This window comes from Streptosporangium sp. G12 (genome assembly GCF_052983175.1).
Genome location: NZ_JBRIQO010000035.1, coordinates 1 through 56,299, shown reverse-complemented (window position 1 = coordinate 56,299; position 56,299 = coordinate 1). Strand labels below are relative to the sequence as shown.

The 56,299-nt window shown below is 72.7% G+C and carries 51 protein-coding genes, 3 tRNA genes and 2 pseudogenes (1 of these 56 cut by a window edge); 31 read left to right on the top strand and 25 right to left on the bottom strand.

The features are described from left to right. The 3 genes from selA to fdhA all read left to right on the top strand — a co-directional run. A protein-coding gene (selA, locus tag ACVCAG_RS39415) for an L-seryl-tRNA(Sec) selenium transferase (RefSeq protein ID WP_440088054.1) crosses the window boundary here: on the top strand, positions 1–965 show its 3' portion. Its footprint begins 334 nt before the window's first position; 965 of the gene's 1,299 nt are visible here — the last part of the coding sequence; its start codon lies beyond the left edge, outside the window; its stop codon occupies positions 963–965. A gap of 45 nt (positions 966–1,010) precedes the next feature. Then, positions 1,011–2,933 (top strand): SelB domain-containing protein, encoded by a 1,923-nt coding sequence (locus ACVCAG_RS39410; protein WP_440088052.1) that lies wholly within the window; start codon positions 1,011–1,013, stop codon positions 2,931–2,933. 202 nt (positions 2,934–3,135) lie between these two features. Beyond that, positions 3,136–4,359, top strand: coding sequence for a formaldehyde dehydrogenase, glutathione-independent (gene fdhA / locus ACVCAG_RS39405; protein ID WP_440088051.1), 1,224 nt, complete (start codon positions 3,136–3,138; stop codon positions 4,357–4,359). Positions 4,360–4,396: 37 nt separating this feature from the next. Here fdhA and ACVCAG_RS39400 read toward each other — a convergent pair whose 3' ends face one another. Next, positions 4,397–5,776, bottom strand: coding sequence for an amino acid permease (locus ACVCAG_RS39400; protein ID WP_440088050.1), 1,380 nt, complete (start codon positions 5,774–5,776; stop codon positions 4,397–4,399). Between the two features lie 279 nt (positions 5,777–6,055). On the opposite strand from ACVCAG_RS39400, the gene ACVCAG_RS39395 reads away from it, so the two are divergent. After that, the gene (locus ACVCAG_RS39395) at positions 6,056–6,802 is read left to right on the top strand and encodes an FCD domain-containing protein (protein ID WP_440088048.1); all 747 of its coding nucleotides are present in this window, start codon (positions 6,056–6,058) and stop codon (positions 6,800–6,802) included. A 100-nt stretch (positions 6,803–6,902) separates the two neighbouring features. Here the strand turns inward: ACVCAG_RS39395 and ACVCAG_RS39390 are convergent, their stop codons facing one another. After that, positions 6,903–7,415, bottom strand: coding sequence for a ribosomal protein L7/L12 (locus tag ACVCAG_RS39390; protein ID WP_440088047.1), 513 nt, complete (start codon positions 7,413–7,415; stop codon positions 6,903–6,905). A gap of 270 nt (positions 7,416–7,685) precedes the next feature. Between ACVCAG_RS39390 and ACVCAG_RS39385 the strand changes: the two genes are divergently transcribed. The 5 genes from ACVCAG_RS39385 (at position 7,686) to ACVCAG_RS39365 (ending at position 13,080) form a co-directional block, all read left to right on the top strand. Continuing rightward, on the top strand, positions 7,686–8,795 hold the full coding sequence (locus tag ACVCAG_RS39385) for a BMP family ABC transporter substrate-binding protein (protein ID WP_440088045.1): 1,110 nt from the start codon (positions 7,686–7,688) through the stop codon (positions 8,793–8,795). Between the two features lies 1 nt (position 8,796). Further along, a complete protein-coding gene (locus tag ACVCAG_RS39380; RefSeq protein WP_440088044.1) occupies positions 8,797–10,446 on the top strand; it encodes an ATP-binding cassette domain-containing protein in 1,650 nt (549 codons plus the stop codon). Further along, entirely contained in the window at positions 10,443–11,642 is a 1,200-nt protein-coding gene (locus ACVCAG_RS39375) for an ABC transporter permease subunit (RefSeq protein WP_440088042.1), read from the top strand. The genes ACVCAG_RS39380 and ACVCAG_RS39375 overlap by 4 nt, the downstream gene beginning before the upstream one ends. Beyond that, positions 11,639–12,553, top strand: coding sequence for an ABC transporter permease subunit (locus tag ACVCAG_RS39370; protein ID WP_440088041.1), 915 nt, complete (start codon positions 11,639–11,641; stop codon positions 12,551–12,553). The genes ACVCAG_RS39375 and ACVCAG_RS39370 overlap by 4 nt, the downstream gene beginning before the upstream one ends. Positions 12,554–12,627: 74 nt before the next feature. Further along, a complete protein-coding gene (locus tag ACVCAG_RS39365; protein WP_440088039.1) occupies positions 12,628–13,080 on the top strand; it encodes a VOC family protein in 453 nt (150 codons plus the stop codon). Between the two features lie 120 nt (positions 13,081–13,200). Here ACVCAG_RS39365 and ACVCAG_RS39360 read toward each other — a convergent pair whose 3' ends face one another. Beyond that, positions 13,201–13,578: a metalloregulator ArsR/SmtB family transcription factor gene (locus ACVCAG_RS39360; RefSeq protein ID WP_440088037.1), complete on the bottom strand. Its 378-nt coding sequence runs from the start codon at positions 13,576–13,578 to the stop codon at positions 13,201–13,203. A 111-nt stretch (positions 13,579–13,689) separates the two neighbouring features. On the opposite strand from ACVCAG_RS39360, the gene ACVCAG_RS39355 reads away from it, so the two are divergent. Together ACVCAG_RS39355 and ACVCAG_RS39350 are read left to right on the top strand one after the other, a co-directional pair. Next, positions 13,690–13,947, top strand: a complete 258-nt coding sequence (locus ACVCAG_RS39355) for a DUF1918 domain-containing protein (RefSeq protein WP_440088035.1) — start codon at positions 13,690–13,692, stop codon at positions 13,945–13,947. 88 nt (positions 13,948–14,035) lie between these two features. Further along, positions 14,036–15,013, top strand: coding sequence for an aldo/keto reductase (locus tag ACVCAG_RS39350; RefSeq protein ID WP_440088033.1), 978 nt, complete (start codon positions 14,036–14,038; stop codon positions 15,011–15,013). 127 nt (positions 15,014–15,140) lie between these two features. Here the strand turns inward: ACVCAG_RS39350 and ACVCAG_RS39345 are convergent, their stop codons facing one another. The 4 genes from ACVCAG_RS39345 to ACVCAG_RS39330 form a co-directional block, all read right to left on the bottom strand. After that, on the bottom strand, positions 15,141–15,488 hold the full coding sequence (locus tag ACVCAG_RS39345) for a hypothetical protein (RefSeq protein WP_440088031.1): 348 nt from the start codon (positions 15,486–15,488) through the stop codon (positions 15,141–15,143). Between the two features lie 257 nt (positions 15,489–15,745). Next, the gene (locus ACVCAG_RS39340) at positions 15,746–15,880 is read right to left on the bottom strand and encodes a hypothetical protein (protein WP_440088030.1); all 135 of its coding nucleotides are present in this window, start codon (positions 15,878–15,880) and stop codon (positions 15,746–15,748) included. Between the two features lie 327 nt (positions 15,881–16,207). Continuing rightward, entirely contained in the window at positions 16,208–16,771 is a 564-nt protein-coding gene (locus ACVCAG_RS39335) for a hypothetical protein (RefSeq protein ID WP_440088028.1), read from the bottom strand. A gap of 306 nt (positions 16,772–17,077) precedes the next feature. Then, the gene (locus ACVCAG_RS39330; protein WP_440088026.1) at positions 17,078–17,464 is read right to left on the bottom strand and encodes a hypothetical protein; all 387 of its coding nucleotides are present in this window, start codon (positions 17,462–17,464) and stop codon (positions 17,078–17,080) included. A gap of 126 nt (positions 17,465–17,590) precedes the next feature. Between ACVCAG_RS39330 and ACVCAG_RS39325 the strand changes: the two genes are divergently transcribed. The 6 genes and pseudogenes from ACVCAG_RS39325 to ACVCAG_RS39300 all read left to right on the top strand — a co-directional run bounded on the left by ACVCAG_RS39325 (position 17,591) and on the right by ACVCAG_RS39300 (position 22,035). Beyond that, a complete protein-coding gene (locus ACVCAG_RS39325; protein WP_440088024.1) occupies positions 17,591–18,091 on the top strand; it encodes an SMI1/KNR4 family protein in 501 nt (166 codons plus the stop codon). Positions 18,092–18,297: 206 nt separating this feature from the next. Further along, positions 18,298–18,396: pseudogene (locus tag ACVCAG_RS39320) on the top strand (IS5/IS1182 family transposase); the annotation flags it as partial. Positions 18,397–18,536: 140 nt separating this feature from the next. Continuing rightward, positions 18,537–19,046: a GNAT family N-acetyltransferase gene (locus ACVCAG_RS39315; RefSeq protein WP_440088022.1), complete on the top strand. Its 510-nt coding sequence runs from the start codon at positions 18,537–18,539 to the stop codon at positions 19,044–19,046. 78 nt (positions 19,047–19,124) lie between these two features. Next, positions 19,125–20,084 (top strand): phytanoyl-CoA dioxygenase family protein, encoded by a 960-nt coding sequence (locus tag ACVCAG_RS39310; protein WP_440088021.1) that lies wholly within the window; start codon positions 19,125–19,127, stop codon positions 20,082–20,084. 196 nt (positions 20,085–20,280) lie between these two features. Then, positions 20,281–20,775 carry a hypothetical protein gene (locus ACVCAG_RS39305; protein ID WP_440088019.1) on the top strand — a complete coding sequence of 165 codons (495 nt, stop codon included), beginning with the start codon at positions 20,281–20,283 and terminating at the stop codon, positions 20,773–20,775. A 114-nt stretch (positions 20,776–20,889) separates the two neighbouring features. Then, a complete protein-coding gene (locus tag ACVCAG_RS39300) occupies positions 20,890–22,035 on the top strand; it encodes a helix-turn-helix domain-containing protein (protein ID WP_440088018.1) in 1,146 nt (381 codons plus the stop codon). Positions 22,036–22,331: 296 nt separating this feature from the next. Here the strand turns inward: ACVCAG_RS39300 and ACVCAG_RS39295 are convergent, their stop codons facing one another. From ACVCAG_RS39295 to ACVCAG_RS39265, 7 genes are all read right to left on the bottom strand, one after another. Beyond that, a complete protein-coding gene (locus ACVCAG_RS39295; protein WP_440088017.1) occupies positions 22,332–24,320 on the bottom strand; it encodes a BTAD domain-containing putative transcriptional regulator in 1,989 nt (662 codons plus the stop codon). 128 nt (positions 24,321–24,448) lie between these two features. After that, on the bottom strand, positions 24,449–25,102 hold the full coding sequence (locus ACVCAG_RS39290; RefSeq protein WP_440088016.1) for a GAF domain-containing protein: 654 nt from the start codon (positions 25,100–25,102) through the stop codon (positions 24,449–24,451). Further along, on the bottom strand, positions 25,086–25,913 hold the full coding sequence (locus ACVCAG_RS39285) for a S8 family serine peptidase (protein WP_440088014.1): 828 nt from the start codon (positions 25,911–25,913) through the stop codon (positions 25,086–25,088). The genes ACVCAG_RS39290 and ACVCAG_RS39285 overlap by 17 nt, the downstream gene beginning before the upstream one ends. Beyond that, entirely contained in the window at positions 25,910–28,918 is a 3,009-nt protein-coding gene (locus ACVCAG_RS39280) for an adenylate/guanylate cyclase domain-containing protein (protein ID WP_440088012.1), read from the bottom strand. The genes ACVCAG_RS39285 and ACVCAG_RS39280 overlap by 4 nt, the downstream gene beginning before the upstream one ends. Before the next feature lie 12 nt (positions 28,919–28,930). Then, a complete protein-coding gene (locus ACVCAG_RS39275) occupies positions 28,931–29,119 on the bottom strand; it encodes an aroma-sacti cluster domain-containing protein (RefSeq protein WP_440088010.1) in 189 nt (62 codons plus the stop codon). Then, positions 29,109–30,299 (bottom strand): radical SAM protein, encoded by a 1,191-nt coding sequence (locus ACVCAG_RS39270; RefSeq protein WP_440088095.1) that lies wholly within the window; start codon positions 30,297–30,299, stop codon positions 29,109–29,111. The genes ACVCAG_RS39275 and ACVCAG_RS39270 overlap by 11 nt, the downstream gene beginning before the upstream one ends. After that, positions 30,299–30,967: an iron-containing redox enzyme family protein gene (locus ACVCAG_RS39265; RefSeq protein ID WP_440088009.1), complete on the bottom strand. Its 669-nt coding sequence runs from the start codon at positions 30,965–30,967 to the stop codon at positions 30,299–30,301. The genes ACVCAG_RS39270 and ACVCAG_RS39265 overlap by 1 nt, the downstream gene beginning before the upstream one ends. A gap of 134 nt (positions 30,968–31,101) precedes the next feature. Here ACVCAG_RS39265 and ACVCAG_RS39260 point away from each other — a divergent pair. The 4 genes and pseudogenes from ACVCAG_RS39260 to ACVCAG_RS39245 form a co-directional block, all read left to right on the top strand. Beyond that, positions 31,102–32,265: pseudogene (locus tag ACVCAG_RS39260) on the top strand (RNA-guided endonuclease InsQ/TnpB family protein); the annotation flags it as partial. A gap of 245 nt (positions 32,266–32,510) precedes the next feature. After that, positions 32,511–33,464 carry an ATP-binding cassette domain-containing protein gene (locus tag ACVCAG_RS39255; RefSeq protein WP_440088007.1) on the top strand — a complete coding sequence of 318 codons (954 nt, stop codon included), beginning with the start codon at positions 32,511–32,513 and terminating at the stop codon, positions 33,462–33,464. 106 nt (positions 33,465–33,570) lie between these two features. Then, positions 33,571–34,428 carry an ABC transporter permease gene (locus ACVCAG_RS39250; protein ID WP_440088006.1) on the top strand — a complete coding sequence of 286 codons (858 nt, stop codon included), beginning with the start codon at positions 33,571–33,573 and terminating at the stop codon, positions 34,426–34,428. 2 nt (positions 34,429–34,430) lie between these two features. Next, positions 34,431–37,268, top strand: a complete 2,838-nt coding sequence (locus ACVCAG_RS39245; protein ID WP_447191339.1) for a helix-turn-helix transcriptional regulator — start codon at positions 34,431–34,433, stop codon at positions 37,266–37,268. Here ACVCAG_RS39245 and ACVCAG_RS39240 read toward each other — a convergent pair. Genes ACVCAG_RS39240 through ACVCAG_RS39210 form a run of 7 tightly spaced genes read right to left on the bottom strand, consistent with a single transcriptional unit; the run spans position 37,179 to position 44,674 of the window. Continuing rightward, positions 37,179–39,008 carry a radical SAM protein gene (locus ACVCAG_RS39240; protein WP_440088003.1) on the bottom strand — a complete coding sequence of 610 codons (1,830 nt, stop codon included), beginning with the start codon at positions 39,006–39,008 and terminating at the stop codon, positions 37,179–37,181. The two genes, ACVCAG_RS39245 and ACVCAG_RS39240, sit on opposite strands and share 90 nt — an antisense overlap. Then, positions 39,005–40,306, bottom strand: coding sequence for a polysaccharide pyruvyl transferase family protein (locus ACVCAG_RS39235; RefSeq protein ID WP_440088001.1), 1,302 nt, complete (start codon positions 40,304–40,306; stop codon positions 39,005–39,007). Before ACVCAG_RS39235 ends, ACVCAG_RS39240 begins: the two co-directional genes overlap by 4 nt. Next, positions 40,303–41,214, bottom strand: coding sequence for a radical SAM protein (locus tag ACVCAG_RS39230; protein WP_440087999.1), 912 nt, complete (start codon positions 41,212–41,214; stop codon positions 40,303–40,305). Before ACVCAG_RS39230 ends, ACVCAG_RS39235 begins: the two co-directional genes overlap by 4 nt. Before the next feature lie 7 nt (positions 41,215–41,221). After that, the gene (locus ACVCAG_RS39225; protein WP_440087996.1) at positions 41,222–42,472 is read right to left on the bottom strand and encodes a DUF6365 family protein; all 1,251 of its coding nucleotides are present in this window, start codon (positions 42,470–42,472) and stop codon (positions 41,222–41,224) included. Beyond that, on the bottom strand, positions 42,469–43,287 hold the full coding sequence (locus tag ACVCAG_RS39220; RefSeq protein ID WP_440088094.1) for a sugar phosphate nucleotidyltransferase: 819 nt from the start codon (positions 43,285–43,287) through the stop codon (positions 42,469–42,471). The genes ACVCAG_RS39225 and ACVCAG_RS39220 overlap by 4 nt, the downstream gene beginning before the upstream one ends. Before the next feature lie 5 nt (positions 43,288–43,292). After that, positions 43,293–44,414, bottom strand: a complete 1,122-nt coding sequence (locus tag ACVCAG_RS39215; protein ID WP_440087995.1) for a radical SAM protein — start codon at positions 44,412–44,414, stop codon at positions 43,293–43,295. A gap of 35 nt (positions 44,415–44,449) precedes the next feature. Continuing rightward, complete coding sequence (locus ACVCAG_RS39210) at positions 44,450–44,674, bottom strand: hypothetical protein (protein WP_435290283.1); 225 nt, start codon at positions 44,672–44,674, stop codon at positions 44,450–44,452. Positions 44,675–44,975: 301 nt separating this feature from the next. On the opposite strand from ACVCAG_RS39210, the gene ACVCAG_RS39205 reads away from it, so the two are divergent. Continuing rightward, entirely contained in the window at positions 44,976–46,094 is a 1,119-nt protein-coding gene (locus ACVCAG_RS39205; protein WP_440087994.1) for a hypothetical protein, read from the top strand. On the opposite strand, the gene ACVCAG_RS39200 is transcribed toward ACVCAG_RS39205, so the two are convergent. Then, entirely contained in the window at positions 46,071–47,042 is a 972-nt protein-coding gene (locus tag ACVCAG_RS39200; RefSeq protein ID WP_440087992.1) for an alpha/beta hydrolase fold domain-containing protein, read from the bottom strand. The two genes, ACVCAG_RS39205 and ACVCAG_RS39200, sit on opposite strands and share 24 nt — an antisense overlap. 810 nt (positions 47,043–47,852) lie before the next feature. Between ACVCAG_RS39200 and ACVCAG_RS39195 the strand changes: the two genes are divergently transcribed. The 3 genes from ACVCAG_RS39195 (at position 47,853) to ACVCAG_RS39185 (ending at position 48,337) form a co-directional block, all read left to right on the top strand. Beyond that, a tRNA-Gly gene (locus tag ACVCAG_RS39195) sits at positions 47,853–47,924 on the top strand. A gap of 120 nt (positions 47,925–48,044) precedes the next feature. Continuing rightward, positions 48,045–48,117: transfer RNA gene (locus ACVCAG_RS39190), tRNA-Pro, on the top strand. 147 nt (positions 48,118–48,264) lie between these two features. After that, positions 48,265–48,337, top strand: a tRNA-Leu gene (locus ACVCAG_RS39185). Positions 48,338–48,401: 64 nt separating this feature from the next. Here the strand turns inward: ACVCAG_RS39185 and ACVCAG_RS39180 are convergent. After that, positions 48,402–48,905, bottom strand: a complete 504-nt coding sequence (locus ACVCAG_RS39180) for an NUDIX domain-containing protein (protein WP_440087991.1) — start codon at positions 48,903–48,905, stop codon at positions 48,402–48,404. A 150-nt stretch (positions 48,906–49,055) separates the two neighbouring features. Beyond that, a complete protein-coding gene (locus ACVCAG_RS39175) occupies positions 49,056–49,346 on the bottom strand; it encodes a hypothetical protein (protein ID WP_440087990.1) in 291 nt (96 codons plus the stop codon). A 148-nt stretch (positions 49,347–49,494) separates the two neighbouring features. Here ACVCAG_RS39175 and ACVCAG_RS39170 point away from each other — a divergent pair, with 148 nt between their 5' ends. From ACVCAG_RS39170 to ACVCAG_RS39155, 4 genes are read left to right on the top strand one after another with little or no spacing between them, the layout of a single operon-like run. Next, positions 49,495–50,295, top strand: coding sequence for an alpha/beta fold hydrolase (locus ACVCAG_RS39170; protein ID WP_440087989.1), 801 nt, complete (start codon positions 49,495–49,497; stop codon positions 50,293–50,295). Next, a complete protein-coding gene (locus ACVCAG_RS39165; RefSeq protein ID WP_440087987.1) occupies positions 50,295–51,545 on the top strand; it encodes a SpoIIE family protein phosphatase in 1,251 nt (416 codons plus the stop codon). The genes ACVCAG_RS39170 and ACVCAG_RS39165 overlap by 1 nt, the downstream gene beginning before the upstream one ends. Next, entirely contained in the window at positions 51,542–51,997 is a 456-nt protein-coding gene (locus ACVCAG_RS39160; RefSeq protein WP_447191338.1) for an STAS domain-containing protein, read from the top strand. Before ACVCAG_RS39165 ends, ACVCAG_RS39160 begins: the two co-directional genes overlap by 4 nt. Further along, positions 51,990–52,985, top strand: coding sequence for an isopenicillin N synthase family dioxygenase (locus ACVCAG_RS39155; protein WP_447191337.1), 996 nt, complete (start codon positions 51,990–51,992; stop codon positions 52,983–52,985). The genes ACVCAG_RS39160 and ACVCAG_RS39155 overlap by 8 nt, the downstream gene beginning before the upstream one ends. Before the next feature lie 54 nt (positions 52,986–53,039). Here ACVCAG_RS39155 and ACVCAG_RS39150 read toward each other — a convergent pair whose 3' ends face one another. Continuing rightward, a complete protein-coding gene (locus ACVCAG_RS39150) occupies positions 53,040–54,323 on the bottom strand; it encodes an ROK family protein (protein WP_440087982.1) in 1,284 nt (427 codons plus the stop codon). A gap of 242 nt (positions 54,324–54,565) precedes the next feature. Between ACVCAG_RS39150 and ACVCAG_RS39145 the strand changes: the two genes are divergently transcribed. Both ACVCAG_RS39145 and ACVCAG_RS39140 read left to right on the top strand, forming a co-directional pair. Then, entirely contained in the window at positions 54,566–55,879 is a 1,314-nt protein-coding gene (locus ACVCAG_RS39145; protein WP_440087980.1) for an ROK family protein, read from the top strand. Positions 55,880–56,111: 232 nt separating this feature from the next. Beyond that, on the top strand, positions 56,112–56,299 hold a 188-nt coding region (locus ACVCAG_RS39140; protein WP_440087978.1), incomplete at its 3' end, for an ATP-binding cassette domain-containing protein.

Below are 56,299 nucleotides of genomic sequence, written 5' to 3'. Positions count from 1 at the left end.
CCCGCGCCCGCCGGGGACGGGGCGCGATGGACGCGCTCGCCCGGGCCGTGCCCGCCGCGGGAGACGTGCACGTGGTCAACAACAACGCCGCCGCGCTCGTGCTCGTGGCCACCGTGCTCGCCGCCGGGCGGGAGATCGTGATCAGCCGCGGCGAGCTGGTGGAGATCGGCGACGGGTTCCGGATCCCCGACCTGCTCGTCTCCACCGGCGCCCGGCTGCGCGAGGTGGGCACCACCAACCGCACCTCCTACGCCGACTACCGGGCGGCCGTGGGGCCGGAGACGGGGTTCGTCCTCAAGGTGCACCCGTCCAACTTCCGCATCGAGGGCTTCGCCGGTTCGGTCGGGGCCGCCGAGCTGGCCGGGCTCGGCGTGCCCGTCGTGGCCGACATCGGCTCCGGCCTGCTCGCGCGGGAGCCGCTGCTGCCCGGCGAGCCCGACGCGGCGAGCGCCCTGGAGGCCGGGGCGGACCTGGTCACCGCCAGCGGCGACAAGCTGCTCGGCGGTCCGCAGGCCGGGCTGCTGCTGGGCCGCCGCGACCTGGTCGAGCGGTGCAGGAGACACCCGCTGGCCCGCGCGCTCCGGGTGGACAAGCTGGCGCTGGCCGCGCTGGAGGCCACCCTGCGCGGCCCCGCCACCCCCGTCCACCAGGCCCTGCACGCCGACGCCGCGCTGCTGGGCGAGCGCGCCGCCGCGCTCGCCGACCGGCTGGCCGGGGCCGGGGTCGACGCGAGGGCCGTACCGAGCGAGGCGGCGGTGGGCGGCGGCGGGGCGCCGGGCGTGAGGCTGCCGAGCGCCGCGATCAGCCTGCCCGAGAGGTTCGCCGTGCCGCTGCGGACCGGGGAGCCCGCGGTCGTCGGCCGGGTGGAGGGCGGCCGTCTCCTGCTCGACCTGCGCGCCGTGCCCGCCGGCCGGGACGGCGACGTGCTGGGAGCCGTTCTCGGGGTGGGTGACCGGCGTGTGTGACCGCCGGGACGGCCGGTCGGCGCGTGCGGCGTGGGCGGGCGGCTGATGCACGTCGTGGCCACGGCGGGCCACGTCGATCACGGCAAGTCCACCCTGGTGCGGGAGCTCACCGGGATGGAGCCCGACCGGCTGGCCGAGGAGCGGCGCCGGGGGCTGACGATCGAGCTCGGCCACGCCTGGACGGAGCTGCCGTCGGGGGAGCGGCTGGCCTTCGTCGACGTACCCGGTCACGAGCGCTTTCTCGCCACCATGCTGGCCGGGGTCGGTCCCGCGCCCGCCGTCATGTTCGTGGTGGCGGCCGACGGGGGGTGGATGCCGCAGTCGGAGGAGCACCTGGTGGCGCTGGAGGCCCTCGGGGTGCGGCACGGCCTGCTGGTGGTGACCCGCGCCGATCTCGCCGACCCCGCCCCGGCCGTCGAGCGGGCACGGGCCCGCCTGGCGGCGGGCGGCCTGGGCGGGGCCGAGGCGCTGGCGGTGAGCGGGCGCACCGGGCAGGGCCTCGACGAGCTGCGGCGGGCACTGGACCGGCTGGCGGCCGGGCTGCCCGTACCCGATCCCGGGGCGCCGGTACGGCTGTGGATCGACCGGGCGTTCACCGTACGCGGCAGCGGGACGGTGGTGACCGGGACCCTGCCCGCGGGCACGGTCAGCGCCGGGGACGAGCTGGACCTCGACGGCGTGCCCGCGCGGGTGCGGGCGATGGAGTGCCTGAAGGAGCCGGTGACCTCGGTGACCGGCGTGGCCAGGGTCGCGCTCAACCTGCGCGGCCAGGGCGCCGCCGGGCGTGGCCTGGCCCTGGTCACCCCGGGCGGGTGGACGTACACCGACCTGGTCGACGTGCGCCTGAGCCCGGCCGGATCCGTGGGCGGGGATCCGTGGCGGCCTGGTGGCCCCGGGGCGGACGGCTCCGTGGGCGGGGGCCCGTGGCGGGAGGGCGGGCGTGCCCGGGCGGGGGGATCCCGGGAGCGGGGCCTTCCACCGCCCGCCGGGGGCTGGGACGCCGGTGACCTGCCGGGACGGCTGACCGCGCACATCGGCTCCGCGGCGGTGGTGTGCGCCGTACGGCCGCTCGGCGGGCGGATCGCCCGGCTGCGCCTGGCCGGACGGCTCCCCCTGCACGCGGGCGACGTGCTGCTGCTGCGCGATCCCGGGCGCGGCCGGGGCGAGGTGCGGGTCCTCGCGCGGGCGAGCGTGCTCGACCCGCGCCCGCCGGGGCTGCGCCGCCGGGGCGCGGCACGGGAGCGGGCGGCCGAGCTGGCGGAGGCTCCACCGGACGCCGCGTCCCTGCTGCGGACCCACCTCCTGCTGCGCACCGGAGACCTGGCGGCCATGGGGTGTGCCCCGGGAAGGCCGGTGTGCGGCGACTGGCACGCCGATCCGGCGCACTGGTCGAGGCTGGCTCAGCGTCTTCCCGAGGTGGTGCGGCGCCACGCCTCGGCGCATCCGCTGGAGCCGGGCATGCCGGTGGAGGCGGCCCGTCACGAGCTCGCCCTGCCCGAGCGGCGGCTGGTCGAGGCGCTCGTCCGCCCGCCGCTCGCCCTCGGCGCCGGGCGGATTGTGAGCGGCCCCGCCGGCCACGCGGCGCTGCCCGCGCCGGTCGTCCGGGCCGTCGAGCGGCTCGGCGCCGAGCTGTCCGCGCGCCCCTTCCTGGCGCCGGAGGCGGGCCGGCTGGCCGAGCTGGGGCTGGGGCCCCGCGAGCTGGCGGCGGCCGTACGGGCGGGGGCGCTGCTGCGGGTGGCCGAGGGGATCGTGCTGCTGCCCGGTACGGACGTCCTGGCGGGACGGCTGCTCGCCCGGTTGCCGCAGCCGTTCACGGTCAGCCAGGCCAGGCAGGCCCTCGGCACCAGCCGCAGGGTCGCGGTGCCGCTCCTGGAACACCTCGACCGCAGGGGGCTCACCGAGCGGGCCGACGAGGTCCACCGCTACTGCCCGGCCCGTGCCGGACGGCGGTCCCCGATGCCACGCTGATCATCCGGTTCGCCGGGGGCGTCCCGGAGAGGCGCGGCTCCCCGATACCGCCGCGACCAGCAGGTATATGGTGAAAAAAGGTGAGAAATCATCCTTGTTCGGACTCGGTGGCCACAGTCTCCCTCACGTCCCCTCGCGAACGATGACCGCCCGCTCCGCCGGCGTCGCGCGGAAGGGCACCACGAGGAGACAGGAGGACGTCATGCCGAGCAACAAGGTCGTCACGTACCAGGGGCCGGGCAAGGTGGAGGTCCAGGAGACCGACTATCCCGGGTTCGAGCTCAAGGAGGGGCCGGGGGTGCCCCCGGCCAACGTGGGCCGCAAGGTGGCGCACGGTGCGATCGTCAAGACCATCGCGACCAACATTTGCGGCAGTGACCAGCACATGGTCCGTGGCCGCACCACCGCGCCCCTCGGGCTCGTCCTGGGCCACGAGATCACCGGCGAGGTCGTCGAGATCGGCTCGGACGTGGAGTTCACGAAGGTGGGCGACCTCGTCTCGGTACCCTTCAACATCGCCTGCGGCCGCTGCCGCAACTGCAAGGAGGGCAAGACCGGGATCTGCGAGAACGTCAACCCCGAGCGGCCGGGCGGGGCGTACGGCTACGTCGACATGGGCGGCTGGGTCGGCGGGCAGGCGCAGTACGTCCTGGTGCCCTACGCCGACTGGAACCTGCTGAAGTTCCCCGACAGGGACCAGGCGATGGAGAAGATCCTCGACCTGGCCATGCTCACCGACATCTTCCCGACCGGCTTCCACGGCTGCGTCACCGCCGGGGTGAGGCCCGGATCGACCGTCTACATCGCCGGCGCGGGACCGGTCGGGCTCGCCGCGGGCGTCTCGGCGTTCCTCCTCGGGGCGGCCGTGGTCATCGTCGGCGACCTGAACAGGGAGCGCCTGGAGCAGGCCCGCGGCTTCGGCTGCGAGACCGTCGACGTGTCGCGGGGCGAGCCGAGGGACCAGATCGAGCAGATCCTCGGCGAGCCCGAGGTCGACTGCGGCGTCGACGCCGTGGGCTTCGAGGCCCGCGGCCACGGCGGCGACTCCACCAGGGAGCAGCCCGCCACCGTGCTCAACTCGCTCATGGAGGTCACCCGCGCGGGCGGCGCGCTCGGCATCCCCGGCCTGTACGTGACCGGCGACCCGGGCGCCCGCGACGAGGCGGCGCAGCGGGGGGCGCTGTCCATCAGGCTCGGCCTCGGCTGGGCCAAGTCGCTGGCCTTCGGCACGGGCCAGTGCCCCGTGATGCGCTACAACCGCTACCTGATGCAGGCGATCCTGAACGACAGGGTGCAGATCGCCAAGGCGGTCAACGCCGTGACGATCCCGCTGGAGCGGGCGCCCCAGGGGTACGCGGACTTCGACCGGGGCGCCGCGTCCAAGTTCGTGCTCGACCCGAACGGCGTGCTCGGCACGACCGGCTGACCCGGGGCCGGGGCCGCGCCGCGGGGCCGCAGGGCTGTCAGAACAGGCGCGGGTCGTTGGCGGTGCCCGCGATGACGGGCGCCTCCTCGGCGAACTCCAGGTCGGGCGGCGGCCGCCGGAACACGCGGGTGAGGCAGGTGAGATAGATCAGGCCCAGGCCGAGCCAGATCAGGCCGAGGGTGAGGGCGTGCGCGTCGAGGCGGCTGAGCAACCACAGGTTGACCCCCGCCCCGATCGCCGGGACCAGGACGTACGGCACCACCCCCGGCGCCCGGCCCGCGCGGCGTTCCCTGACGTAGTGGGCGATGACGCTGAAGTTGACGAAGGCGAAGGTGATGAAGGCGCCGAAGTTGATGAACGACGTGGAGGTGGCCATGTCCAGCCGCAGTGCGATCAGGCCCGCGGCACCGGTGATCACCAGGCCGAACACGGGCGTGCGGCACGTGGGGTGGAGGTAGCCGAACACCTTGCGGGGCAGCACCCCGTCGCGGCCCATCGCGTACAGCAGCCGCGAGGTGCCGGCCTGCGCGGCGAGGCCGGAGGCGAACTGGGCGACGACCAGGCCGGTCAGGAAGACCGCGCCGAACAGGCTGCCGCCGATCAGTCCGGCGATCTCGAAGGCCGCCGAGGAGGAGTCCTCGAAGAGGCCGCCGGGATGCACGAGCTGCGTGAAGTACGCGACCACGATGAAGATCACGCCACCGACGAGCGCGGTGAGCAGGATCGCCCGGGGGATCGTCCTCTCCGGCTCGACGGTCTCCTCCGCGAGGGTGGTGACGGCGTCGAAGCCGAGGAGGGCGTAGGCGGCGATGGCGGCCCCCGCCGCGACGCCGGGGACCGTGGTGGCCCGGTTGTCGAACGGCGCCAGGTCGAACAGTGCGGCGGGCCCCGACGAGCCGGCCACGTAGCCGATCGACAGCAGCACGAAGAAGAGCAGGACCGCGATCTGGACGGTCATCAGCAGGAGGTTCGCCCGGGCCGCGATCTTGATGCCCATCGCGTTGAGCGTGGTCGTCACGATGATGAACAGGACGATCCACACCCACGAGGCGACCTCGGGGAACTGCGCCGACAGGTAGGCGCCGCCGATCAGCCAGATGACCATGGGCAGGAAGAAATAGTCGAGCAGCACCGCCCAGCCCACCAGGAAACCCGCCCGCGCGTCGATGGTCCGCCGCACGTAGGTGTAGGCGGATCCGGCGATCGGGTGGACCGCGGCCATCTTGCCGTAGCTGAAGGCCGTGAACAGCATGGCCACCAGCGCGAGCGTGTACGCGGCGGCGGTCGCGCCGCCGGTGGTCTCGGACACGATGCCGAAGATGCCCAGGACGATCAGCGGCGTCAGGTAGGCCAGGCCGAACAGCACGACCTCGCCGAGTGTCAGGGCACGCCACAGAACTGGTCCTTTGGATGGCATGGCGAGGTTCTTCCCGATGAGTCGGCCTCCCGCCGGAGGCCGGCGGGAGGGATCGGTCCGTCCCCGGCGGAAGGGAAGGTTCACCGGCCGGCCCGCCCCGGGACGTCGAACACCACGAAGCCGTTCCCGGCCCGCCGGGAAGCCGCCTGGGCGAGTGCTGTGGGGAGGAGACGCGACATGGCACGCCTGCTTCCCGACAAGAAATAAAAATATCTCATTATGAGCATTTAAAGCAATTTCGATCACTATGATCTATTTTTTGATGAGTACGGTGGTGGCATGTCGTCCGGCAGCCCCCACATCGTGCTCAAAGCCCCCGCCCTGGTCGGCATCAGGCGGCTCAACGCGCTCGACACGGTCCGGGCCCGCATCGCGATGGCCGTCGAGCTGGGCCTGCTGAGACCCGGGGAGCGGCTGCCGCCCGCCGCCGAGATCGCCCGCGCCCTCGGCGTCGGGGAGATCACCGTAAGGAGGGCGCTCGTCTCACTCTGCGACCAGGGCGTCCTGGAGCGGCGGCGCGGGCGCGGCGGCGGCACCCTGGTGGCCGAGCGGCCTCCGCCCGGCGGGGTACGCGAGATCGAGGCCTACCGGTCGGCCGCCGCCGACGTCCACCGGCTGATCGACCAGCGGCTGCTCCTGGAGTGCGGCATCGCGCACCTGGCCGCGACGCGCCCGGGCCCGCGGCGGCTGGAGGAGCTGGAACGGCTGGTGGCGTGCATGGACCGCGCCTCCAACTGGGCCGAGTTCCGCCCCTGCGACGAGCGCTTCCACATGGAGGTGGCCGCGGCCACCGGCCTGCCGTCCGCGGTGGAGCAGTACGGCGCGGTCGCCCGGGAGCTCTGCCGCTACTACCTGCCCTTCCCCCTGGACCACCTGCGCGAGTCCAACCGCGGGCACGCCGAGCTCGTCGCCGCCCTGGCCGCGGGCGACCCGCTGAGGGCGGTGGAGATCACCCGCCGCCACGTCGAGGCGCTGCACCGGACCATGTTCGCCGACGCCGAGGACCGGCCGGCCGGACCGGACTGAGCGCTCCACGGTCCCGAGGAGAGCGCAGGGGTGCTGGGAGCTTGGGAGGGGGGCGGCTCGGGAGGGGACAGGGAGCTCGGGAGGGCTCACCCGGGAGGGCTCAGAGGGCGTCGACGAACAGCTCGGCCTCGTGCTCGCCCATGCCGGTCTCGCCGCGCACCAGGTAGATCGCCTGCTCGGCGCGGCCGGCGGCCTTGAGCTCGCGCACGCGAGTGGCCAGGTCGGGGCCGGTGACAGCGGCGGCACCCGCGGCACCGGCGCCCGGCGGGACCATGGGACGGGCGGGGCGGAAACCGCCCATGAGGGGATGGCTCCACATGTCGTGCCCCGCGGCCACGGCGTCGACGATCGCCTTGGACTCCTTCAGGCCGAGCCCGGTGTACTGGCGCAGCTCCTTGATCGCCTGAATCTTGCGCCCCTGGCGCGTCAGGCCGGTGACGGTCTCGTACAGCCTCTGGGACGTCGACGGCGTGAGCGGCGCGACGGGCGCCCGGCCTCCGGAGACCGCCCGGCCGCCGTTCCCGGCCGCCTTGACGGCACCGACGACGATCGCCAGGACCACCGCGAGCAGGGCGGCGATGATCAGCAGCTCAACGGGCCCGAGGTTCGGCATGCCCGCATCGTACGCCGGATCCACGCGGGTCGTGCGGGGCGGCGGCGAGCCGGAGCGGGAGGTTTTCCGGCCGGGGCCCGCCGCCGGGAGTTCTCCCTCCGCCGCCGGGCGGTGGACACGACGGACGGCCGCGGCTGTTAAATGGCAGCGTCCACATGGCAGCGTCCCGACCTGCCCGCAGCAAGCCCGTACCCCCATTCCCGCGACCAGGGTTCGTTCCCCACCCGCGCCCCGTGGGCGGCGCGTGCGCATCAGATCGAGAGGATCGTCATGGCCGCATTCCATCGAACGGGCCGGGTCACGGCCGCGCTGACCGCCTGTCTCGCCTCGGTGGCGCTGGCCGGGTGCGCGAGCGGCGACGCCACGGCACCCCGGGCCGCGACCCCCGCCCCGGCCGGCACCGGAGCCAGGGCGGACGGCGGCACCGTGCTCGCGGGCCAGCCGGACGTCAACGGCGACGGCAAGGTCGTCATCGGGGTGCTGAGCCCCGGTGACATCAACGACAAGGGCTACTACCAGAGCTTCGTCGACACGGCGGAGGGGTTCGCCACCTCGAAGGGCTGGACGATCATCAAGCGTGGCGGCGTCAACCCCAGCGAGGCGCTCAACGCCGCGCGGGCGCTGTGCCGGCAGAAGGTCGACATGGTGGCCCTGGGCGCCGCGGACCTCAGGGACGCGATCCCCGCCTCCGAGGAGCCGGCGTGCGCCGGCACCGCCTGGTACGTCCCCTCGTCCGACAACATCCCGCAGACCCCGAGGATCATGCTCTCCACCGACGAGGCGGACCAGAGCCTGCTGGCCGCCGGGTACGCGGCGGGCCTGCTGATGAAGGAGAAGGGCGTGACCAAGGCCGGGTTCGTGACCGGCCCCGAGGTCGACTTCACCACCGCGGCGGCCAGGGCCTTTCGGGCGGGCATCCGGCTGGTGGTCCCCGAGGCCACGCTGACGGTCACCTACAGCGGCGACCTCAACGACTCGGCCAAGGCCAAGGAGGCCACCCAGGCCCAGATCAGCCAGGGCGTCAAGGTCGTCTACCCCTACCTGGGCGGTGCCACCGACGCGTCGGCGGAGCTGGCCGACGCCAACGGCGTGCTCACCCTCACCCCGGGCACCGACCGGTGCGCCTCCACCGCGCCCACGTTCGACATCTCGGTGCTCTTCAGCCCCGGAGACTACTTCGGGGCCGCGCTGGAGGACTTCGCCGAGGCGAAGCTGCGGATGGGCGTGGAGAAGGTCTGGAGGCTCGGCGTCGACCCGTTCCCCACCGTGAGGATCTGCGAGCCCACCCCCGAGCAGGAGGAGAGGCTGAAGACGTTCATCGCCGACGTCGGCAGCGGGAGGATCGACCCCAAGGCGGAAGTGAAGAGGCTCGGTTCCTGACGTGACGGAAGACGAAGGGGCGAGGGACCTCACCCCGCCGCCGGTGCCCGCCCTCCGGCTGCGGGGAGTCAGCAAGAGCTACGGCCCGGTCGTCGCCTGCGACGCCGTGGACCTCACCGTCCACCAGGGCGAGATCCACGGCCTGCTCGGCGAGAACGGGGCCGGCAAGTCGACGCTCATGAAGATCCTGACGGGACTCGTCCGGCGGGACGCCGGAACCGTCCTGCGCCATGACGAGCCCGTCGAGATCGGCGGTCCGAGGGAGGCCGCGGCGCTCGGCATCGGCATGGTGCACCAGCACTTCAGCCTGGTCGACCCGCTGACGGTCTGGGAGAACGTCATCCTGGGCGACACCGGGAAGATCGACAAGGCCGTGGCCCGCGACCAGGTACGGGAGATCTCCCGGCGCTACGGCCTGCCGGTGGACCCGCTGGCCAGGGTGGCGCGGCTCTCCGCGGGCGAGCGGCAGCGGGTCGAGCTGATCAAGTGCCTGCGCCGGGACCCGGCGGTGCTCATCCTCGACGAGCCGACGTCCGTGCTGACCCGGGCGGAGTCGGCGGAGCTGTTCGGCGTGCTGCGCCGCGCGGTCCGCTCGGAGAACCGCGCGGTCATCCTGATCAGCCACAAGCTGGACGAGATCACCACGGCCACCGACCGGGTGACCGTGCTGCGCGGGGGGAGGGTCGTCTTCCGGAGCGCCACCGCGGAGACGGACCCGCGGGAGCTGGCCCGGCGGATGGTCGGCAGGGAGGTCTCCCTGGGCACCGAGGCCGCCGCCCTCGGCCTGCTGCCGGCCGGCCCCCTCGGGGCGCGCGGGTCCGCGGCCGGGAAGACCACGGCGAACGAGACGGCGACCGAGGAGCGCCGAACCGGTGAGGCGGACGAGAGGAGGGCGGGGGTCCCGGCGCCCGCGCCCGCGCTGCGGCTGCGTGACCTGACCCTCACCCTCGACGGCGTGCCCGTCCTGTCCGATCTCAGCCTGGACGTCGCCCCCGGTGAGATCGTCGGCCTGTACGGGGTCGAGGGCAACGGCCAGTCGGCCCTGGGCGACCTGCTGTCCGGGCTCGTCGTACCGGACTCCGGGTCGGTCGAGATCTCCGGGCGGCCGGTCGATCCGCACCGCCCGGGGGCGCTGCACGCCGCCGGGCTCGGCGTCGTGCCGGAGGACCGGCACGGCTCCGGGCTGGTGCTGGACATGAGCGTCGCCGAGAACCTGGTCATGAAGTCGCTGGACGCCGTGAGCGGCCGGGTGTTCCTCGACCGGGGAAAGGTGCGCGCCGTGGCCCGCCGCCTGGTGGCCGAGTTCGGCATCGTCACCCCGTCGACGGACACCCCGGTGCGCGACCTGTCGGGAGGCAACCGGCAGCGGGTCGTGCTCGCCCGTGAGCTCTCGGCCCGCCCGGCCGTCCTGGTCGCGGCACGGCCCTCGCACGGGCTGGACGTGGGCGCCACCGAGGACGTGTACCGGCGGCTGCGCGACGTCGCGGCGGGAGGGGCGGCCGTGCTGCTGATCTCCACCGAGCTGGAGGAGGTCATGACGCTGGCCTCCAGGATCGCGGTGATCTCCTCGGGAAGGATCACCGGCGTCCTGCCCGCGGGGGAGGCCACGGCCGAGCGGCTCGGAATGCTGGTGGGCGGGGTGGCCGCGTGAACGGAACCCCGCGAAGCCCCAGCCGAAATCCCGGCCCGGACCCGTCCGGCCGCCGCCTGCTCGCCCTCCTCGTCCCCGGTCCCGGCGCGCCGGGCCGGTGGACCGCCCTGGCGACCGTCGCGGGCGTGGCCGCGGCGCTCGCCCTGTCGTCGCTGCTGGTCGCCGTGACCGGCGGCTCCCCCCTCGCGTCGGTGCGGGCCCTCCTCCAGGGCAGCGTGGCCGACCCTGCGGCCTGGACCTCCACCCTGCTGTACGCGGCGCCGCTGCTGCTCGTCGCCGCGGGCGCGTGCGTCAGCGCCAGGTCCGGCGTGTTCAACATCGGCCAGGAGGGTCAGCTGCTCGTCGGCGCCCTCCTCGCCGCCTGGGTGGGCCTGCGCCTGGCGGTCACCGGCCCGGCGCTGCTGGTGGCCGTGCTGGCGGCCGCCGCGCTGGCCGGTGGCGCGTGGGCCGCTCTCAGCTCGCTGATGTACCGGCTGCGCGGCGTCGACGTCGTGGTCAGCACGCTGTTGATGACCTTCGTCGCCCAGCAGCTCGTCGCGTTCGCGGTGAACACGCCGTGGCTGCTGCGGGAGTCGCGGGTCGGCGACGCCGTCGTCGCGCCGCAGTCCAACCCGCTGCCGGACAGCGCCCTGCTCGGCTCGATCGGGGAGTACCCGGACCTGCAGGTCAACGGGGGCCTGCCGATCGCGGTGGCCGCGGCCGCGATCGTCGCGACGGTGATCGCCCGCACCCGGTGGGGGTTCCGGCTCACCATGCTCGGCCTCAACCCGCTCGCCGCCAGGCACGCAGGGGTGCGCGCCGGCGCGCTGGGCGGCGCGGCGCTGGCCGTCTCCGGTGCCTTCGCCGGGCTGGCCGGGGCCGTGCTGCTGACCAGCCCGGTGGGAGTCCACCGGCTGCAGCCCGGCATGGCGATGAGCATCGGCTGGGACGGCCTGCTGGTCGCCCTGATCGCCCGCAACCGGCCGTTGCCGGCGATACCCGTCGCCCTGCTGTTCGGCGTGCTGCGCTCCGGCGGCGGCTTCCTCGCCGCGACCGGGGTGCCCCCGTTCGTCGTGGACGTGGTCAAGGCCCTGCTGGTGCTGGCCTTCGTCGCCCCGCCCGCCGTCATCGCCGTGCTCCGGCGCCGCGGGAGCGGCGTCCGCGCCGCGCGCGCCGGGCACCGCCCCGCGCCCGTCGCGGAGGGGGCCGGCCGATGATCGCCGCGGACGACGTCTCCACCATCCTGTCCAGCGGGGTACGGCTCACCGTGCCACTGGCCTTCGCGGCGTGCGGGGAGTATCTCGCCGAGCGGGCCGGGACCATGAACATCTCCGTCGAGGCGATGATGCTGGGCGCCGCGTTCGGCTCGGTCGCCACGGCCGACGCCACCGGCAGCGCCACCGCCGGGCTGGTCGCGGGCGTGCTGATCGGGCTCCTGGTCGGTCTCGTCCACGGCAACCTCTCCCACCGCCTGGAGATCAACACCTTCGTGGCCGGCCTGGTGCTCAACGCCCTCGTCCTCGGGCTGACCGGCTACCTGATCACGATCAGTGACTTCGGCTCCCACCAGGTGTCGCAGGTCAGCGTCCCCTGGCTGCGCGACATCCCGCTGATCGGCGCCCCGCTGTTCGTCGAGCGCTGGCCGGTCTACCTGCTGGTCGTCATCGTCCCGCTGACCTGGTGGCTGGTCGAGCGCAGCAGGTGGGGCCTGGAGCTGCGGGCGGTCGGCGAGCGTCCGAGGGCCGCCGACGCCACCGGCATCCGGGTCAACGCGCGCCGCCGCCAGGCACTGCTGTGGTGCGGCGCGCTGGCCGGGCTGGGCGGCGCGTACCTCGCGGTCGGCGAGGTCGGCTCGTTCAACCAGAACATGACGGCCGGTCGTGGGTACATCGTCATCGCGGCGGTGATTTTCGGCGGCTGGCGGCTGGGACGCACCCTGCTCGGCTGCGCGCTCTTCGGCCTGGCCGACGCCATGCGCCTGGCGCTGCCCGCGCTGGGCCTGACGCTGAACTCACAACTGCTGATAGCGGCGCCGTACCTGGTCGCGCTGCTCGCGATGCTGCTCTTCACGAACCGGCGCCGCGAGCCGGAAGCGCTGGGACGGCCCTTCGAACGGGGCCCCACCTGAGGGTCCCGGACACCGGCGGCCGGCCGGGTCGGCGCACATCGCCCGGATCGGCCCCAAGGAAGCGGAGGATCCTCATGAGTGATCTGACCCGGGCGCGGTGGACGCATGTCGCCCTGCCCACGGGCGATCTCGACGAGGCGATCGCGTTCTACACCTCGCTGACGCCACTGGTGGTCGTCGAGCGCTTCCAGGACGCCGACGGGGAGAGCGCCTGGCTCTCCAACGAGGGACAGGCCGAGACCCCGATGGTCCTGGTGCTCGTCTCGTTCGACAAGGACAGGGGCGGGCGGCTGGGGCTGCTGACGCCGTTCGCGCACCTCGGCATCGAGGTGCCCGAGCGCGCCGACGTCGAGGAGATCGCCGAGCGGGCGCGCGAGCTGGGCCGCCTGCACTGGGAGCCCCGCGACATGCCCGACCCGGTCGGCTACATTTGCGCCCTGAAGGACCCCGACGGCAACGTCGTCGAGATCTCCCACAACCAGCGGGTCTTCGCCACGGTACGCAGGCTGTGGGCGGACCCCTCCTGAGCGGGGAGATCCGGATCCCCCTTCCTGGGGAGAGGGCTCTCGGCGGGGGAGTCCGACGTGGTCATGGGCGCGAAGGGGGAGACGGACGGGGGCCGGAGGCGAGGGGGCGTTGGACGGGGGTCAGGGGCCGTGCCCGGCCACGTCCGGAGCCGGCGGGTTCTCCGCCTCCCTGAGGCGACGTTCCCGCCTTCCCCTCGCGATCTCGGTGCCCAGGGCGTCGAGGTGCTGGTTCCAGAAGTGCCGGTAGCGGTCGAGCCACCGGTCCACCTCCCGCAGCGGGGCCGGATCGACGGCGTACAGCCGCCGGGTCCCCTGGGCGCGTACCGTCGCGAACCCGTTGTCGCGCAGCACGCGCAGGTGCTGGGAGACGCCGGGCTGTGAGATCCCGAACTCCTCCTGCACCACGGCGCTGATCTCACCGGCCGCCAGCTCGCCGTCGGCGAGCAGCTCCAGGATCCGGCGCCGGACCGGATCGCCGAGAACGTCGAGCGCGTGCATGACCTCACTGTCTCAGGATCGGCTTATATAAGTAAAGTCTGAAGCCTACGGGGCGGTCCGGCCGACCTTGTCATGCTCCTGACCTGGACGAATGCGCCACGGAGTGATGGCATGGAAGGGGAGGACGGCCGGAGAGCCGGCACCCTGCTGATCCAGCTGATCCAGGAGGCCACAGTGAAGGCAACCGTAGGCGACAAGTTGATCGTGGAGAGCGCCCACGACGGCGCTCCCCGCAAGATCGGATTCATCATCGAGCTACGCCACGAGGACGGGAGCCCGCCCTACGTGGTCCGCTGGGAGGGCGACGAGCACGAAAGCCTCGTCTTCCCCGGCCCCGACGCCCACGTGATGCCGAGCGTGCCGAGGTAGGTCCGGGGCCCGCGCCGCGCGTCCCGCCTGCCTGCCACGCCCGGGTGCCGGTGATTCCCGATGCGTCGCGCGGGCTACGATCGCTGATGTGGAACAGCGCGAATTGGGAAGAACAGGCAGGCGGATCGGTGTCGTCGGGCTCGGCGCGTGGCAGCTGGGGGCCGACTGGGGTGAGGTCGGCGAGGACGAGGCCCTGGCCACCCTCGACGCCGCCGTGGACGCCGGGGTCACCTTCGTCGACACCGCCGACGTGTACGGCGACGGGCGCAGCGAGCAGATCGTCTCGCAGCTGATCAAGGCCAGGCCGGGGCTCACCGTGGCCACCAAGATGGGCCGCCGCGTCGCACAGGAGCCGTCGGCCTACACCCTGGACAACTTCCGGGCGTGGACCGACCGCTCCCGGGCCAATCTCGGCGTCGACACCCTCGACCTGGTGCAGCTGCACTGCCCGCCCACCCCGGTCTACGCGACCGACAGGGTCTTCGACGACCTCGACACCCTCGTCCAGGAGGGTCGCGTGGCCGCCTACGGGGTGAGCGTGGAGACCTGCGACGAGGCGCTGACCGCGATCGCCCGGCCGGGCGTGGCCACCGTGCAGATCATCCTCAACGCCTTCCGGCTCAAGCCGCTGGAGAGGGTGCTCCCGGCGGCGGCCGAGGCAGGGGTCGGCATCATCGCCCGCGTCCCGCTGGCCAGCGGCCTGCTGTCCGGCAAGTACGACGAGTCCACCGTCTTCGGTGCCGAAGACCACCGTACCTACAACCGGCACGGCGAGTCCTTCGACGTCGGCGAGACCTTCTCCGGGGTCGACTTCGCCACCGGCCTGGAGGCGGTCCGCCGCCTGGCCCCGCTGGTGCCGCCGCAGACCACCATGGCGCAGTTCGCGCTGCGCTGGATCATCGACCAGCCCGGCGTCTCCGTGGTCATCCCCGGTGCCCGCAACCCCGGGCAGGCCCGCGCCAACGCGGCCGCCGCCGCCGTGGACCCGCTGCCCGAGGCCACCCTCGCGGGCGTGCGGGAGATCTACGACGAGCTGATCCGTCCGCAGGTCCACCAGCGCTGGTGACCCACCGGACGGCCCGGAGACCAAGGCGGTCCGGCACAGGCCGGAGCGGCTGAGGGAACGGCCGGGAGCCAGCAGGCCGGAGCGGCTGAGGGAACAGGCCAGAGCGGCCGGGAGCCGGCAGGCCGGATCAGCTCAGGCGGGCCAGCAGCCGCAGGCTCCGCTCCTCCAGGTAGGCGAGGCCGAGCCGCCGGTGCGTCTCGGCCGCCTCGCGGGCGTGCTCCCGGGCCCGGCCGGCCGCGCGGGAGGCGTGTTCCACCGCCTTGGCCGCGCCGCCGACCCTGACGGCCGCGGCGAAGTGGTGGGCCAGCGTGGCGGGCTCGGTGCCCGGCCTGGTCTCCAGGCACTCGCCCGCAAGCAGGTGCAGCCGGGCCCGCGGCAGGCGGCCGAGCCCGGACAGCAGCGCGTCGCGCACCAGGGCGTGGGAGAAGCGGTAGTCGGGGCCGCCAGGCGGTTCGGCCAGCAACCCGCTCGCCACCGCCGGTTCCAGATCGCCACCAGGGCACGCTGCTTCCTGGTGCCGAGGTCGAGCGGGTCACCGGCCTCGCCGGCGACCTCCAGCGGACCGAACAGCCGGAAGGTCAGGCTCGTCGGCATGAGTTTTCTTTCGTCATGGCAGCCGGAAGGCTACGTTCCCCACCGTCATTTCCGCTGTGGTCTCCGCAGTGCGCAAGCGGAAAGGGAGACCGCACGCCAAGGACTGGACAGGCGGGGGCCACGGACCCACGCTCCACCTCAGCGGCCTGACGGTCGGTGAGATCCGCTGCGGAGTCGAGCGTCCTCGGTCACCTCCAGCACGAACTTGCCGGTCACCAGGGCGTTCACCTCGGGCTGCTCCAGGCCGATCGCGATGTTCTCCGGGTACAACATGAGTTGAGGCTGTGATTCACCACAGGAGGGCCCATGATCCCGGTTGTGTCGCACGCGCGGCGAGTTCGGCCGGCGACACCACGGCCGTCAGTCCACTGCTGACGCCGGCTCGGATCAGGGCGAGGACGCCGTGAGGCTCACCTACTCGGGCTCGTCGGTGGGCGCGGCCTCCCGGCGCTCCTCGGGTGTGGTCACGAAGCTGCCCATGCCGGGCTCGGTGCGGATCAGGCCGTTGCGGGATGATCCCCCTACTCTTGATCGTTTCGCATATGCTCCGCATCGGTTGGCCACTCGGGCGAACTCATGACGAGTGACCGGCATGGGGTCTTATAAATTCGGTGCAGCCGGCGTCCAGAACTGGAACACCACTTCTTCCAGGCTGCCGGGCCCGTCGCCGGCGTTGTCGTCCCCGTCGTCGTCGGCCAACGGGTCCCAGCCGTCGAGGTCGACGTCATCTTCGGGATCGTGGTCGACGAGCTTGCGCAGGATGACGCGGACCCGCCACTCAACGCCCGTCGCACCGAGGTCGAAGACACGATGGTCCTCTCCCGGATCCACGATCTCCGTCGCGTACACCCGCCCCCGGCTTGCATGGAACGGCCCTGTCCACGTTTTGGTTTGAACGGCTCCGACCTCGAAGCGCGGCTCTGGCGGTGGACCCTCCCACAGCTCAAACCGCACGGCCAGGGTGTGCGAGTCGAACGACGACCTTATGCAAAGCCGAAAGTGTGGTTGATACTCCACCCAATCGCCATAGGCGTTCGGATCCTGTGGCGGGGCGTCGTCCGGGATGCTTCCAGCGCCGTCCTCGTTCATGAGACTGAAGGTTCCGTATTGCGCGCCGACGACATCGTCCATCGTCAGCAGCAGCCGGGACGTGGGGGCAGCCACGAGAGACTCCTTTTGGCGGTGAGAGGGGCTCGGCAGTGACCCTAACGACTTGATCGACACAGGCTTCAAGACATGGCTCTCTCGGGCCATCGGCGGACTGAACGAAGTGATCTTCTGATCCGTAGCCAGTTCGAGATCGTCCACCGGCGTCCACAGGTGTCAGCAAGCCCTGCTCAGAGCCATCTCACACTTGATCGTCTTCTGTGGACGTCCACTCACGTCCAGAGATGTTGTCAGCAACAGCGTTAGCACGATCGACCAGACCTCGGCTGTCCCGAGACGGCTGCTGGTTCTGCCTCCCGGCGGTCACCCGTCCCGCTGAACCGCGGGCACGAAGCCGCCCAGGGCCTTCTCGCCTTCGGCCATGACAGCCCAGTCGTCCACCGCACTGCGCGAGTCGACGACCAGCACGACCGCACCACCGGCACGGTCCACGGCCTCCAGCCATGCGAAGCGCTCCTCGGCCTCCTCGGGACCGACGATGCCTTCGACGAAGATCCCGGAATCACCGGGACCGTCGACCACCGAGGCGGTCAGACCGGCGAGGAGCTGCCAGCCCTCACACGGCAACGGCCTGCCCGCGTCGAGCCGGAGAACGGGAAGCCGCTCGATCGGGCCGGTCGAGACGAGAACCAGCATCGGTACGGCGCCACCGAGGTAGCTGACGTCCTCTCGAGGAATGTAGAGCGGCATTCGGCGAGTATCGCACCACCCCGCCCGTGGCGGGATGCCGAGGCACGCCGCCCGAAACCGAGCGCAGCCACCTGCTCTTCGCCGCCGTTAGCCTGTGCGCGTTGAGACCTTCGGCAGGGAGAAGTCATGCGATCGGACATCGGCCTGGATGAGATGGCCGCTGAACTCTCCCGGCTCGCTGATCTCTCAACGGCTGTTCCTCTGCCGGAATCCGAGGTTGTGGCCCTTGAGGAAGTGATCGGCGCGCCGCTTCCTGACGAGTTCCGGTCGTTCCTGCTGCGATTCGGCCGGGGAGTCTCTCCCGGTCGCCTGCTCGACCTGCATCGGATCGTGGAAGAGACCCAACGGGAGCGTGGGTACTTCCGGGAGGAACCCGAGGTCGCCGCCTACCCGTGGGAGCCCTTCCCGGTGACCCGGGATGATGTGCGGCAACTGCGGCGCCTCGCAGGCGACGGAGCAGACCCCACCCTGTCGATGGACAAGCCCTCGCCCGGAACCATGTTCCTGTGCAGCCATGGATGCTCGTGGATCAGCATGCTCGCCATGAACGGTGAGTACGCCGGCACCGTCTGGCTCACCGAGATGGGATGGGTGAAGGACATGGACTGGTGGCCGTCGGCCCCCTGAAGGGATGTCGAACCGTCGGGCCGTCTGCACGGGGGTTGGAGCGAACCGGTGCCGTTCCTGGACTGGTACATGCGCTGGACACGGCAGATCGTCAGCCGACATCGACGCTCGCGACAGCCTGACTTGCGTTGATCGCAGAGGCGTTCGTTCTTCCTCGCGCAGGCGAACTCCCGCGCCTTGGTCCACTTCATACCACCTGATCCGTCGGTCGTCCGCGCACCCGCCCGGGCGCGGTGGCCGCCGGCAAGGTCTACTCTTCTCGCGCCAACCGCACCTATCTGCGCCGACGTCACATCCAGGCCGTCGGTGTCAGGTGTCCTGATCTCCGTTGAGGACGCGGGTCACCCACTCCGGCCAGGCCTTCTCTTTCGGATCGCCCTCACGGGTGTGCGGTAGGTTGCCCGCCATGGCTGAACTCGGTCCCGTCGCCTGGCCACCTGCCCCGATGAGAACTGAACGGCTCGTGCTCCGTGAGCCCGAGGCCCGGGACCGTGCGGCGCTCATCGAACTGTTCACCTCGTCCGAGGTGGGCACCTACATCGGTGGCCCTCGGCCGCGTGATGAGCTCGAACGTGCGTTGCCCGCCGTGCCCAGGCGGCGCCCCGGCCTTTTCGCGGTCGACCTCGACGGGGCGATGATCGGCATCATAGAGATCGACCGGCGCGACGCCGAGCGTCCGGGTCACGTCCGCCCGGATGGCGGTGAGGCCGAGCTCGGCTACATGTTCTTGCCGGAGGCGTGGGGCCGCGGGTACGCCGCCGAGGCGTGCGCGGCGGCACTCGACTGGGTCACCGGCGCGCTTCCCGGCGAGCCGGTGGTACTCAGCACCCAGACCGCCAACGACCGCTCGATGCGCCTCGCGGCGAAGCTGGGGTTCACCGAGGTGGAGCGGTTCGAGGAGTACGGCACCGAGCAGTGGTTCGGTGTGTGGTCCTCGGTCACGCCGTCCGGTTGAGCCCGGCAGGGGCGGCCGCCCACCTGCTCCGGGGAAAACGGGCTGCACGAGACGGCCACGGCGGTGCATGGTGTGTCAGTGGATCTCAACGACGCGGCACGCGCCTGGCGCACGCACGGGTTCGTCGTCCTTCCAGGATTCATCCCCGCCGACGAGCTGGCGCCGGCCGCGGGCGAGCTGGGACTGCTCTTTCCCTCCGCCGAAGGATTCCACGGCGGCGGCGACGCACGTCGTGAGCGCTTCCTGGGCGACGAGTTCGCCGGGATCGACGCCTTTCCCTTCGCCGGCGTCGAGCTGAGCCTTCTGGCGGTGCACCCGCGTCTGTCGCGGCTGGCCGAAGCCTTGCTGGAAGATCAGGACATTCGGATCTACTCTGCCGAGGCCTGGGCGAAATACACCGGTGCCGCCGACTACGACCAGGTCATGCACCGGGATTATCTCAACCACACCATCCTGGTGCCCAGCGACACCCCCGGCTGCCGGCAGCTGGAGATGTTCGTCTACCTGGCAGACGTCCCCGACGAGCTCGGGCCGCCCCATCTCGTCTCCCGCACCCACACCGCCGATCTGCCGGCCAGACCCAACTGGTATCCGCGCGACGACGCCGCCGGCAGCGAGAACGGGTTCGTCCGCACCGGCGGCAGCCCGGAGCTCTACGAAGCAGAGGTGTCGGCCGCCGGGCCGGCGGGGACCGTCGTCGCCTTCCAGCTCGGCACCTTCCACCGGGGCACGGCACTGACCGCCGCGCGAGGCGCCCGTTACAGCATGCATGTGAACTACCGGCCGGCCGGTGCCGAGTGGGGTCAGCGTCAAGCCTGGGCCGATCGCAGCCACGAGCCCGCCTGGTACCGGTTCGTCGAGCGGGCCTCGCGACGCCAGCTCGAGCTCTTCGGGTTCCCGCCGCCCGGTCACGCCTTCTGGACACCCGACACGCTCGCTGCCATGGCGCTTCGGTATCCGGGCCTCGATCTGTCGCCCTGGCGCGAGGCGATCCCATCCCCGCCGGAGTCCGGCACCGCGGGCGCCGGCTTGACGTAGGTGCCGTCGTGGCGGGTCGGCAACTCCTCCAGGAGGGCGTCCAACCTGGCGCCGACGGACTCCACGTCGTAGGTGGCGGTCGCCAGAGCGCCCCCGGCCGGCCGGTGACGCGGATGAGGGCGGCGGCGAGGCCGGCGTTGGTGCGCGGCTTGACCAGCAGCCCGTCGGCCTTGTCGGTGACCATCTCCTCGGGACCGTGCGAGCCGTTGAAGCCGACGATCGCCGGCCCCCTGGCATCGCCTCCAGGATCGTCGTCATGGGGAGGCCCTCGCGGCGGGGGCCGGGCGGAACCGGGGAGCTGCTGACCGACCTGGACGACGCGGTCGCGGCGACGTTGCTGGCCGCGCCGATCGAACCGCTGCTGAGCGTGCAGATCCGCCACCTCGGCGGCGCCCTGTCCCGTCCGGCCGAGGACGGCGGCGCCTGCGGGCACCTGGCCGAGCCGTACCTGCTGGCCATGTTCGGCCTCACGCCCTCGCCCGAGGCCGCCGGCGCCGTACGGGCCCGCCAGGACGGGATCACCGGCACGCTGGTCCCGCGGACCAGCGGACGCAAGCCCTACACCTCGCTGAGCCCCGGTGAGCGGGCCGCGGCCGCGTTCCCCGGTGACGTGCTGGCCCGGCTGCGCGACGTCAAGCGCTCCCGCGACCCGCACGGCCTCATCCGCGCCAACTATCCGGTGCTGCGCTGACCGGCCGTCCGACCCGCTGTCCGGTATGCCCTTTATGGTGTTTCATGCGCGGTGTGAGCCGTCTGATGTGCGCTGTTCTGGCCGGGAACGCGGGCGGCGACCTAGTGTGGAGCCGTGCAGGGACTACTGCTGCGACTGTCGGCGCTCGACTCCGACGCGGAGAGCGCCGTCCGCGTCATCGCCTATTTCGACGTGCTGGTACGGAACCACGCCGGCGTCCCGGTACTGCTCCAGGCCACCGCGCGCCTGGCGCACTGCCCGGTCGGGCTCGTCGACGCGGTCACCGGCGGGCGGACGCGGGTCGTTCCCGGCGGGGTGCCCGAGCCGTGCGACGAGCCTCCCGGCCCGGCGATCCACCGCCGGCTCGGCTCGGAACTCGGCGCCGTGTGGATGGAACGCGGGGGGACGGCGCACGGCCTCGACGAGATCGTCCTGGAGCGCTTCGCGGGCGCGGCGGAGGTCACCCTGGAGCGGGCCGCCGCCCAGGCCCGGGCAGGCACCGACCCCGCCCTGGTGGAGCTGGTCCTGTCGGCCGACGCCGGCGAGGCCGAGCGGGCACGCGCCCTGCGGCTGCTCGGCTTCGCCCCCGCCGACCCCCTCCAGGTGCTCGCCGTGCTCGCCGACGACGACCGGGAGGGCCGCGACGGGGCCGCCGTGGCCGCCCGGCTGCGGGGCGCCGACCGCCACGTCCGCGCCGCCCGGCTGGGTGACACCGTGGCGCTGCTGGTCGGCCCGGCGATCGACGGGCCCGGCGAACTGCCCCGGACACCGGACACCTGGCGCGTCGGCGTCGGGCCGGAGACGCGCGGAGCCGGGGCCGCCGAATCCTGGGCGGCGGCCCGAACCGCCCTGCGCTTCACCGGCCCGCACCCTGCGGACCGGGTGGTCGACTGGGCCGATCTCGGCGCGCTGGCCCTGTTCGCCACCCACGTGCCGGACGAGGAGATCGCCGCCCTGCCCGACGTGCGAGCCGTCGAGGAGCTCGCACGGCGGCCGTACGGCGCCGAGGCGCTGGAGGCGGTGCGCGCGTTGTGCGCCGAGGGCACGGTGCGCCGGGCCGCCGTCGCCGTGCACCTGCACCACAGCTCGCTGGCCGCGCGCATCGCACGGGCGGAGGCCGTCCTCGGCTTCTCCCTCGCCGACTCCGCGGGCAGGCTCCGGGCTCACCTGGCCATGCGGCTGGTACGCCTGCGTCCCTCCGCCGGCGAAACAGGGCCCGGCGCGGCGCGACCACCTTCCCGGCGGCGGCCAGGCGGCTGATCTCCGCCTCGGGGATCATCGCGTCGAAGCCGTGGAAGGCCGCGGGCGGAGGCGGAGCCCGGTGGGGACGCCCCGACCGCACCGGTCGGTGATTCCGAGGCCGGAAAAGCGGGACGGGCGGAGTGAGCGAGATGGGCAAAAGGGATGCCGGAATTTTCGGTCCTGGAAAAATTCCCTTTACCGGTTCTCCCGAGCATCCCGGCATTTCGGCTTCCCGCGGAGTGGCCGCCGAGGCTCGGCCCGTTAAGGGAAATACGGGAAGACCTTTTAGGGGCCCTTTTGTATTTGACGCGCTTTTATCGGGTCCGGGAATCGGTCACCGGGCCCGGCCGGGTGCGGGCACGCGCCCTGCGGAGCCGCCTCTCGGCCGCCGTGCGCTGAGTCGCGGACTCCTCCCGTTCCAGCCGCTCCCGCGCGTACAGGCGCAGCCAGTCGGCGATCAGGTAGACCGGAGAGGGCCGGGACTCCGCGGTGACGGCGTGGGCCTCGACCAGCTTGTCGGCGACGCCCGCGGCGAGCCGAGCGTCGGAGCCGATCAGCGCCGCCAGGTCGTCGACGGTGAACTCGCCGGTCGGCAGCGCGCCCAGGCGCCGCAGCGAGGCCCACAGGTCGGGCCCGAGGTCGCGCTCGTAGGTGGCCGCGCACGCGCGCATCGACAGGTCGTCCACCGACAGCTCGTCCAGCAGCGAGTGCTCGTCGGCGAGGCGGTCGGCGAACAGGGGGAGCAGGACGTGCCGGGAGGCGGCCAGCCGCGCTCCGGCGATGCGGACGGCGAGGGGCAGGTTGCCGCAGGTGCCGACCACGCTCAGGGCCGCCGTAGGGTCGGCGTCGACGCGCTCCGCGCCGGCGGTCCGCCGCAGCAGCTCTACACCCTCCTCGGGGGTGAAGCCCTCCAGCGCCACGTGGTGCGCCGACTCCAGGGCGCTCAGGCGCCTCCTGCCGGTGATCAGTACTCCGTTGTCGCCGGTGCCGGGCAGCAGGGGCCGTATCTGCGCAGCGGTCGACGCCTCGTCGAGGATGAGCAGGATGCTGCGCTCCGCGAGCCAGGCCCGGCAGGCGGCGACCCGCTCGCCGGCCCGGCGCGGCGGGTCGCCGTCGAAGCCGCAGGTGCGCAGGATCTCGGCCAGCACGTCGGGAATCGAGCGCTCCCGGCCGCCCGCCGTGCGCAGCCGCACGAAGAGCTGTCCGTCGGGGAAGCGCTCGCGAAGCAGGTGGGCGGCGTGCACCGCCAGCGCCGTCTTCCCCGTTCCCGCCGGGCCGGAGATCACCACCGGCGGGCTGTGCCGGCGGGCGCGGAAGACGTCGAGGATGTCCTGGACGGTCTCGCGGCGGCCGGTGAAGTCGGCCAGGTCGCGGGGGAGCTGGCTGAGGTGGGCGATGACGTCATGGCCGTTGCCGGTCGAGGAGCGCGCCCTGAGCAAGGCCGCGCCGTTGCGCCGCGGGCCGCCGACCAGCGTGGCGCCGAGGTGCTGCGGGCCGCCGGAGGGCGGGCTGTCCAGGGACGGGGCGCCCGCGAGGATCGCCCGGTAGAGCCGTTCGAGGACCGGGCTGGGCTGCAGCCCGAGGTCCCTGGCCAGTGTCTGGCGCATGTCCTCGTACTGCGCCAGGGCCTCCGACTGCCGCCCGCAGCGGAACAGCGCGATCATCTGCGTGCTGCGCAGCCGCTCCCTGAGCGGATGGCTCCGGACGTTCTCCTCCAGAGAGTCGATGATGTGGGCATGGTGTCCGAGGATGAGCTGCGCCTCCGCCCAGTCCTCGTAGACCGACATGCGCTCGCTGTGCAGCCGCGAGAGCTCGTCGCTGATCAGCGGCACCTGCGCCATGTCGGGCAGGGGGTCGCCCCGCCAGAGTTTCAGCGCCTCGTGCAGCAGGTCCACCGCCTTGGTGATCTCGCGGTCGCGCAGGTACTGACGGCCCCTGCGTGCCAGGGTTTCGTAGTCCAGGATGTCGAGGTGCTGCGGGCCGAGCCGCAGCTGGTAGCCGGGGGGGCGGTAGGTCAACCGGTCGCGGTTGGCCGTCCCGAGCACGTTCTTGCGCAGCGCGGACACGTAGACCTGGACGTTCTTCAGAGCGGTCCGGGGCGGCTCCTCGCTCCACGCCGCCGTGCTGAGCTGGTCCACCGGCACGATCCTGTTGGCGTGACAGAGCAGCAGGGACAGGAGCACGCGTTGCTTGAAGGGCCCGAGTGGAACCAGACTGCCGTTGCGGCGGGCCTCGAGAGGGCCGAGCACGGCGAAGGTGGTTTCTCCCGCCTCTGCCTCCTCACGCACTGCGGTTGCACCCACGGCGGAATTCTCCATTGACTGGTCAGGCGACTTCGGAAGGCTAATCGGGTTTCGTGAGGCGGCCTCATGGAATTGTCATGATATATGCGCTTTAGTATTAGTAAATGGGTGAATACTGCCTGAATTGGTCAGGTCTGGTTGTCAACCAGGAGCTCGTGAAGCGAGCCGATCAGGCGCAGTCCGGCCTGCCGTCTTTCCGCGGTCCCGCCCGCCAGCGCGGAGACGATGGACACGAGGTCGCCGAACTCGGCTCCGGTGCCGTCCAGGACCCGCCGGGCGTAGCGGTTGCGCTGCACGATCCGCAGCGCCGCCGAGGCCTGCGAGGCGAAGAGCGTCAGCAGTGCCAGCTCGTCGATGCTCGCCCGCGCCTGCGGGTGGGGGTCCAGGACCTCCAGGACCCCCAGCGCCTCGTCGTCGTGGACGAGCGGCACCGCCATGAGCCCGCCCGGCACGTACGCGGTCGACTCGGCGATGTCGCGGGCGAACACGGTGCTCGCCGAGAGGTCGTCGACGATCAGCGCGTCCCTGGCGTTCAGCACCCACCCGGCGATGCCCCGCGTGGCGGGGAAGCGCCGCCCGACGAGCACCTGCTCGCCCTCGCCGGAGACCGCCTCGAAGACGAGGTCCCCGTGCTCCTCGTTCACCAGGAAGATCGAGCTGGCCTTGGCGCCGAAGATCACGCGCGCCGTGTCGACGATCGACTGGAGCAGGAGCCGGTGTTCCCTCTCCGAGCCGGCGACCGCGGCGGAGATGGCCGCGACCATCTCACCGTTCCCTGTCATCGGGCCTCCTCACGTTCTGAGCGGTCAGGTACATGACGGTCTTCACCTGGAAGGGCGTCAGCCCGGGGTGCTTGCTCAGGATCAGCGCGCACCGGGCCGCGACGTGGGGGGTCGCGAAGCTGTTCCCGGTGCACCGGGTGCTCCCGCCGCCGGGCCAGGCCACCTCCACGTCGGATCCGTGGGCGAAGAACTCCACGGGCGGGCGGGGGTTGTAGAGGATCAGGCCGGGATCGTCCTCGGCGTGGCTGCCCACGGAGATCACCGACGAGAACCGCCAGGGGAAGCTCTCCACCGGCAGGTTGTGCGCGGACGCCACGAGCACCGTCCGCCGGAAGTAGGCGAGATCGCCGAGCTCGCGCAGCGGCTCGGCCAGGTGTCTCCTGTTGGTCGACAGGCTCAGGCTCACCACGTCGAACTCCTGCTCGATGGCCCAGCGAAGCCCGGTGACGAGGGCGTCGCCCGTTCCCGAGAACCCCGCTCCCAGCACCTGGACGCTGTGCAGCTCGCACCCGGGCGCGATCGAGCGGATGATCCCGGCGCACGCCGTCCCGTGCCCGCAGCTGTCGGCGCCGTCGCTCTCCCGCACGACGGCCTTGCCGTCCGGGCCCGTCACCACGGCGTGGGTCGCGTGCACCGGGGCGAGCATCGGATGGTCACGGTCGACCCCGCTGTCCACGACGCAGACCCGCACGCCGCGCCCGGTGGCGTCCTGCCACGCCCACTCCGGGGTGACGGCGGCGTTGCCCGCGGCGGACACGGTGATGTCGTCCTCGGCACCGAGCCGCCACGTGAGGTCCGGGGGGGCGGTCATCGCCGCACCGCCGACGCCCAGCCCTTGCCGACCAGGTGTCCTTTGGCCGCGAATTCGGCCGCCGCGCCGCGCGCGGCCGCCCCGCTCTCCTCGTACGCCCCCAGGAGGGCGAGGCTGCGGGCGTTGCCGAGTAGAACGGTGGCGCGGCAGGTGGGGGAGTCGGTGCCGCGGGCCTCGCGCAGGGCCAGGTCCATGAGCTCGCGGGAGGGGGCCCCGGCCCCCCGGGCGGCGAGCACCTCGGCCCGGATCGCGTGCAGCTCGGCCGTGTTCATCGGCGCGTCCCCCGGCGAGCCCTCCAGGGCCGTGCCCGCCCACCGCTCGGCGCCGGCCAGGTCCCCCCGGCGCAGCAGCGTGCCGGCCAGATCGCGTGAGGCGGTGACCAGGAGCTGGGCGTCGCCGAGCGCCTCTGCCCTGGCGCACGCCCGGAGCAGCAGGTCCCCGGCGACGTCCCAGCGTCCGGCCAGCGACTCGACGGCCGCGGAGAAGATCGGCATGAACGCGTCGGCGTACGCGTGCCGCAGGTCGGCGAAGGACCGCTCGGCCGCCGCGAGGGTGGCCCTGGCCTCGTCGAACTTCCCCCGCGTGGCCAGCAGGACCGCCAGCGGGCAGCGGACGACGGCACGTACGGTCCCGCGGTCCCGGCCGTGCGCGGCCAGCAGGTCGCGGCACCGGGAGATGGCGACGGGGGCCGGCTCGGGGCCGAGCCAGAGGGAGGCGGCCATGTTGCCCAGGATCGTCGCGCGTTCCAGCTCGGCGCCGGACCGCACGGCGTACCCCAGGGCGCGCTGCAGCATCCCCCTCGTCTCGGCGAACCTGCCGCGCCCCTGAGCCTCCTGGGCGACCATGGTCCAGGCCCTGGCCAGCCCCAGGTCGTCGCCGGCCGTCTCGAAGACCGGGATGGCCCGGCGCGCGACCTCGAAGGATCCCGCGGGGTCGAAGTGGCTCAGGTAGAGCGAGGCGTGCGCGGCCACCAGCGCGTCCGCGTCGCCCGTCGCGCGTTCCAGCACCTCGGTGAGCAGCAGCCGCCCCCGCTCGACGTCGCCCAGGGTGATCGCGGTCTCCGCGACCCGCCCGCTGATCTGCGGCCAGCCGGGATGGGCGGGCCCCAGCAGCTCCGCACCCCTGCTGAGCAGCTTCTCCGCCCTGGACAGGTCACTCCTGCGCAGCGCGAGGGTGCCCGCCCCCGACAGCCGGGCCGCGGCCGCGCCGCTCAGCCGCACGGTGTGGTCGTCGGGCGGGCCCAGGTCGGCGCGGTGCCGGTAGGCCCGCTCCAGGTGCGTGCCGACGGCCTCGTCCCCGGCCTCTCCCACGGCCAGCCAATCGGCGAATCTCTCGTGCAGCTCGGCCCGCCGGCGCTTGGCCATGCCGCCGTACACGACCTCCTGGATGAGGCCGCTGGCGAACCGGAACGTCGCCTCCGTGCGGTGCTCGACGAAGGACTTGCGCCCGAGCTCCTCCAGCAGCTCGTCCGGCTCGTCGGCTCCCGAGACGGCCCGCAACTCCTCGACGCTGAACTCCCTGCCGACCACGGTGGCGCACTCCAGCATCGCCCTGGCGTCGGGCCCGAGCCTGTCGACGCGGGCCGCGATGAGCGCGTGCACGGTCAGGGGCAGGCCGTGCGGCTCCCCGCCGTCGCCGAGCATGGCCACGAGCTGCTCCAGGTACAGGGGATTGCCCTCGGCGCGCTCGGCGATCCGCTCCAGCAGGGTGCCGTCGTGTGCCGTCACCTCGGCCAGCTGGGAGACCAGGAGCCGGGAGTCGGCCGGTCCGAGCCGGGGCAGGGCCAGCCGGGAGGCGGGCTGCCAGTCCGGCATGCGGTCGAACAGGTCGGAGCGGGCCACGCACAGCACCATCATCGCGGTGTCACGCAGCTCCTCGGCGAGGTCGCCGAGCATGTCGAAGACCGGGCCGTCCGCCCACTGCACGTCGTCCAGCACGATCAGCACGTATGTGGAACGCCCCAGGCTTTCCAGGACGCTGCGCAGGGCCCAGGAGGTCTCCTGCGGGGAGGGATTGGGGGTGCCGTCCTTCAGAAGGCCGTCGCGGAGCACGGCCAGGGCCTCGGGGTCGGGCGTGCCCACCGTCACCAGCTCGCGCACCGCGTCGGCCACCCCGAGCAGCGTGCCGCCCGCGCCGTACGGGCGGCAGCGGCCGGAACCGACGAGGACGCCCCGCTGCCCCGCGCGCTCGGCCCACAGCCGCGCCAGCCGGGTCTTCCCCACCCCGGCCTCGCCGTGCAGGGTCACGATGCGGCAGTGACGCCGGCTGATGATCCCGTCGAGGATGCCGTCCAGCTCGTGCAGCGGCTCCCTCCTGTCGACGAACGGGATGTCGAACCGCCGGATCGCCGCCGGGTCGTCGGAGCGCATCGAGTCCAGCCGCCAGGAGACGACCGGACGCCGCTTGCCGCGCAGCTCCAGGGGCCCGACCGCGACGCCCACCGCGGAGGGGCCCACCAGGCGCCACGTCTCGGGCCCGAGCAGGATCTCTCCCGGCCCGGCGAGCTGCTGGAGCCGGGCGGCGGCGTTCACCGTCTCGCCCGCGACGAGCGCCTGATCGCCGTGGGCGTGACCCGAGGTGACGACCTCGCCGGTGTTGACGCCGATGCGGGCCCTGAGGCGGATCCCCAGGTCGCGTTCGAGGTCGTCGTTGAGCCGTTCGAGCGCCGCCTGCATGTCCACCGCCGCTCGGGCGGCGCGCAGCGCGTCGTCCTCGTGCAGCTCCGGGACGCCGAAGACGGCCATGACGGCGTCGCCGATGAACTTCTCCACGGTGCCGCCGTGCCAGGCGAGCTGGTCGCGCATGATCGTGAAGTAGCGGATCAGGACCGCGCGGAGCGACTCGGGGTCCAGGTGCTCGCTCAGCGCGGTGGACTCGGCCAGGTCGCAGAAGACCACCGTGACGATCTTGCGCGCCTCCGCCGCCGGCGCGATGAGGCGCGTGCCGCACGACGGGCAGAACCGGGGCGGCCCCGGCGTCTCGGCCAGGCAGGAAGGGCATCGCATGATCGTCCCCGATCAGAACAGGAGTCCGCCGACGATGTGGGCCTCGACCTCGGGGGCGCTGTCCCTCAGCCGCTCGTGGATGGAGGCCAGGAGAGCGACCTCGGCCTCGCTCAGCGCGAGGACGACCTCGCGCTGCTCAGGGCTGACGAGAGTGAGGTCGATCCCCGCGCGGGCCAGTTCGTGAACAGGGTCAAAAGTCATGGTCCCTCTCAGGGTGGCCGAGTGACACGAGGTCGTCGTAGGGAGGGCATCCGTACCGCCTGGCGAACCCCGTGCCGCCGCCGGCCAGCTGCAGGTCGCGGACCTGCCGCTCCATGAAGGCGGCGGCGGGCGTCGGGGCGGGGGGCGGCACGTCCAGCTTCCGGCAGGTCTCGCAGTACCCCCGCTCCGGCGGGGCGCCGGCCAGCCAGAGCGGACCGTACGTTCTCAGGGCGCGCAGCACGCCGGACTCCAGGCAGCGCCGCCTGACCGTGCCCCAGTCGTCGGTGCCCGCGTGTCCCAGGCGCAGGTGACGGGGGACGGGACGGTGGTCGACGACGTCCTGGTTGCAGCACGCGGTGATCGTCCCGTCGAACCCGACGGTCGGCCAGGCGGCCATCGCGCACGGCAGCGCGCTCCCGGCGGTTGCGGTTCCGGCGGGCGGGCCGGCTTCCGGGGCCGTCACCGCTCCGGCGGCCCCGGCGGGCGCCGTGCGCGAGGCGGTCCCGGCCGGTGGGCCGGGCACGGCCTCGCTCCCCGTCGCCGTGGGGAGCGAGGACAGCGAGGGTATGGCGAGCGCGGCGGTGCGGGCCCGGCCGACGGGCCCCACCCGGCCCACCAGCATCGGCACCCGGTCGCCGAACTCCCGCCGGATCGCCGCGGTGACGTCGCGCAGGTAGGGGTCGCCCGGCCCGGTCCCCGTGACGTGGAAGCTGAGGTCCTTGCCCCGCGCCAGCAGCGCCCGCATGACCGCGAAGACGCTCTCCCGGGGCACCTGCTCCTCGTGGAAGGCGTCCAGGCTGGCGGAGAAGTGGTCGGCCGCGTCGATCGCCGCGTCGATCGCGGGAGGGATCCGGACCGCCTCGCCGGAGGCGGGGGGCACCCGGGGGGCGAAGAACATGCCCGACAGGATCATCGTGCGGGCACCGCCGCGGGCGGCGGTCTCGGCCAGCGAACGGGCCAGGCGGGGCCGGAGCAGCGGCTCGCCCCCGGTGAGCATGACCAGCCGAGGCCCGTCCCCCGGCGCGAACGTCCCGGCGAAGCGCTGGAAGATCTTCCCGGGGTGTTCCTCGGAGGCGGGCAGCGAGCCGGTCGAGCAGTGGCGGCAGCGCAGCGGGCACCGCCGCGTGATCGCCATGAGCACCGCGGCGGCGGGTACGGGGCGCAGCGCCAGGATGTCCATCAGGTGCACGAGAGCACCTCGGCGGGCTCGCCGGCCAGCTCGCGCAGCAGCTCGGCCGCCGCGCGCACGGTGTGCAGGGCGCTGGTCCCGACGGCGTCCTGCCGCTCCCGCACCGCCGGCAGGCCGTCGAGCATCCGGTCGAGGTCCTCACGGTGCCCGGGGTCCAGCGCGGCGTGCCGCCACAGCGTGCGGAACGCCGCCCGGGGGTGTCCCGTACTCCGCTCGATGTGTTCGAGCAGCGCGGGGGAGGGGGCCTCGCCCTCGAGCACCGCGATGTACCCGAGCAGGGCGACGGGGTGGTGGTGCAGCACCCAGTAGTACTGGGCCCCGACGAGCCCGGCCACCGACGGGGGCGGCGTGCCGCGCAGCGCGTCCTCCGCAGAGGGGTCGATCAGCGCCAGGTCCTCCAGCAGCCAGTCGTCGTGGCCGGCCTCCTCCTCCGCGTGCCGGTCCAGATATCCGGCCAGCTCCGTCTCGCCCAGCTCCGCGGACCTGGCCGCCGCGACCCGCAACAGCGGCACCGACGCCCTGATGACCATGTGCATCGCGCACAGGTAGTCGCGGTAGCGCCGTCGCGGGTCGGGAGCCCGCCACAGCGAGCTCCCCGCGCTCCGGAGCGCCGGACCGGTCAGGTCGATCTTCGCCCGCAAGGTGATGCTGGGTGTCATCGGATACCTCCAGCGCGGAGACCCCGGACTTCAGGCCAGAGAGGAAACGCGCCACTGTGCTGCACAGGGCCGAAATCGAATACACGCCCACAGTCACCTGATCTTGCGGCAGAGTATGAGGCGCGGCGCAGATCGTGAAGCGGGCGTTCAGGTTCCGCTTCTGCCCGACGAACGAGCAGGTGGCGGAGCTGTCTCGCACGTTCGGCTGCGTCCGCCTGGTTTACAACAAAGCCCTCGAAGACCGCACCCGCGCTTACATGCTGGAAGGCCGGAAGGTCTCCTATGCGCAGTCGTCGGCCGCGCTGACAGCGTGGAAGAAGACCAAGGAATTCCTCTTTCTGAACGAGGTGTCGTCGGTCCCGTTGCAACAGGCGCTGCGGCACCTGCAGGCGGCGTTCGCGAACTTCTTCGCCAAGCGCGCGAGGTATCCGACGTTCAAGTCCCGCAAGAAGTCCCGGCACAGCGCCGAGTACACCCGCTCGGCGTTCACCTACCGGGATGGTCGGCTCACGCTGGCGAAGATGGACGATCCACTGAACATCGTGTGGTCGCGTCCCCTTCCCGAGGGGGCGCATCCATCCACGGTGACGGTGACCAAGGGCGCGGCGGACCGCTGGTTCGTCTCCATCCTCTGCGAGGACACGATCCGGCCGCTCACCCCGACGACCGGCACGGTTGGCGTTGACGCGGGGATCACGGCGTTGGTGACGCTCTCCACCGGAGAGAAGATCGCCAATCCTCGGCATGAGCGATCCGACCGGCGCAAACTCGCCAGGGCTCAGCGCAACCTCGCCCGCAAGGAGAAGGGCTCGGCCAACCGCGCCAAGGCCAAACTCGCGGTCGCCCGCGTTCATGCCCGCATCAGTGATCGCCGCCGCGACCATCTGCACAAGGTCACCACGCGTCTCGTCCGTGAGAACCAAGCGGTCGTGATCGAAGACCTCGCCGTGCGCAACCTGGTGAGGAACCACAGCCTGGCCCGCGCCATCTCGGATGCCTCCTGGCGCCAGATGCGCACCATGCTGGAGTACAAAGCAGCCTGGTACGGGCGGGAGCTGGTCGTCGTCGACCGCTGGTTTCCCTCGTCGAAGCTGTGCTCGGCGTGCGGCACCATCCAGCAGTCCATGCCGTTGGGCGTCCGGGACTGGGTGTGCGCCTGCGGCGCCATCCACGACCGGGACGTCAACGCTGCGAAGAACATCCTCGCCGCCGGGCTGGCGGAGAGGTGAAACGCCTGTGGAGCTGGTGTAAGACCTCACAGAGTCCTCTCTGGCGGGCGACCGGCGATGAAGCAGGAACTCTCACGGGCGATCGTGGGAATCCCCCTCGTTTGCAAGAGGGAGGAAGTCAACGAGCTCCCGTCGTCTGAACGAAGTGTCGGCTCGGCCGGTTGGATAACGGTTGGAACCCGGTATGGAAATGCCTGATATCCACCCTGGACAGGGGTGGCGCGACGTCTCAAACCGGATTCCAACCATCGTCAAGGCGCGCCTTAACCGGGCGCTCCCACACTGGGCGCCACGTGCCGAAGAGGGAGCCGGACATGGCGGACGTCGCGGTCGAGACCAGCGAACTGCGCAAGACCTACGTGAGCTCGTCCAGGGTGACCGAGGCGGTGGCCGGACTCACCCTGCGGGTGCGAAGGGGCGAGCTGTTCGGCCTCCTCGGGCCCAACGGGGCGGGAAAGACGACGACGATCGGGATGCTCACCACCAGGATCGCCCCGACGGGCGGCGCGGCCAGGGTGGCGGGCGCGGACGTGGTGCGCGACCCCATCGCGGTCAAGCGCTGCATCGGTGTCGTGGCCCAGTACAACAACCTCGACCGGCAGCTCACCGCGGGCGAGAACCTGGAGTTCCGCGGCCGCTACGCCGGGCTGCCCGCGCGGGAGGCCAGGCGGCGGGCGGCCGAACTGCTGGAGCGGTTCGGCCTGGGCTCCCGCGCCGGGTCCAAGGTCACCGAGATGTCGGGCGGCCAGGCGCAGCGCATCATGATCGCGCGGGCGCTGATGCACCGGCCGGACATCCTCTTCCTCGACGAGCCCACCTCGGGCCTGGACCCCCAGACCCGGGTGAACCTCTGGGACATCCTGCGGGAGATCCGCGACGGGGGCCAGACGGTCGTCCTGTCGACCCACTACATGGAGGAGGCCGAGGAGCTCTGCGACAGGGTCGCGATCGTCGACCACGGGACGGTCCTGGCCTGCGGGACGCTCTCCGAGCTCAAGACGTCCACCAGCCTGCGGACCGTGCTGACCCTGACCTACGACGGCGACCCGGAGAAGATCGTCGCGCAGGCCGGGCGGCTGGCGGGCGTCGCGGGCGCCGAGGTCGCCGACAACCGGCTGCGCGTCTTCACCCCGGCCCCGGAGGGCGTTCTGGCCCTCCTGGTGAGCATGGGCCAGGACGCCGGGCTGGCGCTGGCCGACGTCCGGGTCGTCCGGCCCAGCCTCGAAACCGTGTTCCTCGCCCTGACCGGGCGGGAGTACCGGGATTGACCGCCTCCTCGCGGAAGACCTTCCGAACCACCCGAACTACGCGGCCACCGCGCCGCGGTTCCGCCCCGGGGCCAAGGCCCGGGGTCTCCACGCTCAAGGAGATTCGATGACGGCATCGACCATCGCGCCCCCGGCCGCGCCCCCGGCCGCGTCACGCCACTACGCGCGCACCTTCGGCGCGCTGCTCGCCCGCGACCTGCGGGTGCTGCGGCGGGACCTGCGCTCCTTCATGGCCCGAACCGTGGTACAGCCCGTCCTGTTCATCTTCGTCTTCGCCGTGGTCCTGCCGCGGATCGGGTACGGGGCGGGCCAGGGGCTCTCCGCGGACGGGCGCGCGGAGACGTTCGCCACGATCCTGGTCCCCGGCCTGGTCGCCTCGGGCATCGTGCTCCAGGGCATCTTCGCCGTGACGACCCCGCTGGTCATGGAGCTCTCGTACACCAAGGAGATCGACGACAGGGCGCTGGCCCCGATCCCCGTCTGGGTCGTCGGCGTCGAGAAGATCGTCGCGGGCGCGATCCAGGGAATGATCGCGGCGGTGGTGGTCTTCCTCGCGGTGCTTTTCGTGCACGCGCCGGGAGAGGCCCCGAACATCGACTTCGGGCGCTGGCCGCTGCTGGTCGCGGTCCTGGTGCTGTCGTCCCTCCTCACGGCCTGCATCGGCCTGCTCATCGGCACGCTGCTCCCGCCCCAGCAGCTCAGCACCCTGTTCGCGATCTTCATCGTCCCGCTCATGATGCTCGGCTGCGTGTACTATCCCTGGGCGGCCCTGGAGGCGATCCCGTGGCTGCAGACGGCCGTCCTGGCGAACCCGCTCGTCTACGTGAGCGAGGCGCTGCGCGGCGCGCTGAGTCCCGCCGTCCCGCACATGCCCGAGGTGGTCGCCCTGGCCGTCCTCGCCGCGGGAACGCTCACCACGGGGGCGCTGTCGCTGCGGTCGTTCTCCCGGCGTCTGGTGGCCTAGCGGTGGGCGGCGACCTGCCCCGGGACTGGTCCGGCGACCTCGTCGGCCGCGACGCCGAACTCGCCGGCCTGCGCGACCTGCTCGGTTCGGCGCGGCTGGTCACGCTCACCGGCGCTCCGGGGGTCGGCAAGACCCGGATGGCACACGCGTACACCCGCGCCTGGGCCGACGCCTATCCCGGCGGCGTCTGGTTCCGCGACCTGGCCGCCGGTTTCGACGGCCAGGTCGTCCCGGTTCCCCCCGGCCCCGGCCTCGCGGGCGGTCCCGGAGGCTCCGGCCTCGCGGATCTCGGCGTCGTCCCCGGCGAGGGGCCCTCGCTGCTCGTGCTCGACACCTGCGAACGGGTCGCCGACCGGTGCGCCGTGGTCGTCCCGGAGCTGCTCGGCACCCACCCGGGGCTCGGCGTGCTGGCCACGAGCAGGGAGCCGCTGGGCGTCCCCGGCGAGGTGACCTGCCGCCTCGCCCCGCTGGACGGGGTGCTGTCCGCCCGCCTGTTCGCCGAGCGCGCCGCCGCGCAGGGGCGGCCCGCCACCCCGGAGACCGCGGACGCGGTGCGGGAGATCTGCCGCCGCCTCGACGGCCTGCCGCTGGCCGTCGAGCTGGCCGCGGCCCGCTCCGTCATGCTGTCGCCGGCGCAGATCGCCGAGCGGCTCGACGACCCGCTCCGGCTGCTGGCCGGAGGGAACCGCACCGCCCATCCCCGGCACAGGTCGCTGGAGGCGGCGATCGGCTGGAGCCACGAGATGCTGCCCGGCGGCGAGCGGCTGCTGCTGCGCAGGCTCGCGGTGTTCGAGGACGGGTTCGTCATCGACGATGTGGAGGGGGTCTGCGCGGGCGCGGGCATCGGGCCGGACGCCGTCGTCGACCTGCTGGCCATGCTCGTGTCCAGGTCCCTCGTCGAGTGCGACACCGGTGGCGCCGTGACCCGCTACCGGCTGCTGCGGGTCGTGCGCGCCTACGCCCGGCAGGAACTGCGTGCCGGAGACGAGACCGAGACCGTGCGGGCGCGCCACGCCGAGTACTACGCGGCACTGGCCGAGCGGGCGGCGGAGGCGCTCGCCACGGGCGCCGCCGCGCCGCACCTGGAACGCGTCGAGGCCGCCTACGCCAACATGCGGGCGGTGCTGCGCTGGTGCGTGTCCGGAGGACCGACGACGGTCGGGGCGCGGCTGGCGAGCGCGCTGGAGACGTACTGGATCCTGCGGGGCCGCCCGCGCGAGGGGCGCGGCTGGATCGCCTCGCTGGTCTCCGCGGGCGGCGTGGTCCGCGCGGAGGTGCTGGCCGCCGCGGAGCTGAGCGGCGCGGTGCTCTCCTGCGCCCTGGGCGAGTACGCCGACGCCACGGACGCCTGCCGCCGGGCGCTGGCCATGTTCCGCGAGCTGGGGGACGAGGCCGGGCAGACGCGGGCGCTGGCGGTGCTGGCGGGCCTGCGGACGATGGGCGAGCCCGCGTCGGCGGGCCGCACCCTCACCGAGCTCGCCGCCCGGGGCACGGCCCCGATGGGCCACGCGTGGAGCGGCGTGCCCCTCTTCCTGCTCGGCCGCGCCCTTCTCGCCTCCGGCGACCTCGCCGGGGCCCGCGCGGCCCTGGAGCGGTGCGTCGCCGTCGGCCGCAGGCGCGGCTCGGAACTGAACCTGGAGATGGGCCTGCTCGCCCTGGCGCAGGTGGCCGTCTACCAGGGCGCGTACGCGGAGGCCGAGAGCGCGCTCGGCCAGAGTCTGGCCGCCGCCGACCGGATGGGCGACGTCTGGGGGAGGGCCGCGGTGCTCAGGGGGCTGGGGGAGGTGGCCGCCTGTCGCGGCCACTACGGACCGGCCAGGGAGCGGCTCGCCGAGGCGGTCCGCATCGCCCGCTCCGCGGACTCCCCGCCGCTGCTCGGGGACTGCCTCGACACGCTCGGCAGGATGCTGCTCGACGTCGGCGAGTACGAGGCGGCGCGGGAGGTGTTCTCGGAGGTCGTCGAGGTGGGCGAGCGGACCGCCGCCCGGCTGGCGGCCATGGGGCTGGCCGGGCTGGGCACCGCGATCCTGGGCTCCGGCGGTGCCTCCGCGGCCTCCGCGGCCCTCACCTTCGCCGAGGAGGCCATGGCGCGCGCCCGGGAGACCGACGACCGTCCGCTCGCCTGGCGCTGCCTGTTCACCCTCGGCAGCGTCACCCGGCGCGACGATCCGTCCCGTGCCGCCTCCGCGCACCACGCGGCGCTGCGGACCGGAGCCGCCATGGGGCTGCGCGCCCAGACGGCCGACTCGCTGGAGGCCATGGCCGGGCTCGCGGCCGGGCACCGCCGCCACGAGCACGCCGCCAGGCTGTTCGGCGCGGCCCAGTCGCTGCGCGACCGGCTGGGGCTGTCGCGGCCCCCGGCGGTGGCGCCGCAGCACGAGGCGGACCTGGCCGGGGTGCGGGCCGCGCTGGGCGCCGGCGGGTTCGCCGCCCTGTGGGAGGAAGGCGCCGGACTGGACGTCGGCCAGGCCGTCACCTACGCGGGGCGGGGCCGGGGGCCGCGGAGGGAGGGGGTCGGCTGGGCGGCCCTGACCAGGGCCGAGCGCCAGGTGGCCCTGCTGGCGTCCGGCGGGATGACCAACCGCGAGATCGGCGCGAAGCTGTTCGTGTCGCCCCGCACGGTGCAGGCCCAGCTGTCCAGCGTGTTCGCCAAGCTGGGCCTGTCCTCGCGCAGGGATCTGGCCCGCGAGTACGACTCGCGGGCCAGATCCCTGCGCGGCCGGGACCCCGGCTGGGACCCCGGCCAAGACTCAATCCTCCCCGCGCAGCGTGACGACCCCGGTGGCGTGCAGGATCCTGAAGGCGGAGTCACATACCTCACGGGTCAGCTCGGTGGCTGAGCCCGCCCGCGTCTTGTCCCGCCACTCGCCGACCGTGATCCCCGGGGCCGCCGCCTCGAAGGCCGCCAGCAGCGGCCCGCCCAGCGGGTAGCCCACGGCGCCGCCCCGGGGGAACAGGTAGCCCTGTCGCTCGCGGGCCAGCGCGTCGAAGGTCAGCGTGAAGTCGCGCAGCAGCAGGTGGACGGGGTGGTCCGCCCAGTGGACGGCGTCCGGCGTGACGCCCTCGACGAGCGCGTCGTCGGTGAGCCCCGGCGGGTCCTGCGCCGTCGTCGCCCGCTGGGCACGGACCGCGGCGTCCCAGGCGAGCCCGTCGAGCAGCAGGCTCCGCACCTCGGGCGGCAGGTCCGCCTCCTCGACGCGCGGCACCGGGTCGGCACCCGAGCCCAGGTCGAGGCGCTCGGCCCAGGCCGCGACGTCGCAGCCCGGGACCGCGATGAGGCAGCGCAGCAGCGTGGGCGCGGCGTCCTGGAGCGCCTCGACCCGCCCGGCGAAGACCATCGCCCGCTGGTAGTCCTCGGCGCTGAAACCACGCGACCGGACGACGAGCGGCGGCTGGAAGTCGAGGAACTCGATCCCGTACTGCTCCGCGTACTCGAAGAAGTCGGTCCCCGGGAAGGCCATCAACGGTGCGAAGTGCACCTTCTCCACGCCGCTCTCGTAGGCGAACCGTACGCTGTCGCGAACCTTGTCCGCGTTGTCGCCCGGCATGCCGATGATGATGTCCGCGGCCAGGGCGTGGTTGTGGTGGCGGCGGATGAGGGAGGCGGCCTGGGCGAACCGTCCCCGGTCGAACCTGCGGGCCGCCAGTTGCAGGGTGTCGGCGTCCGACGACTGGATGCCAAGGGTGATCACGCGGCACCCTGCGCGGTTCATCGCCCGCACGTAGTCGAGGTCGACGTGCTTGACGTCCGGGTAGACGTCCACCACCGTCCCCCGGTTGTGCTCGGCGACGATCTCGAAGATCTCCATGGCCCGGTGCCGTGAGATGCCCAGGTGCGCGTCGCACATCCGCAGGTAGGGGATGCCCCCGTCCAGCAGGTAGGCCAGCTCGCGCTCGATCCGCTCCATGGGGAACGCGCGGAGCTTGGGAGCGCTGTAGAGGCAGAACTTGCACTTCTGCCGGCACCCCCGGCCCGTCTCGTACGCCAGGACCGCGTCGGGCCTGCGCCGCAGGATCGGCTCCAGGGGGAGCCTGTCCGCGGTGAAGACCAGCGGCAGCGCGCCCAGGTCGACGTCGGGCGGGTCGTCGTTGTGCACGGGCTCGCCGCTGTCCCGCCGGGTGACGCCCGCCACCGCGCCCAGGTCGCCGTCCCGCGCCAGGGTCTCCAGCAGCCGCGGGTACGCCTCCTCGGCCTCGCCGCGCAGCACCAGGTCCAGCCACGGGTACTCGCGCAGCAGGTGGGCGGCCATCCGCCGGGAGTTGGCCTGGGCGCCGCCCCACACGACGCGGCAGTCCGGCAGGTGCCGCTTGACGATGCGCCCCATCCGGGTGAACTCGTCGTGGTTCCACACGAACGCGGAGAAGGAGATCACGTCCGGCCGGTAGTCGAACAGCCGCGCCATGAACGCGTTGTAGTGCCCCAGGTAGTCCTCGGCCAGGCTGCCCACGTCCTCGTGGAACCAGACCCGGTGCTCGACCTCCGACGGGGAGACCCGGTCGGCCACGGCCGCCCGGATCAGCTCCACCCCCAGCGAGAACCCGTCGTCGTTGGAGTAGACGAGTACGGCCTTCAGGGTCATGACGATCTCCCCAGTGTCACTCTCGGCCGGGCGGAGCGCAGTCCCTCGGCGAGCCGGTCGAAGGCGGCCGTCGCCCGCGCGTGCGTGTCCCGGTAGGCGGCCGCCTCGATCGGGTCGTCGTCCAGCGCGCGCTCCACGATCCCGAGGAGGTCCTCGGTGGGATGCGTGCCGTGGTGCGTCCAGTAGCGGTGCGCCATGCCCAGCTCGGCGGTGAGCTCGTGCAGCTTGCTCGTGCCGTTGCGGCGGCTCCAGAAGGGATCGACCGCCACGAACGGGGTCGCGCCGCGCAGCGCGAGGATCGCGCTGTGGTAGCGGGAGACGAGGACGAGGTCGCAGCGGGCGAAGGCCTCGGTGAGCTCGCCGGCCCCGGTGGACGCGCCGGACACGCCGCCGCCGTCGGAGACGCCGGGGAGGCGGAGCTCCCGGACGCGGGCGCGCGGCACCGCCCGGGCGAACCTGGCACCGGCCTCCTCGTCGCCGTAGATGTTGGGCACCGTGATGAACTCGATGTCGGCGAAGGAGGCCAGCTCGATCAGGGTGAGGCCCAGCTCCGTCACGAATCCCAGCGCCGCGGCGCGCTCCCCGGGTCCCGACGCCTCGGCCATGACCTGCTCCGGCGGCACGCACAGCGCAGGGTCGGCCGCGCCGCGCGCGGCGAGGTTGCGGCCGACGAGGTGGGTGACCAGCTGCGAGGTCACCCCCGGGGCGCCGACGGCGACACCGATCAGCGGACGGCGGCGCCGCCCGGTTCCGGCGGCCCGGGGCGGCGGCGGCTCCAGCGGCTCCAGAGCGAAGGCCGGGTCGGGGACGACCGTCGTGCCCGGCACGCCGGTCGCGGCGTCCATCCGCCGGGCCGCGGCCTCGCTGCGCACGGTCAGGTGGTCGATCCGCTCCCGGACCGCCCCCAGGTAGCCGCGCCAGTCGTCACGCGCGGGCGCCGGGGTGCCGTCCTGCAGGCCCACGCCGTGCCAGGCGACCCACACGCCCGGATCGAACGCCCCCGGGTCGGGTCCCAGGCAGAACACCTGCATGATCGGGTGCCGGAACGGCGGGCCGCTCCACAGGCCGCCCGCCATCACGACGGCGTCGAACGAACCCGCGCCGGGCCAGCGCCCGTCCCGGTCCACCCGGAGCGGCGCGGGGCCGCTCCCGGTGCTCCACGGGCAGAAGTGCCGGAAGGTGGCGTCCGGCAGGCGGCGTGACAGCTGGGCCTCGGTCACCGCCGCCAGCAGCCGGTCGCCGACGTTGGGCAGGCTGCCGCCCGCCCAGATCGCGATCCGCCGGGACACCCCGGTCACCCGCCGATGGGGGACGGCCGGCGCAGACCGAACTCTTCCCAGCCGCGTCGCTCGGAGTATTCGTTGTAGACGCCGCCGCACCGCGCCCGCAGCGGGCAGCCGTCGCAGGGCGGCCCGTACGAGCGCATCTCGTCGTCCATGAACGCGTCGTAGTCGTCCACGACACTGCCCTGGTACATCATCCGGATCGAGCGCGTCCCGTCCTCGATGGCCAGCTCCTCGTGCGGCGCGACCACGCACAGCGGGAAGCCCTCCAGCGTCAGCCGCGCCGGCGACGCGAGCATCATCTCGATCACCGGCAGCAGGTGCGTCCGGGTCTCGGCGACCGTGGGCGCCTGCATGTCCAGGGCGAAGAAGCCGCTGCCCACCGGGTGCAGGTTGGAGATGTTGACGTGGTCGACCCCCAGGTCGACGCAGAGCCGGCAGATGTCCATCAGCCGGCCCATGTTGAGCCGGGTGATGACGGTGTTGGTCCGCACCGCGACGCCCGACCGCTTGGCGTTGCGGATGCCCTCGATCGTCTCGTCGAACCCGCCCGGCGTCTGCGTCAGGCAGTCCTGGACGACCGAGGTGGAGCCGTGCAGCGAGACCACGAACAGCTCCACCCCGTTGTCGGCGAGACGCTGGGTGAACTCCGGGTCCTTCAGGCGCCGCGCGTTGGTCTGGATCTCCACGCGCGGGTACTCCAGCAGCCTGATCGTGCGCAGCAGGTCGAACAGGCGGGGGTGGATCGTCGGCTCCCCGCCGTGCAGGTTCACCGACGTGTAGTCCTGGCCGGAGTTCTCGACGAGGAAGCGGATCAGGTCCTCGTACTCCACGCTGTCGGACTTCGCCAGTGGCGATCCCACGACGCAGAAGCCGCACTTCTCGTTGCACAGGTCGGTCACGTGCATGCTCAGCTGTTTCATGTCCACCTCACACCAGGCCCAGGCGGCTCGCCGCCGAGGCGAAGACCTCGGGGGTGCCGGGATGATCGGTCAGCTTCTCCAGGTACGCGGCCCGTTCGCGCGCCAGATCGTCCTGGACCCCGCGGTCGTACAGCACCCCGTGCAGCGCCGACAGCACGGCGGGCTCGTCGAGCAGCTCGGCGTGGGCGAACGTCGACATGTAGGGGTTGTTCGCCAGGATGGGGTCGAGGAAGCCGTGGAACCCCAGCGGCCACATCCGGAACGGATACATGGGCAGGGTCCGCGACAGCCACGACCGCACGTCCTCCGACAGGCCGCCCAGCTCCGCCTCCACCCGGTCGATGTCCGGCTTATCCGGTACGTCGAATTTGTTGGTCAGCACCAGCCCGGGGATGTCGGACAGCACCGCCCTGGCCAGGGTGGTGGCGGGCAGGTTGAGCGTCAGGACCAGGTCGACCGAGCCCAGCAGCACGTTGAACCGGTGCGGAGAACACGCCGGGATGACGTGCGCGCGGTCGGCCAGCCCCGCCAGCACCGTCGGCACGCTGCCCACGAACACGAAGCGGGCACTGGGCGGCAGCTGCCGCAGGTAGTGCACCATCAGCTCGGGGACCTGGTCGGCCAGCCGGTCGCCGTTCTCGTCGGCGTACTTGTCCTGCTGCCAGCCGGCCACCGCGAGCAGCACCATCCGGTCCTCCTGCGCCATGCCGAACGTCTCGCGCAGGTGGTGGCGGGTGCGGCGGCTGACCCGCTCGTTGCCCTCCCACAGCCGGAACGGGTACGCGCCCGGCTCCGGTTCGAGGTGGCAGATCGGGGCCGGGCGCAGGTGGGCGGGCATGTCCATGATCTTCCGGCTGACGCCCATCGACTTGCCGTGGAAGACGTCCACCGCGAAGTCGGTTCCGGCCCACTCCCAGATGTCGATCGGCATGATCGGCAGGCCGTACCGCTCGATGAACCACGGGTCGACGCCGTAGCGCTTGGGGAACACGCCGCAGTAGGTGAAGTAGTCGGACAGGATGATCGCGTCCGGGCGGAACTCGCGGACCGTCTCGTCCACCAGCAGCGTCGCGAACGCGCGCATCGAGTTGTCGAGCACCAGGTACGGGAACCCGCTGCCGCGCAGCAGCCTCTCCGACATGGGCTCGACGATGAAGAAGCACTCGATCCCGGCCGGCTTGAGCTGGCGGGCCAGCGACATGCCGATGAGCGTCTCGCCGTACCCGGCGCTGCTCATCGCGAAGAACAGGAGTCTCACGGGCTCACCGCCAGAAGTGAGGGGCCCTCCAGGGACCTGCGGACGCCGAACGGCGTGCCGACGTCCTGGAACGTGCCGCCGGGGAACTCGGCCGCCCGGACCCGCAGGCCGTTGCGGACCGCCAGGTCGAAGTAGTGCCCGAGCACCGGCTCACCCGCGGGACCGCCCGCGGTGCCGTTCACCGTGCCGTTCACCGTGCCGTTCACCGTGCCCCGGCCGATGTCCCGGAGCAGTTCCTCGTGCAGGAGCCTCGCGAAGGCGTCCCCCCAGATCGCCGCGCCCCAGGTGTTCATGACAGGCGGGTCGGCGGGCTTGTCGAAGACCCGGTGCACGCGGTCCCCGCGCACGACCACCGGGCCCAGCCGGTGCGCGTCGGGCGTGGGGAAGACCGCGAGCGCGAGGTCCGCGCCCGTCCGCTCGTAGACGCCGAGCAGCCGCGACAGCGCGTCGGACGGGGTGAAGATCGTGTCGGGCATGACGAACACGACGTCGCGTCCCCTGGTCCACCCGTGGGCCAGGTCGAGCGCGCAGGCCAGGCCGCGCGCCTCCTCCTGGAAGAGGTAGGCGACGTCGACGCCGAGGTGGCGCCCGTCCCCGATGTAGGAGACGACCTCCAGCTTCCAGGGGGCCACCACCAGGATCGCGCTGGCGACCCCCGCTCCCGCCAGCGACTCCAGCGCGTACTCCGCGACGGGACGCAGCCGGGCGCCGCCCTCGGCGGGCTCGTACACGATGGGCAGCAGTTCCTTGGGGTAGCGGAGCGGGGCCATCCGGGTGCCCCGGCCGGCGGCGGGTACGAGTCCGACGAGGTTCATGCTCGTCACATGCCACTCCTTACTGGTTGGGGAGCGTCGATCAGCGGCAGGGGGACACCGACCACGGACACGGGAGCGCCGGGCGCGGGCTGGGCGGGGCCCGCCGGGCCGCCGGGCGCGGGCCGCCGCGGGTCCGGCGCCCGCTCGCCGAACCGGACCAGCCGGACGGCGTCGATCAGCTCGCGCTGGAACGGGTCGGCGGCGATCTCGCGCAGCCTGGCCCGCCCGTCGAGCGAGCGGAGCAGCTTGTAGCAGAGGTCGCAGCCGTTGGTGAAGTTCGTCCCCTTGAACAGCTTGCGCACCGCGGGGGAGGACGCGACCATCCGTGCCACGCCCTGCGGCCCGTACACGCGCAGGAACTGGTACTCGTAGTTGTGGTCGGCGTCGTCGAGGATCTCCCGGAACGACTTCTCGTGCAGGTTGCCCATGAAGTAGGCCAGGTCCGACAGCGTGACGTAGGCCCCGGCCTTGCCGATGTGGCAGGCCGACAGGTCGCCGTTCGGATTGATCAGCGGGGTCTCCAGATAGCAGGAGGCCGAGAAGTTCTCCGGGTCGGGGGGGACGCCCACCTGGTGGGCCGTCTTGATGAACGGCGTGGGGATCACCCGGTCCACGTGCACTCGCACCCGGTCCTCGAAGCGCCGGTACAGGCTCCGGATCTGCTCCTCCTCGTGGTCCTCCGCGATGGTGATGCACAGGCTGATCTCCGGGATCTCCCGGGCGATCGCCCCTTCGATCACGTTGACCACGTGCTGGGTGGGCACGCGTTCCTGGTGGTAGACGTCGGTGCTGAGGAACAGCCGGGTCAGGCCGGGCAACTGCCCGAGGATCTTGTCCACCGCGGCGGGCGAGCGTCCCCAGAAGCTGCTGGTGAACACCGAGATCCGCGGTGCGCCGGGATGGCCGGCGGCGGCCCCGACCCCGGACTTGAGCATCCGGAACCGTTGGAAGGGCTCGCCGCCGGTGAAGATGATCTCCGGGATGCCGCTGTCGCACGCCTGTGCCACCCAGCGCCCGATGTCGTCCGCGGTCGGCTGGCGGTCCCGCGTGGAGCCGGTGAAACCGCAGTGCCGGCAGCCTACGGTGCAGATCTCGGTGACGCTGACCAGTATCGAGTTGAAGTGCACGACACCCCCTGGAGAGCTAGTAGTGGCCGCGCGGTTTAGTAGTAGCCACCACCACCGGGCTCCTTGACGGGAACCGTGTGCGCCTGGACGGCGGGCTGGAGCAGGCCGGCACCGGCCAGTTCCTTGATCTGGTCGATCTGGTCGGTGCCGAGGCTGTACTCGGTGGCGACCGACTCGGGGTTGCTGAGCAGCTGCTCGGCGAACGCCGGGTCGGATGCGGCGCGCTGCACGAGATCGCGGACGCGTGGAGACTCGCTCATTGGTCCCTCCCATGGGACGGGGTTTCGTGGGCCGGTCGGGCTTCCCACGTGATCAAGTTACGAATCCGGCGCTCCCCGAACCACCGCCTGGCAGGCGTATTCCGGGCCGGACGGGAGACGGAGGGACCGGTGCCGGACGGCTGATCGCCGCGTCCCCGCGGACAGGACGGCGCGGGCCTCGGCCTACGCGTACGGCCGACCGGCCTAGATTTCCGCGGGAACGGCCTAAGCGGCCGCGCGGGGTGGCCCGTCCGTTCCGCCGGGCGACCGCCGCGCGGCGCGGGCGGCGTACCGTCAGGGCATGCTCAGGCTCGGCGAGCTCGACGCCCTGCGGCGGCAACGCGGGAGGTCGGCGCTGCTCCTCATCACCGACCGCTGCCCCGTCGGCTGCGCCCACTGCTCGGTCGACTCCCGCACCGACGGCCCGCGCATCACCGACCACGCCCTCTTCGAGGAGATGGTCGAGGGGCTCTGCGCGGACGAGGACCTGCGGGTCGTCGGCGTCTCCGGCGGGGAGCCGTTCACGGAGCGGCGCGGGCTCACCTACGCCGCCCGGAGGATCCACGAGTCGGGCAAGGCGCTCGTCCCCTACACCAGCGGTCACTGGGGGGCCGGGGGAGATCCCCCCGGATGGATCCGGTCCGTCCTGGGCAGGTCGGCCTGCGTCGTCCTGGGCGTCGACGCCCACCACACGAGCCCGCGCGCCGCCGTGGCCGCCGCGGCCCGAGCCGTCGCGGACGCGGGCGCGTGGCTCGTGGCCCAGGTGCTGGACGACCCCGCCCAGATCGAGGACGCGCGTGATCTCCTCGCGGGCGCGCTGGGGGCCGGATGGCCCGATCGCGCCGAGATCCACCCGGTCGCGCCCCTGCCGTACGGCCGCGCCCGGGGCCTGTTCCCCGCTCCCCGCCGCGTGACCGGCGAGCGGCTCGGCCGGTGTGCGATCGCGCACACCCCGACGGTCCGCTACGACGGGCGGATCTCGGCCTGCTGCGACGAGAACGTCATCATGGGGGCCGGGCCCCCGGACCTGCATCGCCTGGCCGGCGACCGCGAGGGGGTGCGCCGGGCGCTCGCCGACCTCGCCGCCGACCCGTTCCTCGCGGTGCTGGGCTCACTGGGCACCGGAGCGCTGACCGCGCTGCCTCGCTACCGTGACCTCGCCCACCGGGAGTTCTCCGGCATCTGCGGGATCTGCCGGCACATGCTGAGGCGCGCCGGCGGCGAGCGCGACCCGCTCCTTCGCGCGCTGGCGCTGATCCCGCCGCCCGGCTCCCCGGGAACCTCGCCGCCGGACCCTCCGGAGGTCGCGCCGGCGGGGTCCCCGCCGGCCTCCCCGGGAACCCCGCCCGCCAGGGAGATGCGGGCCTCGCCGCCGCCGCGGCGGGCGGGCGGGCCGTCAGCCGAACAGGGCCCTGCGTAGCGCGACCACCCGCTCGGCGGCGGCCTGGCGGCTGATCTCCGCCTCGGGGATCATCGCGTCGAAGCCGTGGAAGGCCCCCGGATGGAGGTGGAACTCGGTGGAGACGCCCGCCCGCACCAGCCGCAGGGCGTAGTCGAAGCACTCGTCCCTGAAGACCTCCAACTCGCCGACGTCGATGTACGCCGGAGGCAGGCCCGACAGGTCGGACGCCCTGGCCGGGGCCGCGTACGGGGAGACGTCGTCGCCGCCCGCCCGCTCGCCCAGCAGAGCCTTCCAGCCCAGCAGGTTCGCCGCCCGGTTCCACACGATCGCCTCGACGAACTCGTGGCTGGAGGGGGAGGTGTTGCGGTCGTCCAGCATCGGGCAGATCAGGAGCTGGAACGCCAGGGCCGGGCCGCCGCGGTCGCGCGCGAGCAACACGGTTCCCGCGGCGAGGCCGCCTCCCGCGCTGATCCCGCTCACCGCGATGCGCTCCGGGTCGATGCCCAGCTCGGCGGCGTTCTTGGCGGTCCACACCAGGCCCGCGTAGCAGTCTTCGACCGGCGCCGGGTCCGGGTTCTCCGGCGCGAGGCGATAGTCGACCGAGACGATCACGCATCCCAGCTCGGCGACGTACTCGTTGAGGCGCGCGTCCTCCATCTCGACGTCGCCCATGACCATCCCGCCGCCGTGGATCCAGTACAGACCGGGGACGGCACCCTCCTGCCCGGCCGGGCGGTAGATCCGCAGCCGGATGTCGGGATCGCCGTCGGGGCCCGGGACCGTCCGGTCCTCGATCGTGACCCGCTCGTCCGGAGCGAGCGGGGCCATCGCCGCACGCGCCGCGTCCATCTGGACCCGGAGGCCGGGCAGGTCCTCCGGCCGCAGGGCGCCGAGGTCCATGGCGGGCAGGGGGTTCGCCTCGAGGACGGCGGCCAGTCCGGGATCGATATTGGGATGAAGCGCCATGTCACTCACCTAATCAGAAGAAGAGAGGGGCCGGTTCGCGCGATCGGCTCCTTCCGTCGATCATGCGTGAGCCCCGCACTCCCTCACAACCGCAAGGTGGCCGCGATGGGGGACCCGCCGCCCGCCAACCGGCGGGCGGCGGGCTGCGGGCGAGAACCGGTGTGACTCCGCGTCGATCGTGCGGGCACCCGCGACCGCGACCGCGGGCGGCGGCGTGCGCGGGTACCGGCGAGACGGATCCGGCCGCCCCGGACCCGTGGCGCGAAGGTCGCCGAGACGGGCCGAGCCCATCCGAATCCATCCGAGCCCATCCGAGCCCATCCGAGCCCATCCGAGCCGGTCCGAGCCGGTCCGGCATGACCGCGACCGGTGAATTCCACATCGGTCGCGAGAAACGCCGTCGACGGAAAGGGCGGATAAAACCATTGGCGCCGGAGGCCGCCTTTGCCCTTCAATGGAGAAAAGCCGGAGCACCCGCTCCGCACTCTGGAGAGGAACGACGGTGAATTACGGCGCATCACCGGTGTGGCAGGGAGGGCTTGAGGCGTTCCCGCTGCTCGGCGGCAGTGTTCCGGCCCCCGGACGGCCAGGTGGATGACCCTCGCGAGGGAAACCACCGAGCCGCCCGAGACACCGGTCCAGGCGGTTTCTTCATTTCCGGAACCAGACGACACCGCTTTGACCACCGCGGGCGGGAGCCTGTCTCCCGATTTCGACAAATCCACAGTGCAGCACGTTGAACACGAATTCGTTCACGCACTCTCCCCGGAGGGCGCGAAAGGATTCACCCCGGGAGATTCCCGGAGACACGCCGCAGAGGCCGAATCGGTAAGGCAGCCGGCTTCCACCCGGCAGGACGGGGTTCGAACCCCCGCTGCGGCTCTGCCCTCGCGGGAGCGGGGCATGGGACTGGGACTCGGCGACGGGAGTGGCGACCCCCGCCCGGTCGGCAGGACCGCGGCGCGTCCGGTACGGCCCACGCCAGCCGGCCCGGACGCGTGACGGGGCGTAGCTCAGCAGGAAGAGCATCCGGCCAGGGACCGGAAGGCCGCAGGTTCGAGCCCTGCCGTTCCGACGACACGAACAATGCGGGGAAACGGGCGACACGAGCACGAGCAGCACAGCGAGACGAGCATGACGAGCGAGAGGAGCGGCACGGCAGCACGAGCAGTACAAGCAGTACGGCGACATCGTGACACCGGCGTGCCGCGAGGCACGCCCGGCCGCTCTGGCCCAACGGCAGAGGCACCAGGTTCAGGACCTGGGTGATCAGGGTTCGAATCCCTGGGGCGGCACGCGACACGGCGACGGGCGGGTGCCCGAGTGCTCGGGCACCCGCCCGTCGCCGCCGGCCCGGCACTACTCGTCGTGGTGCCAGGGGAGCAGGATGGGTTCGGCGGGGAGGTCTCCAGCCAGAAAACCGGCCAGCAGGGTCCCCAGGCCGAGGGGGAAGACCGCTTCGCGGGTGGTCAGGAGGTCGTGCCGGGTCCACCAGCGGTGCGCCGAGATCACCGAGCGCTCCAGTTCCTCCTGTCCCGAGACGTCGACGGTGTGTTCGCCGACGCGCAGGAAGAAGAACGAGTCGACCGCGGCGACCCGGATGTCGCCGAACCAGGTGAGGCCGGAGGAGCGGGCCACGACGGACCCCATGTGTTCTTCCGTGACCTCCAGTCCCGTCTCCTCGCGCAGTTCGCGGACCGCCGCGGCGACCAGCGTCTCACCGTCGTCCACTCCTCCGCCCGGCGTGATCCAGTAGTGCTCGACGGGCCACTGGGCGGGTGCGGGATACCGGAACAGCAGGAGGCGCTCGTCGGCGTCGACCAGCAGGATCCGGGCACTGGAACGTGAGATGGGGGCGGTCACGTCCCCGATCGTAGAAGGGATCGCCCAGCCCTGCCCCGCCCCAGCCTCGCATTGTCCCGCCCCCGACTCGCGGTGCGGCTTCTCGCACACTCGCCCTCGGCGGGAGTCCGGCCCTTCGCGCGCCCGTCCTCAGGGAGAGCGCGCCCGTCCTCAGGGAGAAAGGCGACGCGAGGTGTCCGCGACCAGCTGGAGCACGACCGGTGCGAGGTCAGGCCGTGCGTGCAGCATCTCCTCCAGGCGTACTCGCCAGGCCGCCGTCTCGGCCGGCCAGGCCTCCTCGCGTTGCAGGCGTAGCCGCGTCTCGGAAAGTCTCGTCTGGTGCGTGGCGCCGAGAGAGCGCCCGAGCATGTCGCTGAGCCACCAGTAGACGTTGCCGTCGGCGGCGTTGACGAAGGTACGCGCGCCCTCCCAGGCCACGCGCGGATGGTGAACGACGTCCATGGCCGGACCGTACGCCCGGTCCCGCCATCCCACAAGGGCCGGTGCGAGCGAGTGCCCGGCCGGGCGGACGCCGGTTCGGTCCGGGTCGCGGTCCCGGCGGTGCGGCCGGATTCTCCTGCGGGGTCACGGCAGGTGGAAAGATGGGCCAATGGGTGCAAAGAGCAGAAACAACGTGGTGATGGTCGGCAAGGAAGACGGACCGCTGCTGATGCTCGCGCACGGGTTCGGCTGCGACCAGAACATGTGGCGCCTGGTGGTGCCCACGCTGGCCGAGAGGTTTCGCCTGGTGCTGTTCGACCACGTCGGGATGGGCCGGTCGGACCTGTCGGCCTGGCAGGCCGAGCGGTACGCGACCCTGGACGGCTACGCCGACGACGTACTGCGGATCTGCCGGGAACTGGACCTCCGGCAGGTGATCTTCGTCGGGCACTCGGTCAGCGCCATGATCGGAGTGCTGGCCGCGGCACGCGAGCCCGACCGGTTCGCCAAGCTGGTCCTGCTCACCCCCTCGCCGCGCTACCTCGACGACGGCGACTACCGGGGCGGGTTCAGCGAGGCCGACATCGAGGAGTTGCTGGAATCCCTCGACAGCAACTATCTGGGCTGGTCGGCGGCGATGGCACCGGTGATCATGGGAAACCCCGACCGCCCCGAACTGGGCGAGGAGCTGACCAACAGCTTCTGCCGCACCGACCCGATGATCGCGTCCGTCTTCGCGCGCGCCACGTTCCTGTCCGACAACCGCGCAGACCTGGCCAAGGTGAAGCTGCCGACGCTGGTGCTCGAATGCGCCAGCGACGTCATCGCCCCCCGGGAGGTGGGGGCGTTCGTGCACGCCCGGATTCCCGGAAGCCGGCTGGTCACCCTGGACGCCGTCGGGCACTGTCCGCAGCTGAGCGCCCCGCAGGCCACCGCCCAGGCGATCGCCTCCTTCGCGGCCGACCGGTGATGTCGGGCACCGGGGCCGTTCCCGGACCGACTGATTCCGGTAACCACAGCGTCCCGCGGGCACGGTTCAACGCGCTGCTGGAGGACAGCGCCGAGGACCTGTACGAGAACGCGCCGTGCGGTTACCTGTCCACTCTCCTGGACGGTCAGATCGCCAAAATCAACACCACGCTGCTGACCTGGCTCGGCTACACCCGCGACCAGCTGGTGGGCCGGCGTCGCTTCAGCGACCTGCTCACCGTCGGCGGCAAGCTGTACCACGAGACGCACTTCGCGCCCCTGCTGCGCATGCAGGGCGAGCTCGGCGGGGTCGCCCTGGACCTGCGGGCCGCCGACGGCACCCGGCTGCCGGTGCTGGTCACCTCGGTCCTCAAGACAGGCACCGACGGCGAGCCCCTGCTGATCCGCACCACCGTCTTCGACGCCCGCGACCGCCGCGCCTACGAACGCGAGCTGCTGCGCGCCCGCCAGGAGGCCGAGCACGAGCGCGAGCGCCTCAAGCGCCTGGTGACCACCCTGCAGCGCAGCCTGCTGCCCGCGGTCCTCCCGGCGGTGCCCGGACTGGAGGCCGCCGCGCACTACCACATCGCCTCCGCCGACCAGGTCGGTGGAGACTTCTACGACCTTTTTCCCCTCGGCGACGGCCGCTGGGGTGCCTTTTTGGGCGATGTGTGCGGCAAGGGGGCCGGAGCCGCGGCGCTGACCTCCCTGACCCGCTACACCCTGCGCGCGGCGGCCGTCCACGCCCCCGACCCCGTCGAGGTGCTGGCCACCCTCAACACCGTGCTGCGCCAGGAGTACACCGGTGACGACCTGCGCTACTGCACTGTCATCTTCTGCCTGCTCACCCCGGACGGCGACGGCTTCACCCTCACCCTCGCCAGCGGCGGCCACCCCGCCGCCCTGCTGATGCGCGCCGACGGCGGGGCCGACTACCGGCCCACCCCCGGCGGCCTGCTCGTCGGAGTCCTGCCCGACGCGCGCTTCGCGGCCACCACCACCAGGCTCGCGCCCGGCGACACCCTGTTGCTCTACACCGACGGCCTGACCGAGGCCCGCGTCGACGCCGAGGGCAACCGCCACAGTGAGGAGGCCCTGCGGGACTTCGCCGCGGCCCTCGCCCCCACCACCGCGACCGGCGCCATCGCCGCGGTGAAGGAGTTGCTGGACTCCTTCGGTGACGGCCTGGACGACGACACCGCCGTCCTGGCCCTCGGCGTTCCCGCCCCGGCCGGCGAGGAGGAGCGATGAGCGAGCTGAGGGTCGCCACCCGCGGCACCGGCACCGGCCCGGTGCTCGAGGTGGCCGGTGAGCTCGACTTTCTCACCGCGCCCCGGCTGCGCGAGGCGCTCCGGAGCATCGCCCCGCTGCCGGGCCAGCGGCTCGTCATCGACCTGGCGGGCCTCACCGCGTGCGACTCCAGCGGCATCACCGTCCTGCTCGTCGCCCGCAACCGTGCCCTGGAGGCCCACGCCGGCATCGTGCTGGCCGCCATCCCCGATCACCTGGCCCGCGTCTTCCGCATCGTGGGCCTCGACCAGGTCTTCGCCGTCTCCCACCCTCTGGAAACGGATTTCCCGGACTCCCACGCCCTCGCGGACCCCGCCGCGGCCGACCCCGACCCCGACCCCGACGCCACCGACCTCGACCCCGACGCCGCTGACGCCGACGCCGACGCCTCGCGGAGACGGACCGATGGGTGATGATGGGCAGGTGGAGCGGCTACCGGTGATCGATGTCAGCGCCCTGGTGCGGGGCGGGTCCCACGCGGAACGCGAGCGGGTCGCCCGCGAGATCGAGCGGGCCTGCCGCGACACCGGGTTCTTCTACGTCTCCGGCCACGGGGTGCCGCCCTCGCTGCTCGACCGCCTCGACACCGCCGCCCGCCGCTTCTTCTCGCTGCCCCCCGAGGTGAAGGCGGAGATCTCCATGGAGCGGGGAGGCCGTGCCTGGCGAGGGTTCTTCCCGGTGGGCGGCGAGCTCACCTCCGGCCGTCCCGACCTGAAGGAGGGCGTCTACTTCGGGACCGAGCTGCCCGAGGACGACCCCCGCGCCCGGCTGCCGCTGCACGGCCGCAACCTGTTTCCCGCCCGGGTGCCCGAGCTGGGCGAGGCGGTCCTCGAATACCTCGACCGGCTCACCGATCTCGGGCAGTCGGTCATGCGTGGCGTCGCGCTCAGCCTCGGGCTCGCGGAGGACTACTTCGCCACCGGCTACACCGCCGACCCCACCGTGCTGTTCCGGATCTTCCACTACCCTCCGGCCCCGCCCGCCTCCGACGGGTGGGGGGTGGGGGAGCACACCGACTACGGCCTGCTCACCCTGCTGGCCCAGGACCGCAACGGGGGGCTCCAGGTGCACGCCGGCCGCGGCTGGATCGAGGCTCCGCCGATCCCCGGCACCTTCGTGTGCAACATCGGCGACATGCTCGACAGGCTCACCGGCGGCTTCTACCGCTCGACCCCGCACCGGGTGCGCAACGTCAGCGGGAACGAGAGGCTGTCGTTCCCGTTCTTCTTCGACCCCGCCTGGGACGCGGAGGTGCCCCCGCTGCCCTCGCGGGAGGCCGCCGGCGGCGGCCGTGCCCGCTGGGACGGCCAGGACCTGCGCGTCTTCACCGGAACCTACGGTGAGTATCTGCTGGCCAAGGTCTCCAAGGTCTTCCCGCGGCTGCGGGAGGACGTGCTCTGACCTCGCGCGAGGGGGACCGCTCCGAGGGGGCCGCTCCGAAGGGGACCGCGAGCCTCAGGCTCCGGAGGGCTGCGGCGCGGGCCTCATGATCGCGGTGGGGTCGTTGACGATCTGGTTGATCACCACGTTCGCGGCACCCCGGGAGGCCGCGCCGAAGCCGTGGTCGGAGGCGACGAAACGGCAGCGGGCCGCGGGGCCCGCGACGACCAGGCGCTCCAGCTCCGCCTGCGCGAAGGGGAGCATCCAGCCGGCCAGGGTGGCGAAGTAACCGCCGACGACGATCACGCGCGGGTTGAAGAGGTTGACCAGTATCGAGCCGCCGAGCCCGAGCCAGCGGCCGACCTCCGCGACCGCGACCAGCGTCTGCCTGTCGCCGGCGGCGAGGTCGCGGGCGATCTCGGCCACCCGCTCCTCGGGATCGGGCACCGGGCCGGAGCCGAGGCCGTACGCCCGCTCGGGGGTCGCCATGCGCACCAGCGCGGCCAGGCCGACCTTCGTCTCCCAGCAGCCGAAGCGCCCGCAGCCGCAGCGCCCGCCACTCGGGTCGACCGGCAGGTGCCCGACCTCGCCGGAGAAGCCGTCCGCCCCGCGCAGCAGCCCGCCGTCCACGATGATGCCGCCGCCCACGCCGACCTCGCCGGTGAGGTAGACCATGTCGGCCGTACCGGCCGCCACCCCGGAGGTGTACTCGGCGAGGGCGGCCAGGTTCGCGTCGTTGTCGACCGTCACCGGCACGCGCAGCGGGCCGAGGGCGGAGGACAGCCGGGCGGCCAGCGGCACGTCGTGCCAGTCGAGGTTGGGGGCGAAGGCCACCACCCCGTGGTCGACGTCGACCAGGCCGGGGACCGCCACCCCGATGCCCGCCGGGGCGGCCCCGGCGCGCGTCATCTCCTCGATGGCGTCACGGGCCGTGAGGCCGAGCTCGCGGAGCGAGCGGCTGGGGCCGCTGCCGGCCGCGTCGAAGCCCAGGCGGCGGTCGACCAGGACGTTGCCTCCGAGGTCGACGCCGTGCACGGCGATGTAGTCGACGTTGAGCTCCAGCCCGAGAGCGCCGATGTGCGCGCCGTGCAACGCCACCGCCCGCCGGGGGCGGCCGACCGCGCCCGCGTGGTCGACGCCCACCTCCTGGACCAGCCGCCGGTCGAGGAGCTCGACCATCAGGTTGGAGACGGTGGCCCGGTGCAGGCCGGTGGCCTCCGCGATGTCGGAGCGGGAGGTGGACCCGTGCTCGCGCAGGTGGCGCAGGACCAGGGAGAGGTTCGTCCGGCGGAGCGAGGCGTGACCCGCGGCCTGGGGCGCGCCGCCCACCGTGCGGGCCTGGTGCTGCTCCTGGATCACACGGTCACCTGGCTTTTATTTGTCTCGGATAGAAATTAATTGGATTTGTAACACAGAGGTGTCCTGGCGCGCACCACGAGCCCGGTAACAACTCGATATCTGTCGTTCGTGTGACGTAACCGGAGTAAATGGGCGATCGTGTTACGAAAACGTTACGTAGATCGAAACGTTTCGGACCTTGCGCCCCCGTCCGAACTGAGCCTTTAATTCGGCCAGTCATGCAAATTAATTGAGGGAGTGGCGTGCACCGTAGCTGGACCGGCAGTCGCAACGGCGGTTCGACGAGCTCGAACAGGTCGGCCGGCACCCCCGCCGACCAGGCCACGGTGCGCCGGTCCAACCTGTCCCTGGTGCTGCGTCACGTCAGCGAGTACGGCCCGCGCTCCAGGTCGGTCGTCGCCATGGAGACCGGCCTGAACAAGACCACGGTCACCAGCCTCGTCAGCGAGCTGCAGGCCCGCGGCCTCCTCAAGGAGATCGGGCCACAGCACGCGGGCGCCGTCGGCCGCCCCGGGCTGGCCCTCGCTCTGGACGGCGCCGGTGTCGGCGCCCTCGGCCTCGAGGTCAACGTCGACTACATCGCCGCCTTCGCCACCGACCTGGGCGGCCGGGTGCTGATCGACCGGCGGGTGAGCTTCGACGCCATGGGCCGCGACTCCGAGCGCTCCCTGACGGAGCTGGCCCGGGTGATAGGGGAGGCGATGGCCGAGCTCGACGTCCTGGAGGTCAGGATCGCCGGGATCACCGTGGCCGTCCCCGGTCTCGTCGACACCGCCACCGGCACCGTGGACGTCGCCCCCAACCTCGGCTGGTACGGCGTCCCCGTGGCGGAGTGGCTGGTCCGCGCCGGAGTGCCCCCGAACGTGCCGATCAGCGTGGACAACGACGCCAACCTGGCGGCCCTCGCCGAGTACACCTCCGGGGTGGCGGCCGGTACGGCCGATCTCGTCTACCTCACCGGCGAGGTGGGCATCGGCGGCGGCGTGATCTCGGGCGGGCGCCTGCTGAGCGGTGCCGACGGCTTCGCCGGCGAGGTGGGCCACGTCATGGTCGACCCCTCCGGCGAGCGCTGCGGCTGCGGCCGGATCGGCTGCTGGGAGACGAAGGTCGGCCTGGCGGCGCTGGTCCGGATGGCCACCCCCGACCACGCCTACGGCATGCACGACGGGGTGATGCGCGACCCGGAGGAGCGGCTGGCCGAGATCGAGCTGCGCTGGGCCGCCGGCGACCCCAGGGTCGACCTGGCCATCGGAGAGGTGGGCCGCTGGCTCGGGCGGGGCTCGGCCACGCTGGTCAACCTCTTCAACCCGCGCGTCATCGTCATCGGCGGCTACTTCGCCAAGCTCGCCGACCGGCTCATCCCGGTCGCGCAGGCGGAGCTGAAGCGGCTGGGCGTGGAGGGATCCGTCGCCCGCTGCGAGTTCGTCGCCTCCGATCTCGGCTTCGGCGCGGCCTCGCGCGGCGCCGCCGGGATCGTCACGGAGAGGGTGCTCTCCAACCCCACCGCCATCGATGTCCGCCTGGCGACACCGGCACCCGAGAAGGAGCGCGAATGAGACGCCATACCTCGTGAGAACCCGGTATCGCCCCCTGAGCATCCCGTCCGTCCGACCGGAAAACCGGATTCGTGACGCCGTCGTTCACGCCGACCTCGGCGGCGCCACGCTGGTGCTGTCCGGCCCGGCCGGACGGGCGGGATCCCTTTTGTCGACTAAGTCCCTTTTGTCATAGAAGTTCGCAGCAAAATCCCCATCGAGATTCTGTCGTGAAGATCCACGGAGGCCCCCCATGCCGGAGCCGTCAACCGACTCGGCACCCCTCCTCGTGATGCGAGGAATCGTCAAGCAGTTCCCCGGAGTGCGCGCCCTCGACGGCGTCGACCTGGAGGTCCGCGCGGGCGAGGTGCACTGCCTGCTCGGCCAGAACGGCGCCGGGAAGTCCACGCTGATCAAGACTCTGGCGGGCGCTCACCAGCC

Bases quoted from the DNA above. Each gene is read 5' to 3' on its own strand.
- ACVCAG_RS39365 (WP_440088039.1), top strand. From the start codon at position 12,628: ATGAGTGATCTGACCCGGGCGCGGTGGACGCATGTCGCCCTGCCCACG.
- ACVCAG_RS39155 (WP_447191337.1), top strand. From the start codon at position 51,990: ATGGGTGATGATGGGCAGGTGGAGCGGCTACCGGTGATCGATGTCAGC.
- ACVCAG_RS39315 (WP_440088022.1), top strand. From the start codon at position 18,537: ATGAGAACTGAACGGCTCGTGCTCCGTGAGCCCGAGGCCCGGGACCGT.
- ACVCAG_RS39265 (WP_440088009.1), bottom strand. From the start codon at position 30,967: ATGACACCCAGCATCACCTTGCGGGCGAAGATCGACCTGACCGGTCCG.
- ACVCAG_RS39250 (WP_440088006.1), top strand. From the start codon at position 33,571: ATGACGGCATCGACCATCGCGCCCCCGGCCGCGCCCCCGGCCGCGTCA.
- ACVCAG_RS39400 (WP_440088050.1), bottom strand. From the start codon at position 5,776: ATGCCATCCAAAGGACCAGTTCTGTGGCGTGCCCTGACACTCGGCGAG.
- fdhA (WP_440088051.1), top strand. From the start codon at position 3,136: ATGCCGAGCAACAAGGTCGTCACGTACCAGGGGCCGGGCAAGGTGGAG.
- ACVCAG_RS39395 (WP_440088048.1), top strand. From the start codon at position 6,056: ATGTCGTCCGGCAGCCCCCACATCGTGCTCAAAGCCCCCGCCCTGGTC.
- ACVCAG_RS39355 (WP_440088035.1), top strand. From the start codon at position 13,690: ATGGAAGGGGAGGACGGCCGGAGAGCCGGCACCCTGCTGATCCAGCTG.
- ACVCAG_RS39360 (WP_440088037.1), bottom strand. From the start codon at position 13,578: ATGCACGCGCTCGACGTTCTCGGCGATCCGGTCCGGCGCCGGATCCTG.
- ACVCAG_RS39165 (WP_440087987.1), top strand. From the start codon at position 50,295: ATGTCGGGCACCGGGGCCGTTCCCGGACCGACTGATTCCGGTAACCAC.
- ACVCAG_RS39330 (WP_440088026.1), bottom strand. From the start codon at position 17,464: ATGCCGCTCTACATTCCTCGAGAGGACGTCAGCTACCTCGGTGGCGCC.
- ACVCAG_RS39200 (WP_440087992.1), bottom strand. From the start codon at position 47,042: ATGGCGCTTCATCCCAATATCGATCCCGGACTGGCCGCCGTCCTCGAG.
- ACVCAG_RS39270 (WP_440088095.1), bottom strand. From the start codon at position 30,299: ATGGACATCCTGGCGCTGCGCCCCGTACCCGCCGCCGCGGTGCTCATG.
- ACVCAG_RS39280 (WP_440088012.1), bottom strand. From the start codon at position 28,918: ATGCGATGCCCTTCCTGCCTGGCCGAGACGCCGGGGCCGCCCCGGTTC.
- ACVCAG_RS39220 (WP_440088094.1), bottom strand. From the start codon at position 43,287: ATGAACCTCGTCGGACTCGTACCCGCCGCCGGCCGGGGCACCCGGATG.
- ACVCAG_RS39205 (WP_440087994.1), top strand. From the start codon at position 44,976: ATGCTCAGGCTCGGCGAGCTCGACGCCCTGCGGCGGCAACGCGGGAGG.
- ACVCAG_RS39230 (WP_440087999.1), bottom strand. From the start codon at position 41,214: ATGAAACAGCTGAGCATGCACGTGACCGACCTGTGCAACGAGAAGTGC.
- ACVCAG_RS39390 (WP_440088047.1), bottom strand. From the start codon at position 7,415: ATGCCGAACCTCGGGCCCGTTGAGCTGCTGATCATCGCCGCCCTGCTC.
- ACVCAG_RS39370 (WP_440088041.1), top strand. From the start codon at position 11,639: ATGATCGCCGCGGACGACGTCTCCACCATCCTGTCCAGCGGGGTACGG.
- ACVCAG_RS39385 (WP_440088045.1), top strand. From the start codon at position 7,686: ATGGCCGCATTCCATCGAACGGGCCGGGTCACGGCCGCGCTGACCGCC.
- ACVCAG_RS39210 (WP_435290283.1), bottom strand. From the start codon at position 44,674: ATGAGCGAGTCTCCACGCGTCCGCGATCTCGTGCAGCGCGCCGCATCC.
- ACVCAG_RS39170 (WP_440087989.1), top strand. From the start codon at position 49,495: ATGGGTGCAAAGAGCAGAAACAACGTGGTGATGGTCGGCAAGGAAGAC.
- ACVCAG_RS39325 (WP_440088024.1), top strand. From the start codon at position 17,591: ATGCGATCGGACATCGGCCTGGATGAGATGGCCGCTGAACTCTCCCGG.
- ACVCAG_RS39340 (WP_440088030.1), bottom strand. From the start codon at position 15,880: ATGTTGTACCCGGAGAACATCGCGATCGGCCTGGAGCAGCCCGAGGTG.
- ACVCAG_RS39175 (WP_440087990.1), bottom strand. From the start codon at position 49,346: ATGGACGTCGTTCACCATCCGCGCGTGGCCTGGGAGGGCGCGCGTACC.
- ACVCAG_RS39290 (WP_440088016.1), bottom strand. From the start codon at position 25,102: ATGACAGGGAACGGTGAGATGGTCGCGGCCATCTCCGCCGCGGTCGCC.
- ACVCAG_RS39240 (WP_440088003.1), bottom strand. From the start codon at position 39,008: ATGACCCTGAAGGCCGTACTCGTCTACTCCAACGACGACGGGTTCTCG.
- ACVCAG_RS39410 (WP_440088052.1), top strand. From the start codon at position 1,011: ATGCACGTCGTGGCCACGGCGGGCCACGTCGATCACGGCAAGTCCACC.
- ACVCAG_RS39285 (WP_440088014.1), bottom strand. From the start codon at position 25,913: ATGACCGCCCCCCCGGACCTCACGTGGCGGCTCGGTGCCGAGGACGAC.
- ACVCAG_RS39275 (WP_440088010.1), bottom strand. From the start codon at position 29,119: ATGACTTTTGACCCTGTTCACGAACTGGCCCGCGCGGGGATCGACCTC.
- ACVCAG_RS39255 (WP_440088007.1), top strand. From the start codon at position 32,511: ATGGCGGACGTCGCGGTCGAGACCAGCGAACTGCGCAAGACCTACGTG.
- ACVCAG_RS39160 (WP_447191338.1), top strand. From the start codon at position 51,542: ATGAGCGAGCTGAGGGTCGCCACCCGCGGCACCGGCACCGGCCCGGTG.